At 63.0% G+C, this 54,055-nt stretch carries 60 protein-coding genes, 6 tRNA genes and 2 pseudogenes (2 of these 68 only partly in view); 26 read left to right on the top strand and 42 right to left on the bottom strand.

Going from position 1 to position 54,055, the window contains the following annotated elements:
• From JNC62_RS16555 to sugE, 7 genes and pseudogenes are all read left to right on the top strand, one after another.
• A protein-coding gene (locus JNC62_RS16555; protein ID WP_374840116.1) for a helix-turn-helix domain-containing protein crosses the window boundary here: on the top strand, positions 1–280 show its 3' portion. The gene continues 134 nt to the left of window position 1, outside the view; the window shows 280 of its 414 coding nt (coding positions 135–414); its start codon lies off the left edge, out of view; it ends in the stop codon at positions 278–280.
• Between the two features lie 76 nt (positions 281–356).
• Positions 357–1,484, top strand: a complete 1,128-nt coding sequence (locus JNC62_RS16560) for an S-(hydroxymethyl)glutathione dehydrogenase/class III alcohol dehydrogenase (RefSeq protein WP_374840117.1) — start codon at positions 357–359, stop codon at positions 1,482–1,484.
• Positions 1,484–1,923 (top strand): annotated as a pseudogene (locus JNC62_RS16565) (GNAT family N-acetyltransferase). Before JNC62_RS16560 ends, JNC62_RS16565 begins: the two are co-directional and overlap by 1 nt.
• A 27-nt stretch (positions 1,924–1,950) precedes the next feature.
• Complete coding sequence (locus JNC62_RS16570; protein WP_374840118.1) at positions 1,951–2,412, top strand: YaiI/YqxD family protein; 462 nt, start codon at positions 1,951–1,953, stop codon at positions 2,410–2,412.
• On the top strand, positions 2,409–3,071 hold the full coding sequence (locus tag JNC62_RS16575) for a DUF1345 domain-containing protein (protein WP_374840119.1): 663 nt from the start codon (positions 2,409–2,411) through the stop codon (positions 3,069–3,071). The genes JNC62_RS16570 and JNC62_RS16575 overlap by 4 nt, the downstream gene beginning before the upstream one ends.
• Positions 3,072–3,093: 22 nt before the next feature.
• Positions 3,094–3,927 (top strand): S-formylglutathione hydrolase, encoded by an 834-nt coding sequence (gene fghA, locus JNC62_RS16580; protein WP_374840120.1) that lies wholly within the window; start codon positions 3,094–3,096, stop codon positions 3,925–3,927.
• Between the two features lie 183 nt (positions 3,928–4,110).
• Positions 4,111–4,425 carry a quaternary ammonium compound efflux SMR transporter SugE gene (gene sugE / locus JNC62_RS16585; RefSeq protein WP_374840121.1) on the top strand — a complete coding sequence of 105 codons (315 nt, stop codon included), beginning with the start codon at positions 4,111–4,113 and terminating at the stop codon, positions 4,423–4,425.
• A gap of 7 nt (positions 4,426–4,432) precedes the next feature.
• Here sugE and JNC62_RS16590 read toward each other — a convergent pair whose 3' ends face one another.
• The 6 genes from JNC62_RS16590 to JNC62_RS16615 all read right to left on the bottom strand — a co-directional run bounded on the left by JNC62_RS16590 (position 4,433) and on the right by JNC62_RS16615 (position 8,499).
• Positions 4,433–4,825, bottom strand: a complete 393-nt coding sequence (locus JNC62_RS16590; protein ID WP_374840122.1) for a DoxX family protein — start codon at positions 4,823–4,825, stop codon at positions 4,433–4,435.
• Positions 4,826–4,954: 129 nt separating this feature from the next.
• Entirely contained in the window at positions 4,955–5,623 is a 669-nt protein-coding gene (locus JNC62_RS16595; protein ID WP_374840123.1) for a hypothetical protein, read from the bottom strand.
• A 128-nt stretch (positions 5,624–5,751) separates the two neighbouring features.
• Positions 5,752–6,540, bottom strand: coding sequence for an ATP12 family chaperone protein (locus JNC62_RS16600; RefSeq protein ID WP_374840124.1), 789 nt, complete (start codon positions 6,538–6,540; stop codon positions 5,752–5,754).
• The gene (locus tag JNC62_RS16605) at positions 6,533–7,198 is read right to left on the bottom strand and encodes an HAD-IA family hydrolase (protein ID WP_374840125.1); all 666 of its coding nucleotides are present in this window, start codon (positions 7,196–7,198) and stop codon (positions 6,533–6,535) included. The genes JNC62_RS16600 and JNC62_RS16605 overlap by 8 nt, the downstream gene beginning before the upstream one ends.
• Complete coding sequence (locus tag JNC62_RS16610) at positions 7,198–8,190, bottom strand: RluA family pseudouridine synthase (protein ID WP_374840126.1); 993 nt, start codon at positions 8,188–8,190, stop codon at positions 7,198–7,200. The genes JNC62_RS16605 and JNC62_RS16610 overlap by 1 nt, the downstream gene beginning before the upstream one ends.
• A gap of 72 nt (positions 8,191–8,262) precedes the next feature.
• Complete coding sequence (locus JNC62_RS16615) at positions 8,263–8,499, bottom strand: Lrp/AsnC ligand binding domain-containing protein (protein ID WP_192245016.1); 237 nt, start codon at positions 8,497–8,499, stop codon at positions 8,263–8,265.
• A 242-nt stretch (positions 8,500–8,741) separates the two neighbouring features.
• Between JNC62_RS16615 and JNC62_RS16620 the strand changes: the two genes are divergently transcribed.
• The gene (locus tag JNC62_RS16620) at positions 8,742–9,053 is read left to right on the top strand and encodes a hypothetical protein (RefSeq protein WP_374840127.1); all 312 of its coding nucleotides are present in this window, start codon (positions 8,742–8,744) and stop codon (positions 9,051–9,053) included.
• A gap of 54 nt (positions 9,054–9,107) precedes the next feature.
• Here JNC62_RS16620 and lpxB read toward each other — a convergent pair whose 3' ends face one another.
• From lpxB to JNC62_RS16690, 14 genes are all read right to left on the bottom strand, one after another.
• Positions 9,108–10,292, bottom strand: a complete 1,185-nt coding sequence (gene lpxB / locus JNC62_RS16625; RefSeq protein WP_374840128.1) for a lipid-A-disaccharide synthase — start codon at positions 10,290–10,292, stop codon at positions 9,108–9,110.
• Between the two features lie 4 nt (positions 10,293–10,296).
• On the bottom strand, positions 10,297–11,163 hold the full coding sequence (locus tag JNC62_RS16630) for an LpxI family protein (protein ID WP_374840129.1): 867 nt from the start codon (positions 11,161–11,163) through the stop codon (positions 10,297–10,299).
• A gap of 5 nt (positions 11,164–11,168) precedes the next feature.
• A complete protein-coding gene (gene lpxA, locus JNC62_RS16635; RefSeq protein WP_374840203.1) occupies positions 11,169–11,984 on the bottom strand; it encodes an acyl-ACP--UDP-N-acetylglucosamine O-acyltransferase in 816 nt (271 codons plus the stop codon).
• Entirely contained in the window at positions 11,981–12,448 is a 468-nt protein-coding gene (fabZ, locus tag JNC62_RS16640; protein ID WP_374840130.1) for a 3-hydroxyacyl-ACP dehydratase FabZ, read from the bottom strand. The genes lpxA and fabZ overlap by 4 nt, the downstream gene beginning before the upstream one ends.
• A complete protein-coding gene (gene lpxD / locus JNC62_RS16645; RefSeq protein ID WP_374840131.1) occupies positions 12,445–13,509 on the bottom strand; it encodes a UDP-3-O-(3-hydroxymyristoyl)glucosamine N-acyltransferase in 1,065 nt (354 codons plus the stop codon). Before lpxD ends, fabZ begins: the two co-directional genes overlap by 4 nt.
• A 50-nt stretch (positions 13,510–13,559) precedes the next feature.
• Positions 13,560–15,920, bottom strand: coding sequence for an outer membrane protein assembly factor BamA (gene bamA, locus JNC62_RS16650; RefSeq protein WP_374840132.1), 2,361 nt, complete (start codon positions 15,918–15,920; stop codon positions 13,560–13,562).
• A 223-nt stretch (positions 15,921–16,143) separates the two neighbouring features.
• Complete coding sequence (rseP, locus tag JNC62_RS16655) at positions 16,144–17,277, bottom strand: RIP metalloprotease RseP (protein WP_374840133.1); 1,134 nt, start codon at positions 17,275–17,277, stop codon at positions 16,144–16,146.
• Between the two features lie 30 nt (positions 17,278–17,307).
• Positions 17,308–18,138, bottom strand: coding sequence for a phosphatidate cytidylyltransferase (locus tag JNC62_RS16660; RefSeq protein WP_374840134.1), 831 nt, complete (start codon positions 18,136–18,138; stop codon positions 17,308–17,310).
• Positions 18,138–18,881, bottom strand: a complete 744-nt coding sequence (locus JNC62_RS16665; protein ID WP_374840135.1) for an isoprenyl transferase — start codon at positions 18,879–18,881, stop codon at positions 18,138–18,140. Before JNC62_RS16665 ends, JNC62_RS16660 begins: the two co-directional genes overlap by 1 nt.
• Positions 18,882–18,930: 49 nt before the next feature.
• Entirely contained in the window at positions 18,931–19,491 is a 561-nt protein-coding gene (frr, locus tag JNC62_RS16670; protein ID WP_374840136.1) for a ribosome recycling factor, read from the bottom strand.
• Between the two features lie 54 nt (positions 19,492–19,545).
• Positions 19,546–20,268, bottom strand: a complete 723-nt coding sequence (pyrH, locus tag JNC62_RS16675) for a UMP kinase (RefSeq protein ID WP_374840137.1) — start codon at positions 20,266–20,268, stop codon at positions 19,546–19,548.
• Positions 20,269–20,440: 172 nt separating this feature from the next.
• A complete protein-coding gene (gene tsf / locus JNC62_RS16680; RefSeq protein ID WP_374840138.1) occupies positions 20,441–21,364 on the bottom strand; it encodes a translation elongation factor Ts in 924 nt (307 codons plus the stop codon).
• A 300-nt stretch (positions 21,365–21,664) separates the two neighbouring features.
• The gene (gene rpsB / locus JNC62_RS16685) at positions 21,665–22,429 is read right to left on the bottom strand and encodes a 30S ribosomal protein S2 (protein WP_374840139.1); all 765 of its coding nucleotides are present in this window, start codon (positions 22,427–22,429) and stop codon (positions 21,665–21,667) included.
• A 192-nt stretch (positions 22,430–22,621) separates the two neighbouring features.
• Positions 22,622–23,452 (bottom strand): cell envelope integrity EipB family protein, encoded by an 831-nt coding sequence (locus JNC62_RS16690; protein WP_374840140.1) that lies wholly within the window; start codon positions 23,450–23,452, stop codon positions 22,622–22,624.
• A gap of 214 nt (positions 23,453–23,666) precedes the next feature.
• On the opposite strand from JNC62_RS16690, the gene JNC62_RS16695 reads away from it, so the two are divergent.
• Genes JNC62_RS16695 through JNC62_RS16710 form a run of 4 tightly spaced genes read left to right on the top strand, consistent with a single transcriptional unit; the run spans position 23,667 to position 26,522 of the window.
• Positions 23,667–24,131 (top strand): RidA family protein, encoded by a 465-nt coding sequence (locus JNC62_RS16695; protein WP_374840141.1) that lies wholly within the window; start codon positions 23,667–23,669, stop codon positions 24,129–24,131.
• Positions 24,131–24,862 carry a glycerophosphodiester phosphodiesterase gene (locus JNC62_RS16700; protein ID WP_374840142.1) on the top strand — a complete coding sequence of 244 codons (732 nt, stop codon included), beginning with the start codon at positions 24,131–24,133 and terminating at the stop codon, positions 24,860–24,862. The genes JNC62_RS16695 and JNC62_RS16700 overlap by 1 nt, the downstream gene beginning before the upstream one ends.
• Before the next feature lie 2 nt (positions 24,863–24,864).
• The gene (locus JNC62_RS16705) at positions 24,865–26,061 is read left to right on the top strand and encodes a GNAT family N-acetyltransferase (RefSeq protein WP_374840143.1); all 1,197 of its coding nucleotides are present in this window, start codon (positions 24,865–24,867) and stop codon (positions 26,059–26,061) included.
• A gap of 35 nt (positions 26,062–26,096) precedes the next feature.
• On the top strand, positions 26,097–26,522 hold the full coding sequence (locus JNC62_RS16710; protein ID WP_374840144.1) for an HIT family protein: 426 nt from the start codon (positions 26,097–26,099) through the stop codon (positions 26,520–26,522).
• A 46-nt stretch (positions 26,523–26,568) separates the two neighbouring features.
• On the opposite strand, the gene JNC62_RS16715 is transcribed toward JNC62_RS16710, so the two are convergent.
• The 8 genes from JNC62_RS16715 to JNC62_RS16750 all read right to left on the bottom strand — a co-directional run bounded on the left by JNC62_RS16715 (position 26,569) and on the right by JNC62_RS16750 (position 33,366).
• Positions 26,569–26,910 (bottom strand): AzlD domain-containing protein, encoded by a 342-nt coding sequence (locus tag JNC62_RS16715; RefSeq protein WP_374840145.1) that lies wholly within the window; start codon positions 26,908–26,910, stop codon positions 26,569–26,571.
• Positions 26,907–27,656, bottom strand: coding sequence for an AzlC family ABC transporter permease (locus JNC62_RS16720; RefSeq protein WP_374840146.1), 750 nt, complete (start codon positions 27,654–27,656; stop codon positions 26,907–26,909). Before JNC62_RS16720 ends, JNC62_RS16715 begins: the two co-directional genes overlap by 4 nt.
• 72 nt (positions 27,657–27,728) lie before the next feature.
• Positions 27,729–30,212, bottom strand: a complete 2,484-nt coding sequence (clpA, locus tag JNC62_RS16725) for an ATP-dependent Clp protease ATP-binding subunit ClpA (protein WP_374840147.1) — start codon at positions 30,210–30,212, stop codon at positions 27,729–27,731.
• A gap of 9 nt (positions 30,213–30,221) precedes the next feature.
• Entirely contained in the window at positions 30,222–30,572 is a 351-nt protein-coding gene (gene clpS / locus JNC62_RS16730) for an ATP-dependent Clp protease adapter ClpS (protein ID WP_374840148.1), read from the bottom strand.
• A gap of 250 nt (positions 30,573–30,822) precedes the next feature.
• The gene (locus JNC62_RS16735) at positions 30,823–31,176 is read right to left on the bottom strand and encodes a phasin family protein (RefSeq protein ID WP_374840149.1); all 354 of its coding nucleotides are present in this window, start codon (positions 31,174–31,176) and stop codon (positions 30,823–30,825) included.
• A gap of 189 nt (positions 31,177–31,365) precedes the next feature.
• Entirely contained in the window at positions 31,366–31,569 is a 204-nt protein-coding gene (locus tag JNC62_RS16740) for a DUF3126 family protein (RefSeq protein ID WP_310420986.1), read from the bottom strand.
• A 94-nt stretch (positions 31,570–31,663) separates the two neighbouring features.
• The gene (cysE, locus tag JNC62_RS16745) at positions 31,664–32,497 is read right to left on the bottom strand and encodes a serine O-acetyltransferase (RefSeq protein ID WP_374840150.1); all 834 of its coding nucleotides are present in this window, start codon (positions 32,495–32,497) and stop codon (positions 31,664–31,666) included.
• An 83-nt stretch (positions 32,498–32,580) separates the two neighbouring features.
• Positions 32,581–33,366 (bottom strand): alpha/beta fold hydrolase, encoded by a 786-nt coding sequence (locus tag JNC62_RS16750; protein WP_374840151.1) that lies wholly within the window; start codon positions 33,364–33,366, stop codon positions 32,581–32,583.
• A gap of 173 nt (positions 33,367–33,539) precedes the next feature.
• Here JNC62_RS16750 and JNC62_RS16755 point away from each other — a divergent pair, with 173 nt between their 5' ends.
• Together JNC62_RS16755 and JNC62_RS16760 are read left to right on the top strand one after the other, a co-directional pair.
• Complete coding sequence (locus JNC62_RS16755) at positions 33,540–33,785, top strand: zinc-finger domain-containing protein (RefSeq protein ID WP_374840152.1); 246 nt, start codon at positions 33,540–33,542, stop codon at positions 33,783–33,785.
• Between the two features lie 26 nt (positions 33,786–33,811).
• Entirely contained in the window at positions 33,812–34,978 is a 1,167-nt protein-coding gene (locus JNC62_RS16760) for an FAD-dependent monooxygenase (protein ID WP_374840153.1), read from the top strand.
• A gap of 70 nt (positions 34,979–35,048) precedes the next feature.
• Here the strand turns inward: JNC62_RS16760 and JNC62_RS16765 are convergent, their stop codons facing one another.
• A complete protein-coding gene (locus JNC62_RS16765) occupies positions 35,049–36,239 on the bottom strand; it encodes a cystathionine beta-lyase (RefSeq protein WP_374840154.1) in 1,191 nt (396 codons plus the stop codon).
• A 366-nt stretch (positions 36,240–36,605) separates the two neighbouring features.
• Between JNC62_RS16765 and JNC62_RS16770 the strand changes: the two genes are divergently transcribed.
• From JNC62_RS16770 to JNC62_RS16785, 4 genes are all read left to right on the top strand, one after another.
• Positions 36,606–37,634: an amino acid ABC transporter substrate-binding protein gene (locus tag JNC62_RS16770; RefSeq protein ID WP_374840155.1), complete on the top strand. Its 1,029-nt coding sequence runs from the start codon at positions 36,606–36,608 to the stop codon at positions 37,632–37,634.
• Between the two features lie 97 nt (positions 37,635–37,731).
• On the top strand, positions 37,732–38,940 hold the full coding sequence (locus tag JNC62_RS16775) for an amino acid ABC transporter permease (RefSeq protein ID WP_374840156.1): 1,209 nt from the start codon (positions 37,732–37,734) through the stop codon (positions 38,938–38,940).
• Position 38,941: 1 nt separating this feature from the next.
• Positions 38,942–40,096 (top strand): amino acid ABC transporter permease, encoded by a 1,155-nt coding sequence (locus JNC62_RS16780; RefSeq protein WP_374840157.1) that lies wholly within the window; start codon positions 38,942–38,944, stop codon positions 40,094–40,096.
• 17 nt (positions 40,097–40,113) lie between these two features.
• Positions 40,114–40,884 carry an amino acid ABC transporter ATP-binding protein gene (locus JNC62_RS16785; protein ID WP_374840158.1) on the top strand — a complete coding sequence of 257 codons (771 nt, stop codon included), beginning with the start codon at positions 40,114–40,116 and terminating at the stop codon, positions 40,882–40,884.
• Positions 40,885–41,057: 173 nt separating this feature from the next.
• On the opposite strand, the gene JNC62_RS16790 is transcribed toward JNC62_RS16785, so the two are convergent.
• Together JNC62_RS16790 and JNC62_RS16795 are read right to left on the bottom strand one after the other, a co-directional pair.
• Positions 41,058–41,134: transfer RNA gene (locus JNC62_RS16790), tRNA-Pro, on the bottom strand.
• A 110-nt stretch (positions 41,135–41,244) separates the two neighbouring features.
• Positions 41,245–41,517, bottom strand: coding sequence for a hypothetical protein (locus tag JNC62_RS16795; protein ID WP_374840159.1), 273 nt, complete (start codon positions 41,515–41,517; stop codon positions 41,245–41,247).
• A 362-nt stretch (positions 41,518–41,879) separates the two neighbouring features.
• Here JNC62_RS16795 and JNC62_RS16800 point away from each other — a divergent pair, with 362 nt between their 5' ends.
• Entirely contained in the window at positions 41,880–42,185 is a 306-nt protein-coding gene (locus tag JNC62_RS16800; RefSeq protein ID WP_374840160.1) for an ETC complex I subunit, read from the top strand.
• Between the two features lie 118 nt (positions 42,186–42,303).
• Positions 42,304–42,380: transfer RNA gene (locus tag JNC62_RS16805), tRNA-Arg, on the top strand.
• 224 nt (positions 42,381–42,604) lie between these two features.
• Here JNC62_RS16805 and JNC62_RS16810 read toward each other — a convergent pair.
• The 3 genes from JNC62_RS16810 to JNC62_RS16820 all read right to left on the bottom strand — a co-directional run bounded on the left by JNC62_RS16810 (position 42,605) and on the right by JNC62_RS16820 (position 44,052).
• Entirely contained in the window at positions 42,605–42,856 is a 252-nt protein-coding gene (locus JNC62_RS16810; protein WP_374840161.1) for a hypothetical protein, read from the bottom strand.
• Positions 42,857–42,979: 123 nt separating this feature from the next.
• Positions 42,980–43,474 (bottom strand): DUF192 domain-containing protein, encoded by a 495-nt coding sequence (locus JNC62_RS16815; RefSeq protein WP_374840162.1) that lies wholly within the window; start codon positions 43,472–43,474, stop codon positions 42,980–42,982.
• A complete protein-coding gene (locus JNC62_RS16820) occupies positions 43,474–44,052 on the bottom strand; it encodes a cold-shock protein (protein ID WP_374840163.1) in 579 nt (192 codons plus the stop codon). The genes JNC62_RS16815 and JNC62_RS16820 overlap by 1 nt, the downstream gene beginning before the upstream one ends.
• Before the next feature lie 203 nt (positions 44,053–44,255).
• Here JNC62_RS16820 and JNC62_RS16825 point away from each other — a divergent pair, with 203 nt between their 5' ends.
• From JNC62_RS16825 to JNC62_RS16835, 3 genes are all read left to right on the top strand, one after another.
• Positions 44,256–44,696, top strand: coding sequence for a VOC family protein (locus JNC62_RS16825; protein ID WP_374840164.1), 441 nt, complete (start codon positions 44,256–44,258; stop codon positions 44,694–44,696).
• A gap of 365 nt (positions 44,697–45,061) precedes the next feature.
• Entirely contained in the window at positions 45,062–46,384 is a 1,323-nt protein-coding gene (locus JNC62_RS16830) for a YcbK family protein (RefSeq protein WP_374840165.1), read from the top strand.
• Positions 46,385–46,604: 220 nt separating this feature from the next.
• Positions 46,605–46,679 (top strand) — tRNA-Glu (locus JNC62_RS16835).
• A 61-nt stretch (positions 46,680–46,740) separates the two neighbouring features.
• Here JNC62_RS16835 and JNC62_RS16840 read toward each other — a convergent pair.
• The 3 genes and pseudogenes from JNC62_RS16840 to JNC62_RS16850 form a co-directional block, all read right to left on the bottom strand.
• Positions 46,741–47,091 (bottom strand): annotated as a pseudogene (locus tag JNC62_RS16840) (trimeric intracellular cation channel family protein); the annotation flags it as partial.
• A gap of 12 nt (positions 47,092–47,103) precedes the next feature.
• The gene (locus JNC62_RS16845; RefSeq protein ID WP_374840166.1) at positions 47,104–47,409 is read right to left on the bottom strand and encodes a trimeric intracellular cation channel family protein; all 306 of its coding nucleotides are present in this window, start codon (positions 47,407–47,409) and stop codon (positions 47,104–47,106) included.
• Positions 47,410–47,524: 115 nt separating this feature from the next.
• Positions 47,525–48,814: a M20 family metallopeptidase gene (locus JNC62_RS16850; protein WP_374840167.1), complete on the bottom strand. Its 1,290-nt coding sequence runs from the start codon at positions 48,812–48,814 to the stop codon at positions 47,525–47,527.
• A 298-nt stretch (positions 48,815–49,112) separates the two neighbouring features.
• Here JNC62_RS16850 and JNC62_RS16855 point away from each other — a divergent pair.
• Both JNC62_RS16855 and JNC62_RS16860 read left to right on the top strand, forming a co-directional pair.
• Positions 49,113–49,187: transfer RNA gene (locus JNC62_RS16855), tRNA-Glu, on the top strand.
• Between the two features lie 152 nt (positions 49,188–49,339).
• Positions 49,340–49,414: transfer RNA gene (locus JNC62_RS16860), tRNA-Glu, on the top strand.
• Positions 49,415–49,580: 166 nt separating this feature from the next.
• Here JNC62_RS16860 and JNC62_RS16865 read toward each other — a convergent pair.
• The gene (locus JNC62_RS16865) at positions 49,581–50,090 is read right to left on the bottom strand and encodes an L-2-amino-thiazoline-4-carboxylic acid hydrolase (RefSeq protein WP_374840168.1); all 510 of its coding nucleotides are present in this window, start codon (positions 50,088–50,090) and stop codon (positions 49,581–49,583) included.
• A gap of 219 nt (positions 50,091–50,309) precedes the next feature.
• On the opposite strand from JNC62_RS16865, the gene JNC62_RS16870 reads away from it, so the two are divergent.
• Positions 50,310–50,384 (top strand) — tRNA-Glu (locus JNC62_RS16870).
• Between the two features lie 143 nt (positions 50,385–50,527).
• On the opposite strand, the gene JNC62_RS16875 is transcribed toward JNC62_RS16870, so the two are convergent.
• The 4 genes from JNC62_RS16875 to JNC62_RS16890 form a co-directional block, all read right to left on the bottom strand.
• The gene (locus tag JNC62_RS16875; RefSeq protein WP_374840169.1) at positions 50,528–50,833 is read right to left on the bottom strand and encodes a hypothetical protein; all 306 of its coding nucleotides are present in this window, start codon (positions 50,831–50,833) and stop codon (positions 50,528–50,530) included.
• A 148-nt stretch (positions 50,834–50,981) separates the two neighbouring features.
• Positions 50,982–51,377 carry a PRC-barrel domain-containing protein gene (locus tag JNC62_RS16880; protein ID WP_374840170.1) on the bottom strand — a complete coding sequence of 132 codons (396 nt, stop codon included), beginning with the start codon at positions 51,375–51,377 and terminating at the stop codon, positions 50,982–50,984.
• Positions 51,378–51,500: 123 nt separating this feature from the next.
• On the bottom strand, positions 51,501–53,300 hold the full coding sequence (recJ, locus tag JNC62_RS16885) for a single-stranded-DNA-specific exonuclease RecJ (RefSeq protein ID WP_374840171.1): 1,800 nt from the start codon (positions 53,298–53,300) through the stop codon (positions 51,501–51,503).
• A 73-nt stretch (positions 53,301–53,373) separates the two neighbouring features.
• Positions 53,374–54,055 carry the 3' portion of a homoserine dehydrogenase gene (locus JNC62_RS16890; protein WP_374840172.1) on the bottom strand. It continues 641 nt past the right edge of the window, so the window shows 682 of its 1,323 coding nt (coding positions 642–1,323); the start codon falls outside the window, past its right edge — the gene reads right to left on this strand; the stop codon is at positions 53,374–53,376.

Genomic DNA, 54,055 nt, shown 5'->3' on the forward strand with positions numbered 1-54,055 from the left:
GCTGCCGGAAGAGACGGTCGCAGACTGGGAGCGCGATCATGCCGAACCGCGCACACAGGCGCTATTCACGCTCGCCGGCGTGCTCGGCGTGTCACCCTCCTGGCTGATCGCCGGCGTCGGCGACGCGCCGCCTGATGCGGAGTCAGAGCCGACGTCACACCCGCTGATGGAACAATTGCATCAACTCCGCCGCTTGCACGAGCAGACGGGACTTGCAATCGCGGCCCTCGAAGCCGAGATCGGCAGGCTCGCCGGCCGCGACCGGAACAACAAAGATTGAGACATTGCGGGCTTGAGTGGCGGTGCCTGCTCTGCGATGGTCCGCGCCGGACAGAATCTATTTAAGGAGAAAAATCATGGACGTACGCGCCGCTGTCGCCGTTCAGGCGGGCAAGCCGCTGGAGATCATGACCGTACAGCTCGAGGGCCCGCGCGCCGGCGAGGTGCTGATCGAGGTCAAGGCCACCGGCATCTGCCACACCGACGACTTCACGCTGTCGGGCGCCGATCCGGAGGGCCTGTTTCCGGCGATCCTCGGCCATGAGGGCGCCGGCATTGTCGTCGACGTCGGCCCAGGCGTCACCTCGGTGAAGAAAGGCGACCACGTCATCCCGCTCTACACCCCGGAATGCCGCGAGTGCTACTCCTGCCTGTCGCGCAAGACCAACCTCTGCACCGCGATCCGCTCGACGCAGGGCCAGGGCCTGATGCCGGACGGCACCAGCCGTTTCTCGATCGGCAAGGACAAGATCCACCACTATATGGGCTGCTCGACGTTCGCCAACTACACGGTGCTGCCGGAGATCGCCGTCGCCAAGGTCAACCCCGACGCGCCCTTCGACAAGATCTGCTACATCGGCTGCGGCGTCACCACCGGCATCGGCGCGGTGATCAACACCGCCAAGGTCGAGATCGGCTCGACGGCAATCGTCTTCGGCCTCGGCGGCATCGGCCTCAACGTGCTGCAGGGCTTGCGGCTCGCCGGCGCCGACATGATCATCGGCGTCGACATCAATCCCGACCGCAAGGCCTGGGGCGAGAAATTCGGCATGACCCACTTCGTCAACCCGAAAGAGGTCGGCGACGACATCGTGCCCTATCTCGTCAACATGACGAAGCGTAACGGCGACCTGATCGGCGGCGCCGACTACACCTTCGACTGCACCGGCAACACCAAGGTGATGCGCCAGGCGCTGGAAAGCGCCCACCGCGGCTGGGGCAAGTCGGTGATCATCGGCGTGGCCGGCGCTGGCCAGGAGATTTCCACGCGGCCGTTCCAGCTGGTCACCGGCCGGCAGTGGATGGGCACCGCCTTCGGCGGCGCGCGCGGTCGCACCGACGTGCCGAAGATCGTCGACTGGTACATGGACGGCAAGATCCAGATCGACCCGATGATCACCCACACCATGCCGCTCGAAGACATCAACAAGGGTTTTGACCTGATGCATTCGGGCGAAAGCATTCGTGGTGTCGTGGTCTATTGATGACCGCAAATGCCTATAGGGTCGACGTGCGGAGAATGGACGCGTTCTCCGCCGTGGAACTTTATGCGCTGCTGAAGCTGCGTGTCGAAGTCTTCGTCGTCGAACAGGAGTGCCCCTACCCTGACCTGGACGGCCGAGATCTCGACGCGCTGCATCTGCGGCTGCTTGCGGGCGCTGAACTGGTCGCTGCCGCACGTATTCTGCCACCGAACAGGACCAACGACCCGGCCCGGATCGGCAGGGTGGTGGTTTCTCCTGCCCACCGCGGCAAGCGGATCGGAGAAGCGGTGATGCGGGAGGCGATCGCCGCTTGCGAACATCAAGTCACCTGAAACGCTTCTATGAATCCTTTGGCTTTTCCCCGGTTTCGGAGGAATATCTGGAGGATGGTATTCCCCATATCGATATGGTGCGGCCAGCCACGAACCGTGGCGCCTGAGCGCCCGACAGGACAGAACATAACGCCATGATCTACGTCGATGCCGATGCCTGTCCGGTGAAGCCGGAAATCCTCAAGGTCGCCGAGCGCCACGGTTTGGAGGTGACGTTCGTCGCCAATTCCGGCCTGCGTCCGTCACGCGACCCGATGGTCAGGAACGTCATCGTCTCCGGCAGCTTCGACGCGGCGGACGACTGGATCGTCGAACACGTATGTCCCGGCGATGTTGTCGTGACGGCAGACGTGCCGCTCGCCGGGCGCTGTGTCGCCAAGGACGCGCTGGTGACCGGCCCAACGGGCCGCCTTTTCGACAAGAGCAACATCGGCATGGCCTCGGCCATGCGCGATCTCGGCCAGCACCTGCGCGAGACCGGCGAAAGCAAGGGCTACAACGCCGCCTTCTCCGCGCGCGATCGCTCAGCGTTCCTCGAAACCCTGGACCGGCTGTGCCGCCGGGCCAAGTCCAGCAGACAAGGCGATTCGTCATGAGCGGCCCCCTTGACCAGAGCGGATCGCATGGGCGCCATCGCCCGTTCTATACTGCCGCAGTGGTCGCGCTCGTGGTGCTGCCGGGGGCTCTGTGGTTCAAAGCCGCACTCGCGGCACAGCTGTCCGGCATCGTATTCTTCCTGCTGTATCTGTTTCTGGTTGCCCGGCGTCTGCCGGAGTTGAGCGCGGACTACCTGAAGAAGCATGCCGTCGACACCGACGCACCCGCGCCGATCATACTGATTGTAACCGTCGCGGCGTTCGCGATCTCCTTGGCGTCACTCTTTATCGTGCTCCACCAGGCCGGCAACATCCAACCGTCAGACCTGACCCTGTCCTTCGCGTCCGTCGTCCTCGGCTGGTTCACCATTCACACCATGGCGGCGGTCCACTACGCGCACATCTATTGGCGCCCGCATGGCGGCAAGAGAGTGCAGCCAGGCCAGCGCGGGTTGGATTTTCCGCAGACGGATCAGCCGGGGATCTACGATTTCCTCTACTTCGCCTTCATTGTCGGCATGACCGCCCAGACATCGGATACCGCCATCACCACGACCGAAATGCGCAAGCTGAACCTCCTGCATGCGATCGCGTCGTTCTTCTTCAATACCGTACTGGTCGCAGCCGCCGTCAACGCGGCGGTGGCTCTTGCCGCGTGACCCACTTGCAAATGGAGTTCCCATGAAAGTCCTCTCCCAGAACCAGGCCTTCGGCGGCATGCAGGGCGTGTACGCCCACGATTCGTCGGCGACCAGTTGCGAAATGACCTTCGCCGTTTTCGTGCCGCCGAAGGCGACCACGGAGCCCTGCCCGGTCCTATGGTATCTCTCCGGGCTGACATGCACCCACGCCAACGTCATGGAAAAGGGCGAATACCGGCGCATGGCCGCGGAACTGGGTCTCATCATCGTCTGCCCCGACACGAGCCCGCGCGGCAACGACGTGCCTGATGAGCTGACCAATTGGCAGATGGGCAAGGGCGCCGGCTTCTATCTGGATGCCACCGAGAAGCCGTGGACCGAGAATTTCCAGATGTACACCTACATCACCGAGGAATTGCCGGCCTTGATTGGCGAACAGTTCCGCATCGACATGTCCCGACAAGGCGTCTTCGGGCACTCGATGGGCGGGCATGGCGCCATGACGATCGCCCTGAAGAACCCTGACCGTTTCAGGAGCTGCTCGGCCTTCGCGCCGATCGTAGCCCCCTCCTCCGCCGATTGGTCGGCGCCGGCGTTCGAGAAATATCTCGGTTCGGATCGGGCCGCATGGCGTCAATACGACGCCTGTGCGCTGGTCGAGGACGGCGCCCGGTTCCCGGAATTCCTGATCGACCAGGGCAAGGCCGACGGTTTCCTCGAAACCGGCCTTCGCCCCTGGCTTTTCGAGGAAGCCGTCAAGGGCACGGGAATCGGTCTCACGCTGCGCATGCACGAGCGCTATGACCACTCCTACTATTTCATTTCGACCTTCATGGATGATCATCTCAGGTGGCATGCAGAGCGGCTCGGCTGACCGCAAGCCACTGAAGAACTTTAACCATGGCGCCCACGCATGACTGTCTTGCGCGGGCGCCACTTGCCATTCGCCTCTCCGGCCGCGATATAGTCTGCGAAGCAGACGACTGCAGCCGCGAATCGAGTGACGACGCGGAATCGAACGCGGGGACGGCCCCGCTCCTTTGACACGGAGCAGGACATGTCCTGGATATTGCTTACACTCGCCGGTCTCTTCGAAATCGGTTGGGCGATCGGCCTGAAATACACGGCCGGCTTCACGAAACCTCTCCCGACGGCCCTTACGGCCGCTGCCATGGTCATCAGCGTGGTGCTGCTTGGCATGGCTGTCAAAAACCTGCCGATGGGCACGGCCTATGCTGTCTGGACCGGCATCGGCACGGTCGGAACCGTCATTCTCGGCATCATCCTCTTTGCCGAGCCGGTGACGGCCATGCGCCTCGGCTGCATTGCCCTGATCGTGACGGGCATCATGGGCCTGAAATTCGCCGCCTGATGCCCCTTCAGCCTCGCCGGTTGTCGAGCGCAAACGCGCCCGGCCCGGCGAAGACGAGATAGAGAAAGATGAAGCAGAACGAGATCGCGGCATCGCCGCGATTGTTCACCGGCCAGAAATCGACCGGCATATGCGCGATGAAATAGGCGGTGGCCATGAAACCGCAGAGGATGAAGGCCGTCGGCCGTGTGAAGAGGCCGATCAAGATCAGACCGCCGCCGATCGCCTCGAGCACTCCGGCGACGCCAATGAGGTTGACCAGGTCGCCGAACGGCTGTGCCGCCGGGGGAAAGTCGAAGAATTTCTGCGTCCCATGTTCGATGAACTGCAGCGCAGTCATGATCCTGAGCGCGGCCAGCGCGTAGGGCTGATAAGCGGACAAGCGATCGGCGAGCGTCATGGAAGACTCCGTGCGGCATCAAGCCGATACGTCACCGTTCAATATCCGGCTTTATCGCCGCCGGATCAAGCCGCAGGCGAAAATGACCTACGCGTCCCGGCCCGATCGCCTTTCTCTACCGGCAGGAGTTCAGTTGCAGCTCGTCGCCGACGTTGCCGCGCAGGGAGCCGGCTTGGCATCGGCGCTGGCATTGACCTCGGCCTTCGGCTTGCGCACGCGTGGACGCACGGTCAGGGCCGCCTCGCTCGGGATGATGATCGGCTCTTCCGCCCGTGGTTCAGCCACTGCGACCGCGGACGGTGTGGCGGCGCGTGACCCCGAGCGCGGCTTGTACCCCTTGCCGGAGCGCCTTTCGCCGGTCGTGGCCTTGATCGGAGCGAGCCGATAGGCGAGCGCAACGCGCTGAGAAATCGCCTTGGCCAGCGCCTGATCCCCAGCTTTCGCCCCCGGCATGAAGCTGTTCACGGTGAAGCTCTCGCTCGAAACGGACGCTCCGGAACCGTCCCGCAGCGCCACGGTCACCTGTGCGGAGTTCCGCCCGGCCTGCGCGCCCGTTCCCCGAACCACATTCGAAAGCCGCACCTCCATCGTCACCTTTGGCATCGGCACCGGGCGGCGCGTCGAACGAACCGCCTGCGTCAACTGTTGCCCGGTTATCTTGATCAGCGCCGGCGTAACGGAACCGTCCCCGCTGACGCCCACCTTGCGGATATCCTTGAGCGTTTCTGCTCCTGCAGTAATGGACATCGCAAGAACCGCGAGCGCGGCAAGCGGCACACGAAGGAAAGACATCAGCATGAAGTTTGAATCCGTATTCTAAGCATTCGCCAGCAAGGCGAATCAGCGGCTTGACCCAATCCGCATCGCACAGCCATACGGATCGGCGCAATGCAATCCTTCGACGATGGTAAATATCGAGGCTTAACTCAGTGCGGCGCCAGTATCGAAAACACCCCGGCTGCAACGTAGAGTTCGTGCAAGCGTAGCTCGCGGCGACGAAACGCTTCCTCGTCCGTGCCCCAGTGCTCGATCTGCCAGTCCTCGTCGATATGCGCGAGTTTCCACACCGTCTCGGCATCGAGGCGCCCCTGTGCGAAGGCGAGCGCAAGGATTGCGGAGCCCGTCAACGTCGTGACCGTATGGATGCAGGCCAGCGCAAGCGGCGAACTGAATTTTTCCAGCGCGGCGGCGAAGGCGGCAATGGCCGGCTGCGGCTGCTCCTGATGCATGACGCCTTCAGCCAGGATGAAACGGGCGCCGAGGGCCGCGGCCGCCCAGTCCAGCACGGGATCCCAGCTCTCGCGCTGCCGCTCCACCAGCCGCTCCGGACTGTCGGCCCGATAGCATATCATGTCGGTTCCGGCGAAGCGGACGATCTCGTCTAAAACGGCCTGCCGATTGTCGGCGACACCGTCCAGTGCGGTGTTGACAAGCCGCGTCACCGGCATCTTGGCCGGATCGATTTCCTCTGCTTGCGACTCCCATTCCGCCTTGAGCCGATCGGCCAGCGCGGCCGATTCGACGGCCAGCAGGCGCTTTGCCGGCGTCCGCACGGGCCTCCCATCGAGCAGAATGCTGTAACCGTCGCTGGTCCGGCCGATCGAGACGTCCTTGTAGAACCGCTTAGGCAGTGGTCGCTTCATCTGGATCTGCGCCCGACGAACCGGATCCGGATCGCTCATGGCATCGGAGAGATCGGAGAGAATTTCACGCATCGGACAATTCCAGCCACTGTAGCAACTCGGCCGGCTCCCTTAGTATGTGGTCCGCGCCCGCCTCGACGAGTTCGGGAACGCTTGCATAGCCCCAGGCGACGCCGACCGCTTGCGCGCCGGCCGCCTTCGCCATCTGCATATCGTAGATCGCATCGCCGATGACAACCGTCCGCGCCGCATCGACCCCGGTTTCGGCGCAACATTCCGCAACCATGGCCGGGTGCGGCTTGGAGGGGCAGTCGTCCGCCGTCCGCGAGACGAAGAAAGTGTGCTCGAAGCCATGTGCGAGACGGATCGCATCCAGTCCGCGCCGCGACTTGCCGGTGACCGCGCCGAGCAGCATGTCGTCCTGCCGCTCAAGGCGGCGGATCAGGCCATCGATGCCCGGAAACAGGGGTTCCTGAAAACCGGGTTCGGCGCGCACACCGGTAAAGATCGCCTTGTAGTGCGCCGTCATCGCCAGCGCCTCGTCGTCCACATGGGGCTTGCCCTGCAGGCGCGCAATGGCGATGTCGAGCGTCAGGCCGATGATGCCCTTGGTCGCCTCAAGCTCAAGACGGTCGTGACCGAACGCCTCGAACGTCCGCGCCATGACCTCATGGATCAGGCCCGCGCTGTCGACCAGCGTGCCGTCGCAATCGAAAAGCACCAGCCGCATCACTCGTCCTCGTCCGCCGTGTTCTGATCGAAGCCGAAGAGGTTCCAGGTCTGGACCATGTGCGGCGGCAACGGCGCGCTCACCCGCAGGCGCCCGCCGGACGGATGCGGAATGTCGATGTGGCGGGCATGCAGGTGCAACCGGTTCTGCACGCCGCCGGGAAAGTCCCAGTTGGTGTCGGCGTCGAAATATTTCGGGTCACCCAGGATCGGGTGACCGATATGGGCGGCGTGGACCCGCAATTGGTGGGTGCGGCCGGTATACGGCTCCATTTCCAGCCAGGAAAAGTTCTGTCCCGCCTGCTCGACGACACGGTAGAACGAAACCGCATGGTCAGCGCCCTCCTCGCCGTGCTTGGCGATGCGCATGCGGTCGCCGTCCGGCGTCTGTTCCTTCACCAGCCAGGTTGAAATCTTGTCCTCCCGCTTGCGCGGTACGCCCTTGACGATTGCCCAATAGGTCTTCTTCGTGTCACGTTCGCGGAAGGCTGCCGTCAGCTTCTGTGCGGCGCCGCGCGTGCGCGCTACGACCAGCACGCCGGACGTGTCGCGGTCGAGACGGTGGACCAGCCGCGGCCTCTCGCCCTTCTGGCTCGTCCACGCCTCCAGCATCTTGTCGATGTGACGGGTGACGCCGGAGCCGCCCTGGACGGCGATGCCCGGCGGCTTGTTCAACACGAAGACCTTGTCGTCCTCGTGCAGCAGCATGCGTGACAGCAGTTCGGCATCGGGCGAATGCTTCAGGTCGCGGCCCGCGATAGGACCGGTTTTCACATCCTTGGCGTCGACGCCCATCGGCGGAACGCGCACCATCTGCCCCGGCTGCACCCGCGTATCGCTCTTGGCGCGACCACCGTCGACCCGGACCTGTCCTGAGCGCAGCAACTTCTGCAACTGGCCGAAGCCGAGGCCCGGATAGTGGACCTTGAACCAACGGTCGAGCCGCATGCCCGCCTCGTCCTGATCCACCTGCCTGTGTTCGATACCTGCCATCTTCGCCTTCTCTTGTTCAGCGCGTGCTTTAGCGCATGTTCCCGAAAAGGGGAAGTTGCAGGGAGCCAGTTCTCAGAACGCCCGGAACGTTAGGGTGGTGAGCGAACGGACGATCCCCGGAATGACGGCAATGTTGTCGTTGATGAACTTGCCGATATCCTCCTCGCTCTCGACATAGACCTTCAGCAGAAGGTCGTAGTCGCCGCTCGTCGAATAGAGTTCGGAAATCAGCTCGGTCGCATAGAGCGCATCGGCGACCTCATAGGTCTTGCCCGGAGCACACTGCAGTTGCACGAAAATCGGTTTCATCGCGATCACTCCACCGCCGCAAGCGGCCATTTCCTGTTGCGCCCGTCGCGGGCAGTCGTCGTCGGCTTTATGGCGGAGTTCGGCCCCAGGAAGCAAGAGCGGCGACGCTGATTGCCGGGAACGCTGGTCCACAGCGTCGATCAGCCTGTTAGAATTTGCTTAAAACTCAATCGTCGCGATTAATCGCTGCAAAACTTGCAACTGCTAATGAGGGTCATTTACAGCACGCTAGAAGAATTCCAATGTCGCAGATTGTAACCGTATCCCCCAGCACCGCAGCCTATGCCGCACAGGGCTACAAGACGACGACGCGCGCCAGCACCCTGTTCGAGCAGCGGATCGAGGCCTGGAGCGAGGCCGCCAAGCTTGATGGCGACGCGCGTCAGAAGGCATATTTGACGCTGGTAAAGCCACCGGCCCTGGCGCTGGCGCTTCTGACGATGAAGCGGCAGCCGGACGTCAGCGTCGAGACGGCCGAACGCCTCTACACGGAGAATGGCGGCGACACTGAAAGGTCTACAGCGCCGAATGCAGCCCGCCGGGTCGATCGCTGACCTCGTCGGCGGCGTTTGAAGTAAAACGTCTGAGATCTGTCGCGCACAGCCCGGTCAGAATAGGTCGGGTCTTTTCTTGTTCAGAAGCGTGATGAGGACGTCAGCAGCCTTGTCGCCCGGGGAACGCTCATCCTTCATGCGCGCGTGGACCAGATCGAAACCCTCCAGCATCGCCTGTCGCTGGGTCGTTTCGTGTGTCAGCCGCACGGCCCATCGCGCCAGGCTGCCCGGCCGCACCACCTCGTTCAGATATTCCGGTATCACGGCATAGTCCGCGATCAGGTTTGGCAGCGCCGCGGTCCAGGTCTTGATCCTGCGCGTCATCAGCTTCGCGATCCAGTCCAGCTTGTAGCAGGAAACGACCGGCACGCGGGCGAGCGCAAGCTCCAGCAGCACCGTACCCGACGCCGCGATCGCCACGTCCGCCGCCTCGAATGCGCGCCACTTGTCTTGCGCGGAGACCGTAACCACCGGTTTCACCGGCCATTCGGCCACCATCTGCCGCACCAGCGCCTCCTGGCGCGGCACGGTGGGCAGAAGAAACGAGAACGGAACATTGCCCGCGACAAGCTCATCGACCGTTTCCCGAAAAACGGGCAGCAGCCGGGTAATTTCACCGGCCCGCGAGCCCGGCAGCAGCAGGCAGGTCCTGGGCACGCCGCTTCCAAGCGCCGGCACCATTTTCTCAATCTGCGCAACGCGAACCGCATTGACCTGGGGATCGCTTGCCAGCCGGTGTCCGACATAGGTCGTCGGTGGCCCCTGCAGCCGGCGCATCACCTCCGGCTCAAACGGCAGGACGGCGAGCACATGATCGACATAGCTGCGCATCCTCGCTGCGCGCTCCTCCTTCCAGGCCCACACGCTCGGACAGACATAGTTCACGATCGGAAGGCCGGGCAACTGCCGGCGAACAATGCGAGCGACGCGGTGGGTGAAATCGGGACTGTCGATGATGACGAGCAGATCGGGCTTCGCCTCGATGATGGCGGTGGCCGTCTGGCGGATGCGTCGGAGCAGCTTGGGCAGTTTGGCAAGAACCTGGGAAAAACCCATGATCGAAAGCTCAGAATAGTCAAACAGCGATACGAGCCCCTGAGACTGCAGCGCCTCGCCACCGACACCGACCAGCGCGATGTCATTTGGCATCTGGCGGCGCAGCGCCGCAACGAGATCGCCCCCTAAAAGGTCGCCGGAAACTTCCCCTGCAATCACCGCAAGCTTGAGCGGACGCGGCATTGGTTCACTCCTTGCCTGGCACGATGCCCGAGACGAAAAGCCCAGCACGATCCGCCGCCTCGATCAGCCGATCACGGTCGAGAACCAGTGAGCGACCGGTTTCGGTAGCGATGCCGGCAAGGCCCGCGGCTGCGGCCCAATGCACCGTATCGACCCCGATCGACGGCAGGTCGGCGCGGGTATCCTGCCGCGGCTTGCACAGCTTCACCAGCACGCCCTTGCGGCTTTGTGAGATCCGACCCTGCCGGCGCAGGTCGGCGACGCGCTCAAGCATCTGGTCGGTTCCCTCGGCACCTTCCAGCGCCACCACCCGGCCGCCGACGGCAACGGCGCCCTGCCCCACGTCGAGCGCGCCGAGCGCCAGCGCTGCGGCCGAGGCCGCCGCGATGTCCCGCAGATCCTCCGCGTTGGGCAAAATCTTACCGATGACACCTTCTGTCGCCAGCAGTTCCGGCGCGATCTCGTGTGCGCCGACGATGCGCACGCCGTTCGCCTCGATCAGCCGGATGACCATCTTGAGCACCGTATCGTCGCCGCCATTAAGAAGCGTGCGGACAACGGCTGGAATTTGCAGGAGCGTCCTCAAGGTCGGACGGATCTCGCGCCATTCCGGCCGACGCTGCACGGCGCCGGAGAGGACGGCGCGGTCGATGCCCTCGCGGGCGAAGGCAGCGCTCAGCGCCGCATAGTCGCCGACGCCGACGTGCTGGTGCTCGAAGTCCGACCAGTCCTGATCAGCCTCGTTGGCGAGCGTCAGGACGAAGGGGTCCTCGCCATGCAGCCGGGCAGCGCGCGCCAGGTGCACGGGCAGAAGCCCGCTGCCGGCGATGATGGCCAGCCGCTTTGCGCTCTCCGGCCGGCCGCTCGCCATTCGGGTCAGGCCTTGTTGCGGTTCGGCGAGGAAAGCGCGCGGTCGCTATCGGCGGCGATGAAATCGAGGATCTCGATCACCGGGGTGCAGTCCAGATACTCCTCGCGGATGGCCGCGGCGTTGGTTCGGATCGAACCTTCCCCTTCGAATATCTGCTTGAAGGCGCGGCGCACGCGGTGAATCGTCGGCTTGTCCATGCCGGCGCGCGACATGCCGACGACGTTCAGACCCCCGAGAACACCGGGATTGCCGTTCAGCATGCCATAGGGAATGACATCGTAGGAGACGGCCGAGAGCCCGCCGACAAAGGCCTGGCGGCCAACGCGGGTGAACTGGTGGACGGCAGAACCGCCGCCGAGGATGGCACGGTCCTCGATGGTGACGTGTCCGGCCAGCATGACGTTGTTCGACAGGATGATGTGATTGCCGAGAATGCAGTCGTGGGCGATGTGCGAATAGGCGAGGAACAGGTTGTCGTCGCCGACGATCGTCTTGCCGCCGCCGTCGGTCGTGCCCGTGTTCATCGTCACGCCTTCGCGGATGGTGTTGCGCTCGCCGATCGAGAGCGTCGTCTCCTCACCGCCATGGTGGATGCTCTGGGGATCGCCGCCGATCACGGCAGAGGGGAAGATGCGCGTGCCGCGCCCAACCTTGGTGCGCCCGGTGACGACGACATGGCTGAGAAGCTCTACGCCCTCCCCCAAAACGACTTTCGGCCCCACATGGCAGAAGGGGCCGACAACGACACTCTCCCCGATCTCCGCTCCGTCCTCGATGACGGAAAGCGGATGGATCCTGGCACTGGCTGCAATCATATTCAGGCGTCTTCCTTGTTCACGATCATCGCGCCGATATCAGCTTCGGCGACAAGTTGCCCATCAACTTTTGCATCGCAGTGAAATTTCCAGATATTGCCGCGCTGCTTCTGCTTGACGACGTGGTACTCGACGCGGTCGCCCGGCACCACCGGCTTGCGGAAGCGGGCGTTGTCGATGGTCATGAAATAGACGAGGTTGGTGCCGGAACGCGTCTTGCGGGCGCAGATGGCCCCTGCCGTCTGTGCCATGCCCTCGATCAGCAAGACGCCGGGCATGATCGCATGGTCCGGAAAATGCCCCGTGAATTGCGGCTCGTTGACGGTCACGTTCTTGATCCCGATGGCAGAATTGTCTCCGTCGATCTCGACGATCTTGTCCACCAGCAGGAAGGGATAGCGGTGCGGCAGAAGCGTCAGAATTTCCTTCAGCTCCGCAACGCCCAAGGCCGTCTTCATTTCCTCGCTCATTCGTTGTCACCCGTCTTCTTGCTTCTATTGGCCGAACGCATCGTCATTTCGGCAACGTCACGGAGAAAGTCCCGCATCGGGCGCGCCGGAATGCCACCGTATCGCTCACCCGCGGGAATGTCGGCGACAACGCCGCTCATCGCCGCGATCTGAACACCGTCACCGATGGTGATATGACCGTTGATACCCGCCGCGCCGCCGATCATCACGCCGTCGCCGATGCGCGCACTTCCGGCAATGCCGACCTTGCTGACGATGCCGCAATGACGGCCGATCCGGACGTTGTGCCCGATCTGGACCTGGTTGTCGATCTTGGTCCCCTCGCCGATGACGGTATCATCCATCGTGCCGCGGTCGATCGTCGTGTTGGCTCCGATCTCCACGTCATCCTGAATGATGACGCGGCCGACCTGAACGATCTTGACCATGCCGCCCTTGGGCCCGGGCCCGTAGCCGAAACCGTCCTGACCGACGCTGGCTCCAGGATGCAGGATCACCCGGTTGCCGACAAGCGCGCATTGCAGCTTGGCGCCGGCGGCAATCGTGCAGTCGCGGCCGATCTTCACCCCGGGACCGAGAACGACGCCGGGACCGATGCGCGTTCCCGCGCCGACCTCGACATCGGCGCCGATAACCGCCATCGGCTCGACGACCACGCCGGGCTCGAGCCGAGCTGTCGGATCGACGTAGGCAAGGGCGGAAATGCCGGCTGGTTCGGAAGTCGTCAGTGCCGGTCGCATTGCCGCCGGCTGGAGGATCTCGCCAGCAAGTGCAAAGGCCATGTGGGCCCGCGACGTCTGCAGCACGGCAATATGGGCAGGAACGATGGACGCCAGCGCCTTGTCGCACAGGATGGCCGTCGCCTGACAGGTCTCGAGCTCGGACTTGCTCTTGCGCGACAGCATGTAGCAGATGTCGCCATCCTTCGCCCGGTAGACGGGCGCGACATTGCGCACCATCCTTGCGGCCGCCGACGGATCCAGCAACTCGGCGCCAAGGGCGTTCGCCAGGTCGCCCAGGCGAACACCGTCATGCGGTGGGAAAAACCAGTTTTGCTCCATCAGCGTGGACTCCAGAACAGTTCGTTCTTCGCAGTTCTGGACTGCCGGGATCAGAAGCTCGACGAAATGCCGAACTTGAACCGCTGCTCTTCGTCGAAGTCTTCCTTCGCGACCGGGATCGCGTAGTCGACGCGCAGCGGACCGAACGGCGACGACCAGATCAGGCTGGCGCCGACAGAGGCGCGCCAGGACATGCTCGTCCCTTCGACGTCATCGTTTCCGATGTCGACCTTGTTGCCGTAGAGCGTGCCGGCATCGGCGAACAGCGCACCGCGGAAGCCGGCGTCCCGCGCGATGAACGGCAGCGGGAACGTGGTTTCGGCCGAAACCGTGAAGTACGTGGTACCGCCGATCTCGTCACCATTGGTCATGCGCGGACCGATGCCGCCACTCTCGAAGCCACGCAGATCGTTGGCGTTCAGCTGGAACTGATCGAAGACCATCAGATCGCCACTGGTCGGCGTCATGTATCCCGCACCGGCGCTGAGACTGCCGATGATATCGGCGTCTTCCATCAGCGTCTGGAAGTAACGCGCCTTGCCGTAGATCTTATAGAAATCGGAATCGCCGCCAAGACCGGCGAACTCCTGCGTGGCAGTTACGTAGAAACCTTCGCGCGGCAGCTTGCGGTCATCGAGGGTATCGTAGGTCAGCGACTGCGAGACCGAAGAGCGCACCCACGGGCTGCCGTCGATCGCATCCCAGTACGGGTCCGAGATGTCCTGGTCTGCCGGCGGTTTCGCCTGATCCTCAGCCTGATTGACGCTCGTGCTGTAGTCGTACTTCGCATAGTTGTAGCGCAGCGTCGTCGACAGGTCCTCGGTGATCGGCGCGGTCACGCGCAGCGTCACACCCTGGCTGTCGATATCGTAGAAGTCTTGCGAGTTATCCTCGTTGCGGAAGATGTCGAAACCCGCTGCGAGACGGTAACCGAGGAAGTACGGCTCCGTGAACGACAGGTTGTAGTTGCGCGAATCCGAGCCGCCGCCAGCGGCAATACGGATGTACTGGCCGCGGCCGAGGAAGTTCCGCTCTTCAATCGAGGCTTCCAGCTTGAAGCCGCCGTCGTTGCCGGTCGTGTAGCCGACGCCGACGCCGAACGTACCGGTGGACTGATCCTGAACGTCCACCACCAGCACGACGCGGTCGGAAGCGCTGCCCGGAGCCGTCGAAATGTTGACGGTCGAGAAGAAGCCAAGCGCTTCAAGACGCCGCTTTGCGCTCGTGATCACTTCCTGGTTGAACGCGTCGCCTTCGCTGATATCGAATTCGCGACGGATCACATAATCGCGCGTACGGGTGTTGCCGCGAATTTCGATGCGCTCGATGTAGGCGCGCTCGCCCTGGTCGACCAGGTAGTCCACCGCAATCGTATGGTTGGCGAAGTCGCGATTTCCACGCGGCGTCACGCGCGCAAAGGGATATCCTTTCGCTGACACGCGCCTCGAAATCTCCGACATCGAATCCTGCACGTCCTTCGCGCGGTAAACAGCGCCGGCGCGCGTTTCGAGAAGCCCCTTGAGCTCCTCGGCATCGACGCCCTCGACGGTCGATTCGACGTTTATGTCGCCGAACTTGTAGCGCTCGCCTTCTTCGACGGTGAAATTCAGCGTGTACTCGTTCGTGCTCTCGTCGAGCACCGCCTCAGACGACACGATCTGGAAATCGGCGTACCCGCGGTTGAAGTAGAACTGACGCAGCGCTTCCTCGTCGGCGCGCAACTTCGCTTCATCATACACGTCCTTGCGGGTCAGGAACGACAGCGGACCGGACTTCTTGGTGTTGATGACTGAACGCAGGCGACCGTCGCTATAGGCATTGTTGCCGACGAAGTTGATCTGCGAAATCTTGGTCCTGTCGCCCTCGTTGATGACGAAGGCGAGATTGACGCGACCGTTGCCGAGATCATAGGTCTGCGTCGTGACCGTGGCGTCGCTACGCCCGATCGCGGCATACGCGTCCTTGATCGTCTGGATGTCGCCTTCGATGGTCGTCTCGCTGAACGGCCCCTGGGAGCGCGAGCGAACGATTCCCGCGAGCTTGTCGTCCTTGATCTTGCGGTTGCCGTTGAAGACCACCTGGTTGATCAGGCGATTTTCGTCGACGACGACGACGAGCGTGCTGCCGGAAACACTGATGCGCACGTCGGAGAAATACCCGGTCGCAAACAGCCGGCGCACGGATTCATCGATATCGGCGTTGCTGAAGTTCTTGCCCGGCTGAATGCTGAGGTTTGCCCGCACGGTTTCCGGGCTGACACGGCTTGCGCCACGAACATCCACGCGCTGGATAACAGCGGCTTCTGCGGCACTTGCGGCGACGAGCGAGACGGCTGCTCCACCAGCCACCACCATGCTCGTCGAAAGGGCAACGGCAGACACCGCGTTCAAAAATCTTGAACCAGCTTTCATTTTCACAACTTACCTTTGTTTCAATGTCTCGCGGCGAACTCGAACCCGATTCCGGTCACGCTGCCGTTTTAACCGCTTTTGCCATACAAGCAAGGTCGGCCGTTAATTTCTGTTTACTTCAATTCAAACCGTGGCGCATTGGTCACGAAATGCTTTCGATTACGGTAAACAGTATCTTATCGCGCCTTCCTCACGCACCTCCAACCTGCAAAACACCGTCCGCCTATCCAAGTCTGCCGAACGTATCGTTCCAGGTGGCAAACACGGTCAGCATCAGAATCAGCCCCATCCCGATCCGGAAAGCGATCTCCTGGGCCCGGGGACCGACCGGCTTTCCCCGAAGGGCTTCAACCGCATAGAACATCAGGTGCCCACCATCAAGTACCGGAACCGGCATAAGGTTCAGAAGTCCAATGGAAACAGAGAGGACAGCAGCCAGTTGCAGCAGCGCGGCAACACCGAGCGTCGCCATCTGGCCTGATGCCTGCGCGACCCGGATCGGTCCGCCGATCTGGTCGGCCTTCATCCGGCCCGTAACGACATTCGAGAGATAGTCGAAGGTTCCGGTGACGATATACCAGGTCTGCTGCATGCCTTGCCCGACGGCTTCCGCCGGACTGTAGCTGACGACGCGGAAGTTGCCGGCGGCCTCGTCCGTCACGATTCCAATGATGCCCACTTCCATCTTGTTGCCGAACTGGTCGGTCAGCTCCGTCCGATCCGGAACCATGCGGAGGTTCTGCTCGGCGCCGTCACGGCGAATCGTGACGACGATTGGAACCTCGGGACGCACGCTGATGTAGCGCCGAACGTCTTCAAACGTCCGAACCGGCGTGCCATCGATCGCAACCAGCAGGTCTCCCGGCAACACGCCGGCGGTCGCGGCGGCGCTTGGCTCGCGCACCTCGGCGACAACCGGATCGGCCACCTGCCGACCATAAATCGCGAAGGTGACGCTGAAGATGGCGATAGCGAGGATGAAATTGGCAATCGGGCCGGCTGCTACGGTTACGGCCCGCTTCCACAACGCCGCTCCGAGAAAGGTGCGCGCCCGCTCTTCCGCAGACAACGTCCCGAGCCTGGCATAGTCAGGTGTCGACGCTGCATCCTCGTCGCCATGAAACTTGACATAGCCCCCGAGCGGAATGGCCGAGAGTTTCCAGCGCGTGCCGCGCCGGTCGGTAAAACCGGCGATCTCCGGTCCGAAGCCGATCGAGAACGCCGTGATGCCGATACCGGACCACCGCCCGGCAAGGTAGTGCCCCATTTCATGGACGAAGACGATCAGTGTGAGCACGACGAGGAAAGGCACGATGGTGCCCGTCAGAAACCCAAACGCCTGCGACAACAGTTCCATGGCCAACTGGCCTCCTTACAAGTACAGGCGTCAAAGTCCGAGAAGGAACGCGCCCGTCGAGGCGACGGAAGGACCGGCCACCGTCGCGGCTGTTCCCAGCAGGAACGCCGCGAAGCAGGCGAAAACAAGACCGTCGACCCGATCCATTACGCCCCCGTGACCCGGAATGAGCTTGCTGGAATCCTTCACCCCGAAGCGTCGCTTCAGGAAGGACTCGAACAGATCCCCCACCTGACTGAATACGGACAGGACGAGGGCGATAAGCGGTATCCACCATCCGGTCGCAGGGAAGAAACAAAGATAAAGCGCGCTGCCGGCGAGGATCGCGGAAGCCGTGCCGCCGATCGCCCCGGACCAGGTCTTGCCGGGCGAGATCGACGGCGCCAGCTTCGGACCGCCGATTGCCCTGCCAACGAAATAGGCCAAGATATCCGTCGACCAGACCACCGCGAAGACGAACAGCATGGCGATCAGGCCGGTCGCGTCGTCCGCGCGGATCGCCGTCAGGGAAAGCGCCGTCAGGCCGGCATAGGCGATGCCGCCGGGCAGCCAGAGGCTGCGCTTGAATGACAGGGCATGCAGGAGGGAAACGATGACGGCCGCGCAAACGGTCACAAACGCCGCCTCGGGTTCAGCGAACACCGTCATCGCGCACGCCGCCGCCGTTACCGCCCAGCCGAAGGCGTTGCCGCGAAAGTCGATCTCGGCCAGCCGGGTGATCGTCGACCATTCGTAATAGACGAGCAGGGCGATTGCGGCGGACAGCAGGCGGAAGGGCATGCCACCGGCCCAGGTCGCGGCCAAGACGACGACGGCCATGACTATGCCGGAAATGATGCGAAGGCGAAGTTCGGTGCTCATCAGGAGCCCACTGCAAGCGTTGGCGTCCGCACGCCGCCGAACCGGCGCTCGCGCCCGGCGAATTTCGCCAGCGCATCGAGGAAGGACGCCCGGGAGAAATCGGGCCAGAAATCGGGAATGAACATGAGTTCCGCATAGGCTGCCTGCCAGAGCAGGAAATTGGAAAGCCGCTCCTCGCCGCTGGTGCGGATGATGAGATCGGGATCCGGGATGCCGGCGGTATCCAGGCGGGCGCTGATCAGTTCCGGGGTCACGTCCGCCGGATGTATCTGCCCCGCCGCCACGTCGCCCGCGATCGAGCGTACGGCACGCGCAATCTCGTCCCGCGAGCCGTAGTTGAAGGCGATCACCAGCTGGATGGAGGTGTTGCCGCGCGTGCGTTCTTCAGCCTCGAGAAGAAGTGGCAGGATATCGCTGCGCAGGTTCGAGCGATCCCCGATGATGCGGATGCGCACGTTCTCACCGTGAAGCGTCTCGAGATCCCGGCGGATAAAGGTCTTCAACAAGCCCATCAGGTCAGTGACCTCGCTCTCCGGCCGGCTCCAGTTTTCAGAGGAGAAGGCGAAAAGGGTCAGATAGCCGATGCCGGCTTCAGCCGCGGTGCGGACCGCCTCCCGCACCGCCTCCACACCCTTGCGATGACCCATGCTGCGCGGCAGGCCGCGAACATTGGCCCAACGCCCGTTGCCGTCCATGATGATGGCCACGTGGTTGGGAATGTTCTTCAAAGCATGCTTGGTCATCGACGATCCGTGGGAGGTGGCGAGAGTCCGGGCGAGCCTGCAACCGGCGCTAGACCTGCATGATTTCCTTTTCCTTGTCCGCAAGCAAGCGGTCGACCTCGGAAATCATCTCGTCCGTCATCTTTTGAACCTTTTCGGACTGGCTCCGGCTGATGTCCTGGCTGATATCGCCATCCTTCTCGGCTTTTTTCAGATCATCCATGCCGTCGCGGCGCACATGACGAATCGCCACCTTGCCCTTTTCCGCATAATCGTGCGCGAGCTTCACGAGCGAACGGCGGCGCTCCTCGTTCAGCTCCGGCAGCGGGATGCGCAGATTCTGGCCATCGATGATCGGGTTGAGGCCCAGGTTCGATTCCCGGATGGCACGGTCGACCGCATTCACCATCGACTTGTCCCATACGGAGACAGCGAGCATGCGCGGCTCGGGAACAGTGATGTTCGCCACCTGGTTCAGCGGCATGCGCGAGCCATAGGCCTCCACGGTCACCGGATCGAGGACGTTGGCCGAGGCGCGACCGGTGCGCAGTGAAGCGATATCGTGCTTGAACGCGGAAATGGCGCCATCCATGCGGCGCTTCAGTTCCTTCAGATCTACACCTTCACTCATTGCTTGAAACTCCTGCTTTCTAGGACACTACACCCATTTGGGCGCCTTTCGGAATCAGTTGTCGGATACGATGGTCCCACGACCGCCGCCGGTCAATATTTGGGCAAACCCGCCCTCTTCGTGGATCGAGAAGACCACGATCGGAATTGAATTCTCGCGTGCCAGCGCAACCGCCGCAATATCCATGACGGCGAGGCCTCTCTCCAGAACCTCGTTGTGGGTCAGGCGTTCATAGCGCGTTGCTTCCGGGACCTTCTTCGGATCGGCCGAGTAAATTCCGTCGACCTGCGTTCCCTTGAAGATGGCTTCCGCGCCGATTTCGGCGGCACGCAGGGCTGCCGCCGAGTCCGTGGTAAAGAACGGATTGCCGGTACCGCCGGCAAAAATCACGACCCGGCCCTGCGCCAGGTGATGCAGCGTCCGGCGCTGCGAGAAGCTCTCGCAAATCTCCGGCATGGCGATCGCCGACAACACGACGGTGTCGATATCAAGCTTGCGCAGTGAGGTCGCAAGTGCCAGCGCGTTGATGACGGTGGCGAGCATGCCCATGTGATCGCCCGTGACGCGGTCGCCACCCTTCGAGGCGACGGCCACGCCGCGGAAGATGTTGCCACCGCCGACGACGACACCGACCTCGACCCCGAGCGCCCGCGCCTCGGCAATATCGGCGGCAATGCGATCGGCGACAGCGACGTCGATGCCGAACCCTTGCGAGCCCATCAGCGCCTCACCGGATGCTTTCAGCAGAACGCGTTTGTAGATGGGTTTGGCGGACATTGGCGCTCCTGGCGGTTGGTCTGGACGTGATGGCGAAGGGGATGAGGCAATGGCAGCGCGCATTCGTCACGCGGGCATCTGGTTGGCCTGCAGTCTCGCCGTCAGCCGGATACACGAAGGGCACCGCGTTGTCACGCGATGCCCTCGCCTTTTCCCAAGTCGGGTAAAGAAATCAGCCCTTGGCGGCGGCTGCCACTTCGGCTGCGAAGTCCGTTTCTTCCTTCTCGACGCCTTCGCCGAGCAGGAGGCGGGCCATGCCGGTGACCTCGATCGGGGCGCCGGCGAGCTTCTCGGCGTCCTTGATCGCCTGACCGACGGTGATCTCCGGGTTGATGACGAACGCCTGCGACAGCAGCGCCACTTCCTCGAAGAACTTGCGCATGCGGCCTTCCACCATCTTCTCGATGATGTTGTCCGGCTTGCCCGAAGCGCGGGACTGCTCGATGAAGACGTTGCGTTCGCGCTCGGCGACGGCTGCGTCAACCTCTTCGGCGCGGATCGCCAGCGGGTTGGTCGCGGCAATGTGCATGGCGACCTGACGGCCGATCGTGTTCAGCGCTTCCTTGTCGCCGGTCGACTTCAGCGCGACGAGCACGCCGAGCTTGCCGATGCCGTCGCCGGCGGCGTTGTGGATGTAGGTGGCGACAACGCCGTCTTCGACCTTGAGCAGGGCCGAACGGCGCAGCGTCATATTCTCGCCGATCGTGGCGATGGCGTCCTTGATCGTCTCTTCGACCGACTTGCCGGTTGCCGGATATGTCGCCTTGGCGATGGCATCAACGGTGCCGTCGGTGTCCAGCGCGACGTTGGACACGCCGCGGACGAGTTCCTGGAAGGCGTCGTTGCGAGCGACGAAGTCGGTCTCGGAGTTGATCTCGACGGCAACGGCCTTGACGCCGCCGCTGACGATGCCGATCAGGCCTTCGGCGGCGGTGCGGCCCGACTTCTTGTCGGCCTTGGCGATACCCTTGGCGCGCAGCCAGTCGATCGCCGCTTCCATGTCGCCGTTGGTTTCAGCAAGCGCCTTCTTGCAATCCATCATGCCTGCGCCGGACTTCTCGCGCAGTTCCTTCACCATTGCTGCAGTGATTTCCATTGTCTCGCCTCTTTACGGGTTCTGCGCATGCCGCGGGCACCATCGATCCGTGCCGGGCCTGCGCGATTTCAATTCTGTCGTGGCGCCTTCCGCGTCCTTGGGAACGCATGTCCGTAGCGGCCGCCATCCATCGTGATGAGCGTTACAGGATGATGACAGATCAGCATCCTGACCGGCCGCGATCCGCACAAGTCGCATCCTGGCCGGCAAACGCGACAAGGCCGTTCAACCTTCCGGCGGAAAACGGCCTTGTCCTGTTTCGTTCATAGGACGATGCGGAACAATCCGCGCCCTGCCCTATCAGGCTTCGGCGTCGTCCAGAGCGGGCTCGACCGGCACTTCGGCCGACGCGCCGATGTCGCGGCCCGAAGCGCCCTGCTGGCGTGCGATGCCGTCAATGGCTGCGCGTGCGACCAGATCGCAGTAGAGGGCGATGGCGCGCGAGGCGTCGTCGTTGCCCGGGATCGGGAAGTCGATCGGGTCCGGATCGCAATTTGAGTCGATGATGGCGACGACGGGGATGCCAAGACGCTTGGCTTCCTGGATCGCAATCGATTCCTTGTTGGTGTCGATGATGAACATCAGGTCCGGCGTGCCGCCCATGTCCTTGATGCCGCCGAGAGCCTTGTCGAGCTTCTCACGCTCGCGCTCGAGGTTCAGGCGCTCCTTCTTCGTGAAGCCCGAGGCTTCCGAAGCGAGGATTTCGTCGAGCTTGCGCAGGCGCTGGATCGAGTTGGAGATCGTCTTCCAGTTCGTCAGCATGCCGCCGAGCCAGCGCGCATTGACGTAGTACTGGGCCGAACGCTTGGCGGCGTCGGCGATGATTTCCGATGCCTGGCGCTTCGTGCCGACGAAGAGAACGCGTCCACCGCCGGCGACGGTGTCGCTGACGACCTGAAGGGCGCGGTGCAGAAGCGGAACGGTCTGCGCCAGGTCGATGATGTGAACGTTGCTGCGATCGCCGAAGATGTACGGCTTCATCTTCGGGTTCCAGCGGTGGGTCTGGTGGCCGAAGTGGACACCAGCTTCCAGAAGCTGGCGCATGCTGAAATCGGGCAATGCCATGCCTGTTTCTCCTTTTCCGGTTGAACCTCCGCAAGGCGAACAGCAGAACCCATCGGCTCTGCCACCGGCGGAACAGCCCGGATTTCTCCCGGTCCATCCCATGCCTCACGTGTGGAATGCGCTGCCATTAACCGCAGTCGGGCGCGAAATCAAGCCCTGGCGATGGAAAAGCCCGACGGCCGGCCCCTTGCGCTACTTGCACTCGGCGGCAGTCTGGAAGACCTCCAGGTTGGCGAGCTTTCCGGTCAGCACGAAGTCACCGTAGTCCATCGTCAGGTCGCGCGTGATGCCGTTTTCGTAGAGCTTGAACGACATCCGGTAGACCGGCAGCGCGTCGCCCGTCGCCTCGTCGTTGTAGTAGGCGATCGTGACCGGCCAGTATTCCTGCGTGGCGAACGAACCGGCCTTGGCAGCGTCGGCGTCGCCGGCTGCCGGCATCTCCTTCTTGCCAAGCACGGTGGTCGTCATCAGCGTCTTGTCACCGGAATCGGAGCCGTCGAAGATCCGGGCCTCGAAAAACTTTTCACCCTTTCGCGCCCGGTCGATCACCGCCAGCATGTGCTCCGTGGGAAACACGCTGTCCGCCAGTTCCACGTCGCGCGTGTCCGGGGACGTCAGTTCGACATTCACGCCGCTCTTGTCGTCACGGGCACTGCCGCGAACCTCCCGGTCGAGCTTCTCATCCGTGAAGGAGCGTGTCAGGAAGCGGAAACTTCGATTCTTCAGGTCCTCGTAGGTGGTGGTCTGCTGGTCGGTCAGCCGGGTTTCCTCGCCGGTGTTGACCTGTGTAACGAAGCGGAAGCTGACGGTGTACCCGTCGCAGGCATTTCCGTTGAACTCATAGACCATGCGCCCGTACATCCCGGCGATCCCTGAGCGCTCCGAGGCATCCTTGAGCTGCAGATTGTAAACCGCGCGATGCGGCGCCAGGCCGACCGGCGTGGCCGCGAAGGCCGAGCCGAGCGGCAACGCCGCGAGACAGGCCGCCACGGACGCTATCGGAACAAAGCTGGGGCGAAACATCCGTTTCCTCCTGTTGAACTCTGCCGCGATGTTATAAGAACAGTTTCGGCAAGAGCGAGGCATTTAAGCATCTGCATGCCGCATTGTAACAGAAAACGCAATCGAGGCGGCGGCGCCGGGAAAACTGCTCCGGCTTTCCCCTCGTAAGACGATGATTAGAAGAGGCTGCCTTCCCTTGGCGGCGCGACAGCACCAATCGCAAACGGAGACACGCATGTCTGCTGAAATCGAGAACCGGGTCAAGGAACTGGGTTACGACATTCCAACCGCTGCGGCGCCGGCCGCCAACTATGTTCCCTATATCATCAGCGGTTCGGTGCTGCATATCTCGGGCCAACTGCCGATCGCCGACGGCAAGATCGCCGTGACCGGCCACCTCGGCAAGGATGTCGACGTCGCGACCGGCCAGAAGGCGGCCGAACTGTGCGCGGTCAACCTGCTTGCCCAGGCCAAGGCGGCACTTGGCGACCTGTCGCGCATCAAGAGAATCATCAAGATCAACGGCTTTGTCGCGTCTGCTCCCACTTTCGTTGAGCAGCATCTCGTCATCAACGGCGCTTCGAACCTGCTCGTCAACGCGCTTGGGGAGCCCGGCAAGCACGCGCGTGCGGCCGTCGGCATGGCTGCCCTGCCGCTCAACGCCGCCGTCGAGATCGACGCCATCATGGAAATCGCCTGATGCCGTCCAAGGATCTTTCCTGGCTCACCGCACAACCGATCGCCCATCGCGGTTTCCACGATATGAACCACGCGGTCTGGGAGAACACGCTTTCCGCATTTGCCCGCGCCGTCGATGCGGGCTTTGCGATCGAGTGCGACCTGCAATACGCCGCAGACGGCGTCCCGGTCGTCTTCCATGATGACGAACTGAGCCGGCTCTGTGCCATCCCCGGCGACGTCCGGGCCAAGACTTCGGTGGAACTCGGCATGCTTTCGGTCGGCGGCACCGCCGACAAGGTGCCGACGCTCACTCAGCTTCTCAAGCTCGTGGACGGCCGTGTCCCCCTTGTCATCGAGCTGAAGGGGCGTAAGGGCGACGATGAGGGTTTTGCCGACAGCGTGCTGGAGCTCATCGAGGACTACAAGGGTCCGATCGCACTGATGAGCTTCGATCACTGGCTGTTGAAAGACCTGAAGGCGCTGGGTGCGCCCCGCCCCGTCGGCCTGACGGCAGAGGGCGCCGATCCGGAAACCTTCTTCGTGCACGAGGAGGCCATGCAACTCGGCCTCGACTTCATCTCGTATAACTACGACCACCTGCCCAATCCGTTTATCACCAAGGAACGCAAGGCAGGCGTGACGGTGATTACCTGGACCGTCCATGACCAGAATGGAATCGACAAGACGCGCGCCGAAGCCGACCAGATGACCTTCGAGGGCTTCGACCCGCGGGAAGCCGCGGTCGCCTGACGATGACGGACGCCTACCGGATACGCGTGGTTCAGCGTTTCGCCGAAGTTCCGGCGGAAGGCTGGGCACGTCTTGCCGGCGCATCTCGCGGCCAGCCGGGCCCGGCCTACAACCCCTTTATCAGCTACGCGTTCCTTTCCGCACTGGAAGAATCCGGTTCAGCGACGGTAGACACGGGATGGCTCGGGCAGCACCTGCTGCTCGAAGCGGAGGACGGCACGCTCCTCGGAGCGGTGCCAGCCTACCTGAAGAACCACAGCCAGGGCGAGTACGTGTTCGACCACGGCTGGGCGGAGGCCTTTGCCCGGGCGGGCGGGCACTACTATCCCAAGCTACAGGCATCCGTGCCCTTCACCCCCGCCACCGGGCCACGGCTGCTCTGCCGCCGCGGCGACGATCCGGCGCCCCTGCGCCAGGCGCTCGCCGCCGGGATCAAGGAGCTCACGCGACGCCACGACATTTCATCGGCTCACGTCACCTTCCTGCCGGAAAACGAACTCCCGGCGTTGGTCGACGCTGGTTTCCTTCACCGCACCGACCAGCAGTTCCACTTTCACAACGTCGGCTATCGCTCGCATGACGAGTTCCTGCAGACACTCGCATCGCGCAAGCGCAAGGCGCTCAAGAAGGAGCGCCGGACGGCGGTCGAAGGCGGAATCGAGATCGTCTGGCTGACTGGCAACGAACTGACGGAAGGCATCTGGGACCAGTTTTTCACCTTCTACATGGATACGGGCGGGCGCAAATGGGGCCGCCCCTATCTCACGCGCCGCTTCTATTCGCTGATCGGCGAACGCATGGCCGACGACATCTTGCTGGTGATGGCGAAACGAAACGGCCGCTACATTGCCGGTGCGATCAACTTCATCGGGGAGGATGCCCTGTTCGGCCGGCATTGGGGCTGCATTGAGGACCACCCGTTCCTGCATTTCGAGGTCTGCTACCACCAGGCCATCGATTTTGCCATCGCCCATGGCCTGAAACGGGTCGAGGCGGGCGCGCAGGGCGAGCACAAGCTGGCCCGCGGCTACATGCCGGTGACGACGCATTCAGCGCACTACATCACCCATCCGGGCCTGCGCCGGGCGGTCGCCGACTACCTCGAGCGCGAGCGCCGGGATGTCATCGAGACCGGCGAGTGGCTCGCCGAACATGGCCCGTTTCGCAAGACGGCCGTTCGGTCCGCCGACGGCGAGTGATCAATGGCCGACGGGCCCAACATGAGGAGACAACCATGACCGCCTACGACCCCGAAAACATCTTTGCCAAGATCCTGCGCGGCGAAATACCCTCGCACAAGGTCTACGAGGACGAGCATGCGCTCGCTTTCATGGACGTGATGCCGCAAGGCACCGGTCATACGCTGATCGTGCCGAAGGCACCCTCGCGCAACATCCTCGACGCCGACCCGGAGACGCTGGCGCGGGTTGTTCCCGTCGTGCAGAAGATCGCGATCGCGGCAAAGGCAGCCTTCGAGGCCGATGGCGTCACGGTGATCCAGTTCAACGAGCCGGCGTCGGGCCAGACGATCTATCACCTGCATTTCCACGTCATCCCGCGCTTCGACGGCATGCCGCTCAAGCCCCATTCGGGTGTCATGGAGGACCAGTCCGTCCTCGCGAGCAACGCGCAAAAAATGCGTGACGCCCTGGCCGTCTGAAACACGACACGCGTCCTCGGATTCACAAACGCCCCCTTCTCGGCGCTCACGCGCCGAGAACGAACAATCCACCGGCGAGGAAAGCGATCGCCGCCACGATGCCGAGGATCTGGTTGCGCCCGCCGGCGAAGAACGCCAGCGCGCCGATTGCGACGGCCGCCAGTCTCAGCCACAACGGCGACGCTTCCAGTTCACCGGTCGGATAAACGATCAGTTTGGCGATGACGGCGGCGACAAGCGCCGTGGCGACCGCCTTGACCCAGGTCAGCATCTCCGATTTTTCATCGAGCCTGTTGCCGGCCAGAACACCGAGCCAGCGCCAGATATCGGTCGCAAGCCAGCCGGCGACGGCGATGAAGACATAGGGCCAAACGCCGTCGAAGTTCATGTGGCGGCGCTCCCCACAAGTGTCCGCCGCAATTGCCGCTCCCCCGCCCAGGCAATCGTCCCGCCGATCAGACCGGCAAGGAGAATGTCGAACTCCGGCGCGATCTCGCGAAAGACGACGCCCAGCACCAGCCCGGTTGCCAGCGCCCAGTAGATCACGCGATGGCGGGCGGAAACCCAGATCGAAGTGAGGAAATAGACGGGCGTGAGGAAGAACAGGCAGCCGGAAACGATCGGCGGAAACGTCGTCACCAGCCCATAGGCGACCCCGACCAGCACGATGTTCACCGTCGTCAGCGTGATGCCGAAACCGGCAAAGAAGGCGACCCGTCTGTTGCGCGGCACCGCAGGCACGCGCTCCATGGCGAAGACCCAGGCGGTGATCGCCACGAAATGCGACAGGAGCAACAGCACCCAGGTCGGCGTACGTTCTGACCGGATCTCCGGAACGAGCGACGCCACCATCGGCATCATCCGCACCGAGGAAAGCGTCACAGCCACGAACGCCGCCGCGAGGTTCGCACCGGAGAGCATGCTGCCGACAAGGATCACCTTGGCCGGCAGGGCCCAGACGATCCCGGTCATGAACACCACCTGCCCGAGCGGAATGCCCGCCTCGGCCGTGAAGGCGGCGAAGCCGACGAACGAGAGCATCAGGATGATCGCGGGAACGCTGAAAAGGCCGCGCATCCCCTGTACGAACCAGTAGCGGTTCGATGTCTCACTCGGTTCAACCTCGGCATTCATCTGCTGCATTCCTGCTTGCGGCATGAAAATGCCGGGCAGTCGCCTGCCCGGCATCGGTCATTCGTGGGCCGGTTACTTCTTCCGCGGCACTTTCGGCACAGCACTGCCCTTGCGGGGCGGTGTGGCTTCCGATGCGGCCGCCTTGGCGGAGCTGCGCGGTGCGGCGTCCGCCGTCACCGTCTCCTTGGGCTTCTTCGGCCTGGCCGCCTTGCGTGCCGGCGCGGCAATTTCCGCCTTTGGCTTGATGGGGGCGGTTTCGGGCACGGCGTCAAGGATTATGCCCTTGCTGCCGTCCTCCTTCACGCCGACCGAAACGCGGACGACGCCGCCCTTCTTCAGCTTGCCGAAGAGAATCTCGTCGGCGAGCTTCTTCTTGACGTTCTCCTGGATGACGCGCGCCAGCGGCCGCGCCCCCATCTTCTCGTCGTAGCCCTTCTCCGCCAGCCAGGCGATCGCTTCGGGTTCGAGCTCGAAGGTGACGTTGCGCTCGGCAAGCTGCGTCTCAAGCTGCATGACGAACTTCTGCACGACCTGGTGGATGACCGGCGTCGGCAGAGAGGCGAACGGAATGATGGCATCGAGACGGTTGCGGAACTCCGGCGTGAACAGCCGGTTGATCGCTTCCATGTCGTCGCCTTCGCGCTTGGACGAGCCAAAGCCGATCGCGGCCTTGGCCATGTCGGAGGCGCCCGCATTCGTCGTCATGATCAGGATGACGTTGCGGAAGTCGATCTTCTTGCCGTTGTGATCCGTGAGCGAGCCGTGATCCATGACCTGCAACAAAATGTTGTAGAGGTCGGGATGCGCCTTCTCGATCTCATCGAGCAGCAGCACGCAATGCGGATGCTGGTCGACGCCGTCGGTCAGAAGCCCGCCCTGATCGAAGCCGACATAGCCCGGAGGCGCACCGATCAGGCGCGACACCGTATGGCGCTCCATGTATTCGGACATATCGAAGCGCAGCAGTTCCACCCCGAGGGAAGCGGCGAGCTGCTTGGCGACCTCGGTCTTGCCCACGCCGGTCGGGCCGGAGAACAGGTAGCAGCCGATCGGCTTGTTCGGTTCGCGCAGGCCCGCGCGGGCAAGCTTGATGGCCGAGGCCAGCGCCTCGATCGCCAGATCCTGGCCGTAGACCACCGAGCGCAGTTCCTTGTCCAGATTGGCAAGGACGGTCTCGTCGTCCTTGGAGACAGTCTTGGGCGGAATGCGTGCCATGGTGGCGATCGTCGCCTCGATCTCCTTTTCGGTGATGAGCTTGCGACGTTTTCCGACCGGCAGCAGCATCTGTGCCGCCCCCGTCTCGTCGATCACGTCGATCGCCTTGTCCGGCAGCTTGCGGTCGCTGATGTAGCGGGCCGAGAGTTCGACGGCCGACTTGATCGCCTCGTTCGAGTACTTCAGCTTGTGATAGTCCTCGAAATAGGGCTTCAGGCCCTTCATGATCTCGATCGTGTCGTCGATGGTCGGCTCGTTGACGTCGATCTTCTGGAACCGGCGGACGAGCGCCCGGTCCTTCTCGAAGAACTGGCGATACTCCTTGTAGGTGGTCGAACCGATGCAGCGGATCGCGCCGCTGGACAGCGCCGGCTTCAAAAGGTTGGATGCGTCCATCGCCCCCCCGGAGGTCGCACCGGCGCCGATCACCGTGTGGATCTCGTCGATGAACAGCACGGCGCCCGGATAGTCTTCCAGTTCCTTCACCACCTGTTTCAGGCGTTCCTCGAAGTCGCCGCGGTACCTTGTGCCGGCCAAAAGCGTGCCCATGTCGAGCGAGAAGATCGTCGCGTCCTGGAGGGCTTCGGGGACCTTCTTCTCGACAATGCGCTTGGCAAGCCCTTCGGCGATCGCCGTCTTGCCGACGCCGGGATCGCCGACATAGAGCGGGTTGTTCTTTGAGCGGCGGCACAGCACCTGGATCGTCCGGTTGACCTCGGCGTGGCGGCCGATCAGCGGGTCGATCTTGCCGTTCCTGGCCTTCTCGTTGAGGTTGACGCAGTAGGCGCTCAGCGCGTCCTGCTTCTTGGCGCCATCCTCCTGCTCGCCCTGCGATCGCGTCGGTTTCTGTTCGTTTTCCTGGTCGTCCGAGCCGCGCACCGTGCGCGCCTCGGAGGAGCCCGGCCGCTTGCCGATCCCGTGCGAAATGAAGTTCACCGCATCATAGCGCGTCATCTCCTGCTCCTGCAGGAAGTAGGCGGCATGGCTCTCGCGCTCGGCAAAGATCGCGACGAGCACGTTCGCGCCGGTAACCTCCTCGCGGCCGGAGGATTGGACATGGATGACCGCGCGCTGGATCACGCGCTGGAACCCCGACGTCGGCTTGGAGTCCTCCTCGTACCCGGTCACCAGGTTGGCGAGATCATTGTCGACGTAACTGGTGACGGTCTTGCGCAGCGCGTCGAGGTTGACGTTGCAGGCGCCCATCACGGCGGCCGCGTCGGTGTCGTCGATCAGCGCCAGAAGCAGATGCTCCAGCGTGGCGTATTCATGGTGGCGCTCATTGGCGTAAGTCAGTGCCTGGTGGAGCGCTTTCTCAAGGCTGGTCGAAAAAGTCGGCACGTTCTTTCCTCATTTCTTTTCCATGACACATTGCAGCGGATGCTGGTGTTGGCGGGAGAAGTCCATCACCTGTGTCACTTTGGTTTCGGCAACCTCATAGGTAAAAACACCGCACTCGCCCACTCCGTGGTTGTGCACATGCAGCATGATCCGCGTTGCCGCCTCCCGGTCCTTCTGGAAGAACCGCTCGAGAATGTGGATCACGAACTCCATCGGCGTGTAGTCGTCATTGAGAAGCAGGACCCGATAGAGGCTCGGCTTCTTCGTCTTCGGCTTCGTGCGGGTAATGACGGATGTGCCGCGGCCGGGGGTGTCGCCGCTTCCTTCATTGCCCTGCAACCGGACCGGTATCGCATTCATTACTGCTCATTCCTTGTGGACACGGCTTTCTCCGGGAGGGGTGGCCGCGGCGGCGATGTTGCCGTCATTAGACCTACGTAATCTAGTGGTTTCTTGACCGATTTTAAGGCCCCAGCTTTGTCCTGCAAGGATAATCGAGCCAAGCCCGTCCGAAATAGGGAAAATTGTCGCTCGTCTCGCCGCCGGACACGGAAAAGCCGGCGGTACTTGCGCACCGCCGGCTCGTAAATTCAGGTCGATTGCGAAACGATCAGGCAGCCGCGGCGGATTTCGCTGCCGCCGTCGTCTTGGCGACCGGGCCCTCGTAGGGTTTGTAGGCATCCTTCGCAAGATCGGAATACATCTCGCCGATCTTCGTCGCTTCGGCGATGTAGGACTCGTAGGCCTTCTTCACAAAGGTGGTCTGGAGTTCGACTGCCGCCTCGAAGCTCTTGACGCCGGAAAGCTTCTCGAAATGCGCGAAGCCGTCCTCGAAGGACTTCTTGGAATAGTCGGCCGCTTCGGTCGCGATCGCCTGCATGCCCTTGGCGAGCGAAGAATAGCTCTTCAGCACGGTATCCATCGCTTCTTTGCCCTTGGCGTTGGCCTCATCGAAATTGAACATAGGATGCTCCCTCTTGTTCCACCGGATGCCGCGACCTTATATGCGCTGCACAATAAAGTCAATTTGATGCTGCGTCGCGATATTTTTCTGCATTTGCAAGGACTTGAAACGCCATCGATCGAAGCGCAGCAAAAAACCCGGAGCTTGGTCAGCACCGGGTTTGCAAGAGACGCGTCTGAAGGGACCCGTTCAGAGGTCGATGTCGAGGATGGCCATCGAGAAGTTGTAGGACAGTTCACCGTCTTCGTCGTCGCGGAAGACGACGCCCAGGAACTCATCGGCGAGATAGACTTCCGCCGACTCGTCCTTCTTGGGGCGGGCCTTGACGACCATGTCCTTGTTGAAGTTGCGCTTGAAGTAGGCCTCAAGCTTTCTGATCTCTTCGGGCTTCACGATCTGAATCTCCGTTCGGTTCGGTTTGGCCGCTTCTCGCACCTGCGCCGGAAGCTGTAAACCCACGTCCGGTCGTGTTTCAGCGGTTTTCCGTTCAGATGTCGAAGCCCGCGCCGTGCAGGATCTGGTCCATGGCCCGAGAGGGCTCGGAGCAGCCCGCCTCGCCCACGACCTTTGCCGGCACCCCGGCGACAGTCGAGTTCGACGGCATGTCCTTCAGCACCACGGACCCGGCGGCAATGCGGGAGCAGTGGCCGATATGGATGTTGCCGAGGATCTTCGCACCGGCTCCGATCATCACGCCGTTGTCGATCTTCGGGTGCCGGTCGCCGCCCTCCTTGCCTGTTCCGCCGAGGGTGACGTTGTGCAGGATCGAGACGTTGTCGCCGATCACCGCCGTCTCGCCGACGACAAGGCCGGTCGCATGATCCAGAAAGATGCCCTTGCCGATGCGAGCGGCGGGATTGATGTCCGTCTGGAACACGCCGGACGAACGGCTCTGAAGGTACAGGGCGAAATCCCGCCGACCAGTGGCGTGCAGCCAGTGCGCCAGCCGGTGGGTTTGAATGGCATGAAAGCCCTTGAAATAGAGCACCGGTTCGATGAACCGGGTGCAGGCGGGGTCACGATCATAGAACGCCTGGATATCGACGCGCAGGATCGCGCCCCATTCCGGCCAGGACGCCGCCATCTCCTCGAACGTCTGCCGCAGGAGGTTGGCCTGCAGGTCGGGATGGTCGAGGCGCTCGCAGACGCGATGGATGACGGCGGACTCCAGCGACGTCTGGTTGATCACCGTCGAGTAGAGGAAGGCCGCAAGCAGCGGATCCGCGAGTGCTGCGGCGCGCGCTTCCTGTTGCAGGCTGTCCCAGATCGGGTCCATCACCTTCAGCTTCTCGTCGGCGCGCTTCTCGTTCATGGCAACCATCGCCGTGCTCCTTGTTGCATTGCAGCTCATTATATAGTGCAAACCTGCCCCGGGCGGAATGCCCCGGAGCGTGCGCAAATGGTCTAGCGACCATCGAATTCCGAGTAGAACTCCAGAACCGCTTTCTTGAACACGCGGTCGCCGACCGAAAGCATGTGGTCACGGCCCGGGATGTCGACGGCGCGCGCATGCGGCATCAGTTCGGCAAGCGCCTGCGGCGAACCGGCAAGGTCGTCCGTGGTTCCGACAGCGACGAGCGCCGGCGCGTCGATCCGGCTCATCTCCGACGCCGTCAGGAGTTCGCGCGATGTCATGATGCAGGCGGCCAGTGCCTGGCGGTCCGACTTCGTCTGGTCGGCAAAGGCGCGAAACATCCGCCCGCGTTCATGGCTGACGTCGTCGAGCGAGGGGGCGAGCAGGGCACTGGCGATCGGATCCCAGTCCCCTACCCCATCCACCATGCCGAGGCCGAGCCCGCCGAAGACCACCGAGCGGACTCGGTTCGGATGAGCGAGCGCCAGAAATGCAGTGATGCGGGCCCCCATCGAGTAGCCCATGACATGGGCGTACGGGATGCCGAGATGATCGAGCAGAGCCGCGGCATCGTCGGCCATCAGCGGCGGACGATAGCGCGCCGGATCGTGAGGCTTGTCGCTTCTGCCGTGGCCGCGGTTGTCGATGGCGATGACGCGGTAGCCGGCGTCTCCCAAGGTTTTCAGCCAGCCGGGATGAACCCAGTTGACGGTGGCGCTCGAGGCAAACCCGTGAATCAGGAGCACCGGTTCGCCCGACGGATTGCCCTCATCGAAAAAGGCCAATTCGAGACCGTCGTGGCGAAACCTTGAGAAGGAAGGGGGATTGAGATTCATCGCGCGCCTCTGCCAATGCGTTTGTGCCGATCGCTCATAGGCGGGATTGTCGCCGGAGAAAATGTCTTCCCGCGGATTTTCTCGACCAGGAGCGTGGTTTTGCCGCTACACTTTTGGCGACGAGAGTTATATGGTCCGCCGCAAATTGCGACCTTTGGACTTCGGAGTATCTCATGGCCGGCCACACCATTCCCCATTTCCAGAACGACGGCGGACATTCCGTGATCGAGATCGGCGTCAAGGAATTCATGTGCGTCGGCGCCTCGGTTCCGTTCGACCATCCGCACATCTTCATCGACATGGGCGACGACAACGAGAAGGTCTGCGGCTATTGCTCGACGCTCTATCGCTACAACCCCTCGCTCAAGGCGACCCAGACGAACCCGGTCGGCTGCACATTCGCCAACCTGGCCGCGTGACCGATGCGTCGTGAGGCGGCGGGGCGATGACCGTCAAGACGGTTGCGATCGTCGGCGCCGGCATCGCCGGGCTGACAGCCGCCTTATGCCTCGCCCGCAAGGGCATTGCCAGCCACATCCTTGAACAGGCGGACCGCCTCGAGGAAGTCGGCGCCGGCCTGCAGATTTCGCCCAATGCCTCGGGGGTTCTCGCAAGACTGGGCGTCCTGCCGGCCCTCGAAGCGCGCTGGCTCGAGCCGGTTTCCATCGTGCTCGCCTCCGGCCGGACGCTCAAGCCACTGACCACCATTCCCGTTGGTACGGCCGCCCGGCGGCGTTGGCAGCATCCCTACGGCGTCCTCCATCGCGCCACGCTCCAACGCGTCCTGCTCGATGCCGTGCGGGCCGAACCGCTCGCCCACGTCCACCTCGGCGCGCAGGTCGCCCGCCACAATCCGGCGGCGATTGTCGCGCAGATCGGCGAATCGGTGGATCTGATCGTCGGCGCCGACGGCGTCTGGTCGATATTGCGTACCGCCGTTCCCGCCGCCGCGCCCGCGCGCTTCAGCGGAAGCCTTGCCTGGCGCTTCATGATCCCCTTTGACCGGGCGCCCGGGTTCCTCGATCCGCGCTCCGTCGTCGCCTGGACCGGGCCATCGGCGCATCTCGTCGCCTACCCGATCGCCGAGGTGCAAGCGTTCAACGTCGTCGCGATCCATCAGGGCGCGTTCCGCGGCCACATCTGGTCGGCCACGTCCGGCCAGACGGGTTCGACGCTGCGTCTGGATGCGTTTTCGGCATGGAACAGCGAGATCGTAGCACTCCTGCGCGCGGCGGAGGCACCGCTCGCCTGGCCGCTCTACGAGTGCGCCGACGGGCGCTGGTCCAACGGGCGCGACCTGATCCTGATCGGTGACGCCGCCCACGCGACCACGCCGTTTGCGGCGCAAGGCGCGGCGATGGCGATCGAGGATGCCGCCGAGCTTGCCGCAGCCGTCGCCACTGCGCCAGATCTGCCGGCCGCATTGTCTGCCTACGAAAAGCGGCGACGCCAGCGTTTGAAGCGCGTGCGCGCCCGCGCCGACTTCAATCGCTTCGCCTATCACGCCCGCGGGCCGATCGCACTCGCCCGCGACGCCGTTCTGGCGCTGCGCAGTCCGGAGAGCCTTGCTGCGGACCTGGACTGGCTTTACGGCTATCGCGCCCTCGATTGAGGTGATGGCGCTCACTTGTCGGCGGGCCGCCGGCCGGACCCGCCGCTGTCTATTTTCGGCGAAATCTGCCTCAGGCGGCACGCGCGGCGGCAAGGCCCCGCTCGATGTCGGCTCGGATATCGGTAACGTCCTCAAGCCCGATCTGCAGCCGCAGCACCGGCCCCTCCTTCGGCGCCTTGCAGATCGTGCGGTCGCTCAGGTTCACATGCACGGCGAGGCTCTCGTAGCCGCCCCAGGAGTAGCCGAGACCGAAAATGCGCAACGCATCGAGGAAGGCATGGGCCTTCGCCCTGAAGCGATCCGGGCTCTCCCCCTCGAGCACGATGGAAAAGATGCCGCTCGCGCCCTTGAAATCACGCTTCCACAGGTCATGACCGGGGAAGCTCGGGAGTGCCGGATGAAGCACGCGCACGACCTCGTCGCGTCCTTCCAGCCACTCCGCCAGGCGCAGCGCGCTTTCCTGGTGACGCTCCAGCCGCACGCCCATGGTGCGCAGGCCGCGCAAAAGCTGGTAGGAATCGTCCGGCGAACCGCAAATGCCCATCGCGAGGTTGCCTTCCCACAGTTGCGGCCAATGCTTGGCGTTGGCCGAGACAGTTCCCATCAGGATGTCCGAATGGCCGGCCGGGTACTTCGTCGCCGCATGGATTGAAATATCGACACCGTGATCGAGCGGCTTGAAATAGAGCGGCGTCGCCCAGGTGTTGTCGATCGAGACGACGGCGCCCCCCTTGTGGGCGGCGTCTGCGATCGCGCGGATATCCTGCATCTCGAAGGTGTTGGACCCCGGAGCCTCGGTATGGACGAGTTTCGTGTTCGGCCGCATCAGCCGGGCGATGCCCGCGCCGATCGCCGGGTCGTAATATTCGACGGTGACGCCGAGCCGCTTCAGCATCGTGTCGCAAAAGTGCCGGGTGGGACTGTAGACCGAATCAACGATCAGCGCATGGTCGCCGGCCGACAGGAACGCCAGGAACGGCACCGTCACCGCCGCCAGCCCCGAGGGGACGAGAATCGTTCCAGCGGACCCTTCCAGCTCGTTGATCGCATCACAGAGCGCATCGGTCGTCGGCGTCCCCCGCGTCCCGTAGCTATACTTCTGCGCCCGATTTTCCATCGTCGCCGCATTGGGGAACAGGACAGTCGAGGCGTGGACCACCGGCGGGTTGACGAAGCCGTGGAAATCCATGGGATCATTGCCGATATGGGCAAGGCGGGTATTGTCGCCCGCACCAGCGAGCACTTCAGCTTTGTCTTTCATTGTCTATCCGGAAGGTTGCTTGCGTTGGAAGAGCCCGGACTCTTCCGCCGGGCGCTCTCCACGGTCAAGAGAATAATCCTGAAGGAACCATCACGGGTTGACACATCGAAAGCGCGGCCTGGCACGGGAACGCTGTAATTTTCGGCGCCAACCACCGACTTCTGGGCCATATTTTGCGCGCTTTTCCAGCAAATTTCATGAAATCGGCGCTCTGGTTGGAAAATGGACCGCCTCTATTGACCCTGCGACATTTTAAGCATGAGATAGGTCAACTCGCGCCGGGAGGGTGGCGAGTGCCGCAGCGCTCCCGCACCATGCGGCGCCACGCGGACGTTGAAAAGACCATAGAACAAGGGTTGTAAAAACATGGCAAAAAAGATCGTGGCAGCCGTCATCGGCGCTGCCGTCATGGGGATTGGCGCTCAGGCCGCTCAGGCCGATACGCTTTCTGACGTCAAGGCAAAGGGTTTCGTACAGTGCGGCGTTAACGGCTCGAACCTCGCTGGGTTCGGCGCACAGGATTCCGCCGGCAACTGGGCAGGTCTGGACATCGACCTCTGCAAGGCGGTGGCGGCTGCGATCTTCGGTGACGCGAGCAAGGTGAAGTACACGCCGCTCTCCGCCAAGGACCGTTTCCCGGCGCTGCAGTCGGGCGAAGTCGACATGCTGGCGCGCAACACGACCTGGAGCACCAGCCGTGATTCGCAGCTCGGCTTCGATTTCCGCGCCGTCACCTACTATGATGGCCAGGGCTTCATGGTGAAGAAGGAGCTCGGCGTGAAGTCGGCGCTCGAGCTGAACGGGGCTTCCGTTTGCGTACAGTCCGGCACGACGACCGAGCTGAACCTCGCCGACTTCTTCCGCTCCAACAACATGGAGTTCAAGCCGGTCGTGTTCGAGGCCCAGGACGAGGCCGATGCCGCCTACAACGCCGGCCGCTGCGACGCCTACACGACCGACGCCTCCGGCCTGTACTCGATCCGCCTGAAGATGACCAACCCGGACGACCACATGGTCCTGCCGGAGATCATCTCCAAGGAACCGCTCGGCGCGGCGGTCCGCCAGAACGACTCCAAGTGGCTCGATGTCGTCAGCTGGTCGCACTATGCCCTGGTCGCGGCCGAGGAGTTCGGCATCACCCAGGCCAATGTCGAGGAAATGAAGAAGTCGGCCAACCCCGACATCAAGCGCTTCCTCGGTGAAGAAGCCGACTCCACCATTGGCGCAGATCTGGGGCTTCCGAACGACTGGGCCGTGCAGATCATCAAGGCCGTCGGCAACTATGGCGAATCGTTCGAGCGCAACGTCGGCCAGGGCTCGCCGCTCAAGATCGAGCGCGGGCTGAACGCGCTGTGGAACAAGGGCGGCCTGCAATACGCCCCGCCGATCCGCTGATCGGCGAGCGAAGAGCAAACGGGAGGGCGGGACTTCCGCCCTCCCCAGGATATGAAACGCCCGGAAAAAAGGGCGAACACAACGACAGGGGTTCTGAATGGCTGTTGCGCACGTCCGCACTGGGGGTGGCGACCCTCCGAAGGTTTCGCTCCTCTACAACCCAGCGCTTAGAAAATACGTCTATCAGACGCTCACGCTTGTCTTGATCGTCTGGATCATCTGGTACGCCTGGCACAACGCGACGCAAAACCTCGCCCGTGCCAACATGACCTCGGGTTTCGGCTTCCTGAACAGCCGCGCCGGCTTCGACCTCGCCCAGACCCTGATCGCCTATAGCAGTGATTCGACCTATTTCAGGGCCTTGCAGGTCGGCCTCCTGAACACGTTGGTCGTGGCCGCCTGCGGCATCGTAACCGCGACGATCGTCGGGCTTTTGGTTGGCATCGGCCGGTTGTCGCACAACTGGCTCATCGCCCGGCTGTCCACGGTCTATGTCGAGATCTTCCGCAACATCCCGCCACTGCTGGTGATCTTCTTCTGGTATCTCGGCGTGCTGGCGCTGCTGCCGACGATCCGCTCCATCTTCCAGCACGTGAAGGACAATCCCGACGCGATCTTCTTCATCTCGAACCGCGGCATCTACATGCCGGCGCCGGTCTTCGGCGAAGCTTTTGGTTATGTGGTCGCCGCCTTCATCGCCGGCATCATCGCTGCAATTACCTTCGCTTTCTGGGCGAATGCACGGCAACGGGCAACCGGCAATCGCCCCCCGGTGCTGATCGTGTCGCTGGCGCTGATCCTGCTGCTGCCGCTGGTTGTCTTTCTTCTCTTGGGAATGCCACTGTCCTTCGATTACCCCATTCCTGGCTCGTTCAACATGAAGGGCGGCATGGTGATCGGGCCCGAGTTCCTGGCGCTCTATCTGGCTCTGTCGCTCTACACCGCTTCTTTCATCGCCGAGATCGTGCGTGCGGGAATCAGAGGCGTCCCGCATGGGCAAACGGAGGCCTCCTACGCATTGGGGCTCAGGCCGGCAGCGACGACTCGGCTCGTCGTCCTGCCGCAGGCGCTCAGGATCATCATTCCGCCGCTCACCTCGCAGTATCTCAACCTCATCAAGAACTCCTCGCTTGCCGTCGCGGTCGGCTACGCCGACCTCGTCGCCGTCGGCGGCACGATCCTCAACCAGTCGGGCCACTCGATCGAAATCATCGCGATCTGGATGGCGGTCTATCTGTCGATCAGCCTCGTGACGTCGATGTTCATGAACTGGTTCAACGCCAAGATGGCACTGGTGGAGCGCTGAAATGGCCGAGAACCTGTCCTACGTCCGCGACCACTTCATCGCCGCCGAGCAGCCTCCGATGTCCGGTTCCTCGGCGATCGGCTGGATGCGCAAGAACCTCTTTTCGTCCTGGACCGACAGCGCGATGACGCTGATCGCCGCCTTCGCCCTGCTGTATTTCCTTCCGGGCGCAATCGACTGGCTGTTCCTGTCGGCCGTGTGGTCCGGCGCGGACCGGACCGCCTGCCTCACCGTCGACCAGGGTGGAACGCTTCCGAGCGGCTGGAGCGGCGCCTGCTGGGCCTATGTCGGCGACCGGTTCATCCAGTTCATGTTCGGCTCCTACCCGCGCGACCAGCTTTGGCGGCCCCTGCTGGTGGCCGGCATGTTCGTCGCCCTGCTGGTGCCCCTTCTCATTCCGAAGGTGCCGCGCAAGGGACTGAACGCGATTTTGCTTCTGGTCGCGCTGCCGATTGCCTCCTACTTCCTTTTGATCGGCGGCCGCTTCGGCCTGTCTCACGTCGAGACGACCCTTTGGGGCGGGCTGATGGTGACGCTGATCCTGTCTTTCGTCGGGATCGTCATATCGCTGCCGGCCGGCATCCTGCTGGCGCTTGGCCGGCGCTCGCAAATGCCGGTCGTCAGAACGGCCTCGATCGCCTTCATCGAGTTGATTCGCGGCGTGCCGCTGATCACCGTCCTGTTCATGGCGAGCGTGCTGCTGCCGCTCTTCCTCGAGCCCGGCAACAGCATCGACAAGTTCCTGCGCGCACTGATCGGCGTGGCGATCTTCGCCTCGGCCTATATGGCGGAGGTGATCCGCGGCGGGCTGCAGGCGATTCCCAAGGGACAGTACGAGGCCGCCGATGCGCTGGGCCTCAATTACTTCCACAAGATGACGTTCATCGTCCTGCCGCAGGCGATCAAGCTCGTCATCCCGGGCATCGTCAACACCTTTATCGGCATGTTCAAGGACACATCGCTCGTCACGATCATCTCGATGTATGATCTGCTTGGTATCGTAAAGGCGAGTTTCGGCGATTCGGGCTGGATCACTCCCGTCACCCCGCTGACCGGCCTGATCTTCGCCGGCTTTACGTTCTGGCTTTTCTGCTTCGGCATGTCGCGCTATTCAGCATTCGTGGAGCGCCGGCTCGATACGGGCCACAAGAGATAATCAAGGGGAAATAGCAAATGGTAACCCAACCCAAGAAGATGACGGTTTCCGCCACCGACGTGGCCGTAGAGATCGTCAACATGAACAAGTGGTACGGCGACTTCCACGTGCTGCGCGACATCAACCTGAAGGTGATGAAGGGCGAACGCATCGTCATCGCCGGACCGTCTGGCTCTGGCAAGTCCACGATGATCCGCTGCATCAACCGACTGGAGGAGCACCAGAAGGGGCAGATCATCGTCGACGGGATCGAGCTGACCAACGACCTGAAAAAGATCGACGAGGTGCGCCGCGAAGTCGGCATGGTGTTCCAGCATTTCAACCTCTTCCCGCACCTGACGATCCTGGAGAACTGCACGCTCGCGCCGATCTGGGTGCGCAAGATGCCGAAGAAGGAGGCCGAAAAGGTCGCCATGCACTATCTCGAGCGGGTCAAGATCCCCGAGCAGGCGCACAAGTATCCGGGCCAGCTCTCCGGCGGCCAGCAGCAGCGCGTGGCCATCGCCCGCTCGCTGTGCATGAAGCCGAAGATCATGCTGTTCGACGAGCCGACCTCGGCGCTCGATCCGGAAATGGTCAAGGAAGTGCTGGACACCATGGTTTCACTGGCCGAGGAAGGCATGACCATGCTCTGCGTCACCCACGAAATGGGCTTCGCCCGCCAGGTCGCACACCGCGTCATCTTCATGGACCAGGGCCAGATCGTCGAGCAGAACGACCCGCACAACTTCTTCGACAACCCGCAGCACGAACGCACGAAGCTGTTCCTCAGCCAGATCCTGCACTGAGCCGTCCGGGACCAAAACACGTTCGGGCGGCAAAGGCCGCCCGGCAACCCTGCCGGCAAGGCATCGCGCCTTGATAGCACCCGCCCGGCCCGCGGGATGCGGTCAAAAGCCGTGCCAGTTGGCCGGCGGCAGTCGCCAACGAAGGAAAATCAGTAATTTTGAGGGAGATACGGTGGTCGGAGTGGAGAGATTCGAACTCCCGACCCTCTGGTCCCAAACCAGATGCGCTACCAGGCTGCGCTACACTCCGCCGTTCCGTCATGGGCGAGATACACGCATCCGCCGCAGGCCGCAACAGCAAATATCGTCGGCTGTGAATTCAACCTCAATGGTTGGCCGACGGCCCCTGAGCGACACCGTTTAGTCGTGCACGCGAATGGGTTGGATCACGCGAGCGGTCAAAAGCAGCGAACGGTCGGGCTGGATCACATAGGTTTCGATCACGTCCCGGCCGAACTGATCAATGAACCGGTGGCGGAACCAGCTGCCGACCGGCGCCTTTGTCAGCTTCGTGCGCGGCTGCCCCCCATAAGTGATGCTGCCGGGAATCGGCTCCGGATAGTTGCCGCCACCGGTTTGCGAGCAGCCGGCCAGGCACAGCGCGGCGGCGAATAGAAGAAGCGATATCCTCATCTCATACACCTCGCGGCGGTTGTGCCGACAATCCCGCGGGATTACCCGACATGGAAGCATGGCAAAGCACTGGGCAGAGCACCGGTAGCACCTGGCAGAATAGCGAAGGAAACCGTCGTTTGATAGCGCCGCAGTGGCTTGGCCGCTCATTGGTTCCGCGTCCCGCCGCGCCGTTGAAATGCACGATCCCTGATGCTATGCACCGGCACGGGCCCGGTTGTCGCCGGCCGTCGCGACTGGACGGGCGTTCGACACGGCAAAGTGGAATGTCGGATCCGGTGCCTTTGCCGCTTGACGGATCTGCGCTATGGAAGCGCAGTGCCATGCGGCGTGCACGTGAAATGTTTGGAGCCTGAGAACCCATGAGCGCGAAGATCTATCGTCCCGCCAAGACCGCCATGCAATCCGGCAAAGCGAAAACGAATCTCTGGGTCCTGGAATTCGATCCGGAGCGCCCCCGCACGATTGATCCGATCATGGGCTACACCAGCTCCAGCGACATGCGCCAGCAGGTGCGGCTGACGTTCGAATCGCGTGAGCTTGCGGTTGCCTATGCCGAGCGCAACGGCATTGACTATCGCGTCATCGAACCGCATGACGCCACCCGCAAGAAGGTCGCCTACCCGGACAACTTCCGCTTCAACCGGATTCAGCCCTGGACGCATTGACGAGCGGACAACGCCTAAAGCATGTCGCGCAAAAGTGTGTACGGACTTGCGTAAACGACATGCGAAATAACAAGGACACAATACGCGTGAAGCGAGGGATCGCGACGCGCTTCAGTCCGGCCCCTTAGCTCAGCTGGATAGAGCAACTGCCTTCTAAGCAGTAGGTCGCAGGTTCGAATCCTGCAGGGGTCGCCACCGTTTTCATTGCCCGACCCGGACACATCAGTAACAGATCGTACCTAAGACCGGGTGACCACCTCGGGCCGAACGGGGTTGCCGATGGCTTGCAAGGCTCTCCAGGTCGATCTGGCTTTGGTCAGGGCGTTTGAAGCAGGCACGCCAAGAGGCATCGTCGAATTTTCGAATGCCATCGCCTCGACGAGGACGTGGCTGCGCTTGACCCGCTTGCCCCGGCAGGCTCAGGCGGGCTCTCCGCCCGGCGGATAATGGGTCTTCTGCTTGAAGGCGAAGACGTTGCCGCAGCGGCAACGAATCATGTGTCTTGCCGGATCGCCGGAGGGACGCTCGGTGGAAAAGCCGGGCGGCATCAGATCGATCGCAAAACCCGGGCTCGTCCGCCGCGGATCATCGTCTTCCGACACTTCTGCGAAACCGGACCGGCCGCATTTTGAGCATTCGAGCTTTCTCGAGTATCGGTCGCGCGCAGCCATGTCCTGTTCCAAATCGACGTCCGGGTTCGCCGCGTCGTAGCAGAGATTCGCCTCCTGCCAAAGAGGGTCGGACGGCAAGGCCAGGGTTCCGGAAAAAACCAGCGGCCTGGATTCGGGACGGCGTCAGGGACCGGCGTTTCGGATGAACGGGCTGTCGACCCTGTCGCCAGGCACGATTGCATGGGTGCGAACCGTACCCGCATTTAATTCAAGCACATAGGCGACCGGCACGTTCGAGCTGATAATTGCCTCTGAAAGCGGTTCAGCATCTTCCTTGATCGTTTTGATAATGCCGGATTTATCGATGAACAGCATGTCCAGCGGCAGATAGGTGTTCTTCATCCACATCATCACCAGCCGCGTTTCGCCGAAGGCAAACAACATGCCTTGGTCGGGTGCCATCAAACGCCTGTTCATCAGGCCCTGCGCCCGCTGTTCCGGTGTCAGCGCCAGTTCCGCCGAAAATTCGTGCCGCTTGCCGTCGCCGCTGACGACGGCCAGCCGCTCCTTGCCGAAGCTTTCCTCGGCGCGGGCCGCGGCGACGCACAGCAGCGACAAAAAAAGCGCCACAAGGACGCTGCAATGAAACAGGCCGGATTTGCGGCGCACCACACCCATCAGTGCGCCCGGTTTCCTGGCACCGGGTTATCCGGATGGATTTCGGCGGCCATCAGGCCTTTCTCGCCGTCGCCAAAACGCACCAGCACCACCTGCCCGGGCCGCAGTTCGGTCAGGCCGAAGCGGCGCAGGGTTTCCATGTGGATGAAGATGTCCTCGGTGCCCTCGCCGCGCGTCAGAAAGCCGAAGCCCTTGGTCCGGTTGAACCATTTGACCAGCGCCCGCTCGAGCCCGCTCGTCGGGGTCACCTGCACATGGGTCCTGACCGGCGGCATCTGCGAAGGGTGCGTGGCCGTTGACTGGTCCATCGAAAGGATGCGGAAAGCCTGATAGCCACGCTCGCGCCGCTGGATCAGCGCGACCACGCGCGTGCCCTCGAGAACGGTCTGGTAGCCGTCGCGACGCAGGCAGGTCACATGGACGAGAACGTCCTGCATGCCGTTGTCCGGCACGATGAAGCCAAACCCCTTGGCGACATCGAACCATTTGATGACGCCGGTGATCTCGATCAGGTCGACCGCATCGCCACCCTGGTCGTCGTACTGCGTGATCTCCTTCGCTGACATCCTGTCCGCCATGATCTGCCCCGCCCCTCGAATACGCGTCACATGAATTACGGTTAACTGATTCTTGTCGATCAGAATAACATCGTCCCATTACGAATGGACAAGTCTTCGTAAAAAGTTTTGCCCGGAACACTGCCTACGACACGAGGCTTGCCTCAGGCTGGCAAACTCCTATCTTCCCGCCCATCCGTTGATTTGAATGCGAGGACTTCCGAATGCGCTACCTCCACACGATGGTCCGTGTCCAAAACGTCGAACAATCGCTGCACTTCTACTGCGACTTGTTCGGGCTGGTCGAAATCCGCCGCCACGAAAACGAAAAGGGACGCTTCACGCTGATCTTCCTCGCAGCGCCTGGCGATGTCGCCGCGGCCAAGCAGAACGCGGCCCCCTGCCTGGAACTGACCTATAACTGGGACGCGGAAACCTACACGGGCGGTCGCAACTTCGGCCACCTCGCCTATGAGGTCGACGACATCTATGCGACCTGCCAGAAACTGATGGACAACGGCATTGTCATCAACCGCCCCCCGCGCGACGGCCACATGGCCTTCGTCCGTTCGCCCGATGGAATCTCGATCGAGATCCTGCAGAAGGGCGAAAGTCTCGCTCCGGCCGAACCCTGGACGTCGATGCCGAACACCGGCGCGTGGTAAGCCTCGCGCAATTTCCACCCCCTAGCAAGTGACGGGTGACCGCCAGCGACCCGGAAACGCCATGCCTGTGCCGCGAGCAGTCACCCGGCGCGCGCCTGCAATGCATGCGCGAGCTTCATCGTGCATTCGCCTTCCTTGGCCCGGTCCATGCCCGGGCCGTCGGCGACCGGATGATTTTCGTGGGATGAGGGCCCCGGGCCCCTCCCGACGGCGACGTTCCGGTGCATCGTGTTGAGTCGCCCGCGCATGAGACGCTGGCTATGAGGAAACGCCGTGTTCGCGTTGTGCGGGGCGCGTTACCTCGATGCGGACAAGCGCCAGCCGGTTACCAGCCGGTTGGACGCCGAAGAAGGCGGGGATGTAACTTGCTGTTCACACGCAAATCGAGCCAGGAGACAAGGGCCATTCGGATTGGCCTTGTCGGAAATGGCCTTCTGGTCGTCGTCTCGGTGCTTGCGCTTTCCGGCTGCGTGTCGGCCGCCGGCGACATGCGATCCGAAGACAATGTCGTTCCCATCGAGGCGGAGGCGCCCCCGGCACCGGAGCAACAGGACGACGGCAAGTCCGTCGCCGGCTATCGCGATCCGATGGTCTCGGCGCGCGGCAATCCGACCGGCAGCGGGTCGGCTGAGCCCGCTGGTGCGCCGGCGCAACCGGGCAATCTCGCGGACGTCATCATGCAGCCGGCGCAGGTGAACGCACACCAGACCAGCATTTATGCCTCCGGCACCGCCGCACCGGCGGACGCTGGCAACCGGCCCGACGCAGTACCGGCCATCAGCAATCTCTATAGCGTCAGCCCGGCGGCAATCCCGGTGGACGGCAACGCCGAGACCACCGGTTCGATACCGGCAAAGGGTCGCCGCACTGACGAAGAGGCGTCGCTCATTCCGGATCGCGTGCCGCTGCCCAAGAGCGGACGAACGGCGCTGGCGGCAGACCCGGCCGCATCCGAAGCGGCGATCGCACTGGCTGCCACAGCAGCGGGAACCGGCCAGACGCCGCCACCGGAGGAGACGGATGGCACTGCCGATGCGAACGGCGGCGGAGCCGGGACGCCGAACGACCTGAACGAGACGTTGACATTTGCCGGCCTTTTCGCCGCCAAGCGGAAAACCAACCGCCAGAGCGAGAGCAATTCGTCGACCGCGGCACCGAGGCCGAGGGTGCTCAATCGCAGCTCGGCGGCGGCCTATCAGTCCGCGTCGCTGGGCGGCGCAATGCCCGGCGCGGCGACGGATTCGCTTTTTGCTCCGCCCGACCATTCCGAAGCAGAGGAAGAAATGCCCGAAGGTGCGGGCAACGGTGTGACGGAAGTCGCCTCGCTCGCCGGCCTTGCCCGCCTTTCGCCCAATGGGCTGTGGCTGCAAACGGAAAAGGTCAACACCGGCTGCTTCAAGCCGGAACTGCTGAGCGTGCTGAAGTCGATCGAAAAGCACTACGGAAAGCCCGTCATCGTCACATCGGGCGTCCGGCCGACAAAGCAGAACCGCTCCAGGCAATCGCTGCACACCCGCTGCGAAGCAGCCGACATCCAGATCGCCGGTGTCAGCCGCTGGGAACTGGCCGACTACCTGCGCTCGATGCCGGGGCGCGGCGGTGTCGGCACCTATTGCCATACCGAATCCGTCCACATCGACATCGGCCCGGAGCGCGACTGGAACTGGCAGTGCCGCGGCAAGCAATAGCGATCGTCTGGGCGCCGCCCTGCCCCCGCTTGCCGGGCGCCTTTTGAACCTGCCGCGGGCATCGAGCCGTGCAGCCGCCGGGGAGCACAGGCACCAACGCATTGTTAAGACACGGACTTATCCTGTCCATGCGACGGCTGGGGATAACCGCATTTTTTTCTCGCCTGCCCCGATTGGCGCTTGCGGAAGGAAAAGGCGCTGCGTATAAGACGCCCCGCACGCGCCCTTCGTCTATCGGTTAGGACGTCAGATTTTCATTCTGAAAAGAGGGGTTCGACTCCCCTAGGGCGTGCCACTTACCTCGCCCCATTAAGCACTGCAATCCGGCCGCCGTGCGCCAGATACAGCCGCCAGTTTCAGTACGGCTTCTCGTCCTTGGGAGGAGCAGCCTCCGCACGTCCGCGCGCCGACAGGCGCGCGACCGGCAGATGCCATCCGTATCTGATCGCCATGATGCGAAGCCAAAGGCACAAGGCACCCCCCGCAAGCGCCGAGACGCCGTAGGAAACGCCGATTGCGGCGCCGCCAATGACGACGGATGCAGCCGCCAGGGCGGCAACGGCGTATAGGTCCGAACGCAGGACGTGCGGGATCCTGCCCAGCAGAACGTCGCGGGTCATTCCGCCGCCGATTCCGGTCAGCATGCCCAGAAGCGCGGCCGTGACGGGACTTGCTCCAAAGCCGAGCGCCTTTTGCGCACCGGCAACGGCGAAGAACGCCTATCCCACCGCGTCGAACATCAGAACCGGGCTGCGCAGCCGGTCGATACCGGCATAGGCGAGGAAGGTAATGAGCCCTGCCATGACGGAAACCAGTAGATACCGGCCATCGGTCAAGGCTGCCGGCGGCACCGCGCCAATCAACAGGTCGCGCGTGATGCCGCCGAAATTTCCCGCCACGAAGGACAGGACAAGGATGCCGAACAGATCGAGCCGGCGATCGACCGCGGCCAGCGCGCCGCTGATCGCGAATACGAACGTGCCTCCGAGATCGAGGATCCGCGTGAAAGTCTCGATGGTGATCATATCGCTACGCCCCGGCAAGCCTCGCCCGTCGCGCCGCGCCGCAAGGCAGAGGCAGGAGACGCTCGCAGTTCATCGACACGGCGCGCCGCCGCGATTGCTCCGGCCGAAAAAAAAATCAGGTAGCCTTGAGCCATGCCAGCGCACCGACAACAAGGGCCGCAACACCGGTTTCAATGGTGGGATGCAGGACCGGCGCGAATTTCGGACTGTGGTTGACCGGCAGTTCATTCAGCCGGCCCGCCGCCTTGGCATCGGCGTACGTCTTGGGATCGGTGCCGCCCACGAACCAGAACACCGACGGCACCTGCCACGCCGTCCCGAAGCAGCCGAAATCCTCGCTTGCCGGTGCCGGACCGGTGTGCCTCACCCTCTCGGGCGAAAAATAGCTGCGAAAAGCGTCGGCGACCCGCAGGCTCGCGGCCCCGTCGTTGACGTTCAGCGGATAGTTGTCGAGGGAAGTGATTTCCGGCTTGCGCGGCGCCCCCGATGCTTCCGCTTCGGCGTTGAGGATCCGCTCGATCGCGGCAAGCACGTGCGTGCGCACGCCGGCATCGAAGGTACGCACATTGAGCTTAATGAGCGCTTCGTCAGGGATGACGTTCTCTTTCGTGCCGGCGTGTAGGACGCCGACTGTGAGAACGGCCGCGTCCGTCGCGGCGACCTCGCGCGACACGACGGTCTGAAGACGCAGCACGACCGTTGCGGCCATCACGACCGGGTCGATGCTGGCCTGCGGCATCGACCCGTGCGCGCCGCGGCCGAACAGGCGGATCTGCAGGCTGTCGGCGGCCGACGTGATCGGTCCGGCGCTGCCGGCAACAAAGCCGGCCGGGCCGACCATGACATGCTGTCCAAGCGTGACATCCGGCCTGGGAAAGCGGTCGAGCAAGCCGTCATCGATCATCGCTCGGGCGCCCTCGGCGGTCTCCTCGCCCGGCTGGAAGACCGCCATCAAAGTGCCCTTCCAGGCTTCGCGCACCTGGGCCAGCAGCGTCGTTGCCCCGACGAGCCAGGCCACATGCATGTCGTGGCCGCACATATGGCCCACCGGCACGGCTTTTCCATCCGCGCCCTTCACCGTTACGACGCTGGCGTAGTCCAGGCCGGTGTCTTCGGCGATCGGCAGCGCATCCATGTCGGCCCGCAACATCACCGTCGGCCCCTCGCCATTTCGAAGCAGCCCGACCACGCCGGTCTTGCCGACCCCGGCGGTCACTTCGTAGCCGGCTTTCCGGAGCCAGTCGGCGGTAATGCCCGCCGTCCTGGTTTCCTGCATCGACAATTCGGGATGCGCATGGATATCCTTGTAGAGCGCTTCGAGTTCCGGCAGCACTTTGTTCAGATTTGCCATTACGGCCGATGCCCTATCCGGGGATGCGTTGTTGGCCATGGCGATGACCTCCACCGACCTGCCCTTCGCCGGCTACGATCGGCAGCCTGACGGCAGCGGACAGGTTGCATCCGCATTTTCATGGTGATTGGCAGATACGGCAAGCCCGTTTCCCGCGATCAAGCGATTGTTACCCAACGCGCGGTCCCGCTGTTCACGCGTCGAACCCCATCCGGGCCGCAACGATGCGACCGCGCCGATATGCCTGGGGAAAAGCCCACGGCGCCCCGCCTCGAACCCCGCAAGAAAATCCGACATGGGGTCATTTTTGCCCTTGCACAATCGGCGGTGCCTGAGTAGAAGCACCCCGCACGCGCCCTTCGTCTATCGGTTAGGACGTCAGATTTTCATTCTGAAAAGAGGGGTTCGACTCCCCTAGGGCGTGCCACTTCTTTCCCCGCTCTGGTCGACGAAGCGCCTTGTCCACAAGCGCGAACGGCTTTTCGCACGGTCGGTGGAGCAATCCAAAAAAAATTCGCCGAATCATCATTTTAGGCCTTGCGGAATGCGGGGTGGCTGGCTAGAAGACGGCCATCGCATGCGCCCTTCGTCTATCGGTTAGGACGTCAGATTTTCATTCTGAAAAGAGGGGTTCGACTCCCCTAGGGCGTGCCACCCCTCTTCTACGCATGTTTGATAAGCTCGCAGGCGGTTGTACGCTGCGCGCAGCCATCTCGACAACCTGAGACTGACCCGCATGCAGGTACGATCCGGCGCTGCGCCGTACGATCTTTGCCAACGCATACGGGACGGCCGAACGGCCGGTGCGCCGTCCGACAGTTCAGTCGCCCTGCCCGGCGCTTTGCTCGTCTGCCTGCTGATAGCGATAGCGGAACGTGCAGCACTCGGCTCCCGCCATGATCGTCTGCTTGCGCTCCAGCTTGATGTTGGGATCGTAACCCTGGCAGAAGGTGCCGTCGCGATTGCACGACATCAGGTGGCCGATTCCGGCGAGCCCCATCTCCCGGTAGGTCTCGGCGTAGCGACAGCGCGTAACGTTGAAGTCGTAGACCTCGTCGGTGGCCTGCAGCACCTCGATTTCCAGCGCACTATCTGCGGTCCACAACTCGTACAGTTTGATGAAGCTCGCCATGGTGGTCTCGCCGCCGGGTTCCCTGGCCGCGAAAGCCTTCCCCTCCGCGATTGCTGCCTTGCGAATCGCGCTATCCAGAATCGCATCCGCCTTTTCGCGGCCAATCGCTTCGACCATTTCCGCGTGGATCGGTCCGATCACCTGCGCCTGCAGGCGCCGCTTCAACAGAACCGGGAGTTCCAGGGGTTTCTCGTCCATGATGATCGTCCTCGCATGCCAATTGTCGTCGCATCGCATCCTACGGATCTCGCGCGAACGAGCAATCGCCTTGTATCAAGCGATCCGGTCATGACGGTTTCCATGGAGGGGCTCGCACCACCCGCCGCATCGCAGCGCGGAGTCTCCGCAAGGCTTGGACCCGGTTTGCGCGGTATCCTTGTCGGACCGACTGGAACTCCCTATATTGCCACGAGCAACGCGCCCATCGTCTAGCGGTTAGGACATCGCCCTCTCACGGCGGCAACACGGGTTCGAGTCCCGTTGGGCGTACCAAATCGGCTTTGTATCAAATAGTTATAACAGGGTTCGCCAACAGGGTTAGCCAAGCGAAGGCTAATTCTAGAACGCAGGTATCCCGCAAGGGAAACAGGACGGCGTTTGCGCGAATCGAGACGGGAAGCCGGTGCGCCGGAAAGCTACTTGGTTGGCTTGACGAGAGTAATGACCCTCGGGGTTGATGGCGCATCTAGCCATTCGATCCACTTATCTCGTTCTTCGATCGTGTCGAAGAACCGCCAGAGCCGGTACTCCTCTTCGGTGGTCTCCAGCATCTCTGCGATGGATACAAGCTCCAAGGGTAGCGTCACCTCGTTACCGTCGAAGCGAACGAAATACACGCCCTCAGTGGCGAGACGAATAACCTGGCCAGTGCCATAGGTCCCGTCGGGGTCGTCGAGCGTGAAGTACATGCCAGTCAGAGTGTCGATGGTCGTGTCGTTCATGGGTTTCGATTGCCGGTCCGAGGTCTAGACTTGAGACCCTGGCGTAAGCGCACGCCGAAGGGAAGCAGGGCAGATCTAACCGTAAGCCTGTAGGCATGCAAGTATCGCTAGCCCGCCCTCTGACCCGGCGGGTTGTTTCGGGCAGCCCTTAGCGTTGCCAGCGACCTTCGTATTTAAATTCAGGAGCCTTTGCCAATTCCTCTTTCGTCGCGTTCATCATGGCCGTCCAGTTCTTATCGTTCTCGTTATAGGTGATTTTCACGGCTTTCGGATTGACCATGACGTAGTGTTCTCCCATGCCGAGGAACCCGCCAACCGAGACAATATACCCGCTGAGATTACCTCCGGAGATGACCAAATCCTTGATTTCACCAATCGTATCGCCCGCATTGTTGGTGACGTTCCGATCGATGAGATTGTAGCTCAATACATCTGTGGGCCGGACAGTGACGAAAGTCTCAGTTGTCGTGGTTTCTGCCGTCTGGGCATAGGCCATACCGCCAATCAATGCGGTGGCGGCAAGTGCAATCAGAATGCGTCTCATTTTCGGCATCCTCCTATGACTGCGTGAGAACCGTAAATGTGCTCGCATGAATAATGTTCCGGATAGCCGATCGAGCTCCGGAAGATCCCCGCCCTTGCGCCGACATTCTGCGGATATGAGGCTCTAGAACGCCTCTGCAGCGTCGATCACGCGAAACTGCACGCGCCGGGTTCCCTGCCATTGGTCGGCCGAGACCGAGCCTGCCACGTGCAGCGCCTGGCCGCGCCGTTGCAGGCAGAACGCGCCGAGCGGGGTGTCGGCCGCGCGGAAAGCCATGCCGTCGATCCGGCTGCGGTCCGGTCCCTCCAGCGTCAGCTTGAGGTGATTGACCCCGACCTGTCGCACGTCGGCCAGCCGGTGCGCGGCAAGCGCGAAGATCGGCTGGGGATGGCCCGAGCCATAGGGGCCGGCCTGCTCCAGCTTGTCGGTCAGCGCCAGGGTCGCGCCGGAGGCGGACAGCGCCCCATCGATCTTCAGCACACGCGTCGCCGTCAGTTCCTTGACAGTCCTTTCCGCCCGCTCCTCGAAGAAGCTGCGCAGGCGTCCGAGATTGGCCCGCTCCACCGTCAGGCCCGCCGCCATGCCGTGCCCGCCGCCCTTGACGAGGATGCCCTCGTCCACCGCCGCGCGCACCATCCGGCCGAGATCGAAGCCGTTGATCGAACGGCCCGAGCCCGTGCCCTTGCCGGACGGATCGAAAGCAATGGCGAAGGCAGGGCGATGAAAGCGGTCCTTCAGCCGCGAGGCGAGCAGGCCGACGACGCCCGGATGCCAGCCCTCGCGCGCGGTGACGATGACCGCGGCGGTCTCGCCGGTGCCGTACTCGGCAATCGCCTCGGCTTCGGCCTCCGCCAGCATCGCCACCTCCAGCGCCTGCCGCTCGCGGTTGAGGCCGTCCAGTTGCGCCGCGATCGCCTCGGCCTGCGTGGCATCCTCGAGCGTCAGCAGGCGGCTGCCGAGCGCGGCATCGCCGATGCGTCCGCCGGCGTTGATGCGGGGTCCCACCAGAAAGCCGAGATGATAGGGCGTCACCGGACCGCCGATGCCCGCCTGTTTCAACAGCGCCGCCAGCCCCGGATTGCCGAGATGGCGCGCCGCCACGAGCCCTTTGACCACATAGGCGCGGTTCAGCCCCTTCAGCGGCACCACGTCGCAGACGGTCGCGAGCGCCACGAGATCGAGCATGGCAAGCAGGTCGATCGCACCCGCGCGCGGATCACGCCCGCGCAAAAGCCGCTGCAGCGCCACCAGCACGAGAAAGACCACCCCGGCGGCACACAGGTGCCCCTGCCCGGAGAGATCGTCCTCCCGGTTCGGGTTGACGAGGGCCGTGCAGGGCGGCAGGTCCTGGCCGACCTGGTGGTGGTCCAGCACGACCACATCAATGCCACGCTCCCTGGCGCGCCCGAGCGACTCGAAGCTGGTCGAGCCGCAATCGACGGTGACGATTAGCTTGGCGCCTCGCTCGATCAGCGTATCGATCGCCTGCGGGTTGGGCCCGTAACCCTCAAAAATCCGGTCGGGAATGTAGATCTCCGCGTCGACGCCGAAATGGGTGAGGAAACGGTAGAGGATCGCCGAGGCACAGGCGCCGTCCACGTCGTAGTCGCCGAAGATGGCCACCCGCTCGCGTCGGGCGATCGCCGCTGCGATCCGCTCGGCCGCCGCTTCGCAATCCGTCATCTGGTAGGGATCGGGCATCAGCCGGCGCAAGGTCGGATCGAGGAATTCGAGCGCCTCGTCGAATCCCACACCCCGACCGGCCAGCACGCGCGCGATCAGCTCGGCAATGCCGTGCGTCTGGCTCATCGCCAGCGCCCGGTTCTCGCCCGCCTGGTCGAGCCGTGCGACCCAGCGCTGGTCGGCGGCCGACCGCTCCACGCCGAGGAAGGCACGGTGAACGGGATCAATCTCCTGGTTCATCGATATCCTCGCCGACAGCCGTCGTTCCTCTCGGGTGATGGGTGAAGGGGGACGGAAACGCCCCCGGTAGAATTCAGGCCGACTTCGGTCGCTCGATGCGGATCACCTGCGGCTCGCCGGCAAGGTATCCTTCCTTGCTGATCGACGCCACCGCCCGGCGCACGGCGTCCTCCATCGTCGCATGCGTGACGAGAATGATCGTCTTCGGCTCTGCGGCTTCGGTGAAATGCTTGGAATGCTGCACGATCGATTCAAGCGAGATGCCGTTCTCGGCCATGTGGCCGGCGATGTTGGCGAACACCCCTGCCCGATCCTCGACCGTCATGCGGATGAAATAGCCGCCGTGATGCTTGCGGATCTGCGCCCGCTTGTAGGGCTCTAGCGAGGCCGCCGGTCGGCCGAACGCCGGAACGCGCTGGGCACCGGGCCGGCTCTTGGCGATGTCGGCGATGTCGCCGAGCACCGCAGACGCGGTGGCATTGCCCCCGGCGCCGGGACCGACCATCAGCAGTTCGCCGAGAATGTCGGATTCGATCGCCACCGCATTGGTGACGCCGTCGACCTGCGCAATTTCCGATTCGATCGGCACCATGGTCGGATGCACACGCTGCTCGATGCCGGTCTCGGTCTTCTGCGCCACGCCAAGCAGCTTGATGCGGTAGCCGAGGTCGGCGGCAGCGCGAATGTCCTCGATCGAGATGTTGCTGATGCCCTCGAGGTAGATGTCGTCGGCGGCGATCCTGTTGCCGAACGCA

Origin of the sequence: Mycoplana ramosa (assembly GCF_041930185.1) — a bacterium.
Classification (GTDB): Bacteria; Pseudomonadota; Alphaproteobacteria; order Rhizobiales; family Rhizobiaceae; genus Mycoplana; species Mycoplana ramosa.

Excerpts from the sequence above, each read along its gene's own strand:
- JNC62_RS16560 (WP_374840117.1), top strand. The coding sequence starts at position 357 with ATGGACGTACGCGCCGCTGTCGCCGTTCAGGCGGGCAAGCCGCTGGAG.
- JNC62_RS16570 (WP_374840118.1), top strand. The coding sequence starts at position 1,951 with ATGATCTACGTCGATGCCGATGCCTGTCCGGTGAAGCCGGAAATCCTC.
- JNC62_RS16575 (WP_374840119.1), top strand. The coding sequence starts at position 2,409 with ATGAGCGGCCCCCTTGACCAGAGCGGATCGCATGGGCGCCATCGCCCG.
- fghA (WP_374840120.1), top strand. The coding sequence starts at position 3,094 with ATGAAAGTCCTCTCCCAGAACCAGGCCTTCGGCGGCATGCAGGGCGTG.
- sugE (WP_374840121.1), top strand. The coding sequence starts at position 4,111 with ATGTCCTGGATATTGCTTACACTCGCCGGTCTCTTCGAAATCGGTTGG.
- JNC62_RS16590 (WP_374840122.1), bottom strand. The coding sequence starts at position 4,825 with ATGACGCTCGCCGATCGCTTGTCCGCTTATCAGCCCTACGCGCTGGCC.
- JNC62_RS16595 (WP_374840123.1), bottom strand. The coding sequence starts at position 5,623 with ATGCTGATGTCTTTCCTTCGTGTGCCGCTTGCCGCGCTCGCGGTTCTT.
- JNC62_RS16600 (WP_374840124.1), bottom strand. The coding sequence starts at position 6,540 with ATGCGTGAAATTCTCTCCGATCTCTCCGATGCCATGAGCGATCCGGAT.
- JNC62_RS16605 (WP_374840125.1), bottom strand. The coding sequence starts at position 7,198 with ATGCGGCTGGTGCTTTTCGATTGCGACGGCACGCTGGTCGACAGCGCG.
- JNC62_RS16610 (WP_374840126.1), bottom strand. The coding sequence starts at position 8,190 with ATGGCAGGTATCGAACACAGGCAGGTGGATCAGGACGAGGCGGGCATG.
- JNC62_RS16615 (WP_192245016.1), bottom strand. The coding sequence starts at position 8,499 with ATGAAACCGATTTTCGTGCAACTGCAGTGTGCTCCGGGCAAGACCTAT.
- JNC62_RS16620 (WP_374840127.1), top strand. The coding sequence starts at position 8,742 with ATGTCGCAGATTGTAACCGTATCCCCCAGCACCGCAGCCTATGCCGCA.
- lpxB (WP_374840128.1), bottom strand. The coding sequence starts at position 10,292 with ATGCCGCGTCCGCTCAAGCTTGCGGTGATTGCAGGGGAAGTTTCCGGC.
- JNC62_RS16630 (WP_374840129.1), bottom strand. The coding sequence starts at position 11,163 with ATGGCGAGCGGCCGGCCGGAGAGCGCAAAGCGGCTGGCCATCATCGCC.
- fabZ (WP_374840130.1), bottom strand. The coding sequence starts at position 12,448 with ATGAGCGAGGAAATGAAGACGGCCTTGGGCGTTGCGGAGCTGAAGGAA.
- lpxD (WP_374840131.1), bottom strand. The coding sequence starts at position 13,509 with ATGGAGCAAAACTGGTTTTTCCCACCGCATGACGGTGTTCGCCTGGGC.
- bamA (WP_374840132.1), bottom strand. The coding sequence starts at position 15,920 with ATGAAAGCTGGTTCAAGATTTTTGAACGCGGTGTCTGCCGTTGCCCTT.
- rseP (WP_374840133.1), bottom strand. The coding sequence starts at position 17,277 with ATGGAACTGTTGTCGCAGGCGTTTGGGTTTCTGACGGGCACCATCGTG.
- JNC62_RS16660 (WP_374840134.1), bottom strand. The coding sequence starts at position 18,138 with ATGAGCACCGAACTTCGCCTTCGCATCATTTCCGGCATAGTCATGGCC.
- JNC62_RS16665 (WP_374840135.1), bottom strand. The coding sequence starts at position 18,881 with ATGACCAAGCATGCTTTGAAGAACATTCCCAACCACGTGGCCATCATC.
- frr (WP_374840136.1), bottom strand. The coding sequence starts at position 19,491 with ATGAGTGAAGGTGTAGATCTGAAGGAACTGAAGCGCCGCATGGATGGC.
- pyrH (WP_374840137.1), bottom strand. The coding sequence starts at position 20,268 with ATGTCCGCCAAACCCATCTACAAACGCGTTCTGCTGAAAGCATCCGGT.
- tsf (WP_374840138.1), bottom strand. The coding sequence starts at position 21,364 with ATGGAAATCACTGCAGCAATGGTGAAGGAACTGCGCGAGAAGTCCGGC.
- rpsB (WP_374840139.1), bottom strand. The coding sequence starts at position 22,429 with ATGGCATTGCCCGATTTCAGCATGCGCCAGCTTCTGGAAGCTGGTGTC.
- JNC62_RS16690 (WP_374840140.1), bottom strand. The coding sequence starts at position 23,452 with ATGTTTCGCCCCAGCTTTGTTCCGATAGCGTCCGTGGCGGCCTGTCTC.
- JNC62_RS16695 (WP_374840141.1), top strand. The coding sequence starts at position 23,667 with ATGTCTGCTGAAATCGAGAACCGGGTCAAGGAACTGGGTTACGACATT.
- JNC62_RS16700 (WP_374840142.1), top strand. The coding sequence starts at position 24,131 with ATGCCGTCCAAGGATCTTTCCTGGCTCACCGCACAACCGATCGCCCAT.
- JNC62_RS16705 (WP_374840143.1), top strand. The coding sequence starts at position 24,865 with ATGACGGACGCCTACCGGATACGCGTGGTTCAGCGTTTCGCCGAAGTT.
- JNC62_RS16710 (WP_374840144.1), top strand. The coding sequence starts at position 26,097 with ATGACCGCCTACGACCCCGAAAACATCTTTGCCAAGATCCTGCGCGGC.
- JNC62_RS16715 (WP_374840145.1), bottom strand. The coding sequence starts at position 26,910 with ATGAACTTCGACGGCGTTTGGCCCTATGTCTTCATCGCCGTCGCCGGC.
- JNC62_RS16720 (WP_374840146.1), bottom strand. The coding sequence starts at position 27,656 with ATGAATGCCGAGGTTGAACCGAGTGAGACATCGAACCGCTACTGGTTC.
- clpS (WP_374840148.1), bottom strand. The coding sequence starts at position 30,572 with ATGAATGCGATACCGGTCCGGTTGCAGGGCAATGAAGGAAGCGGCGAC.
- JNC62_RS16735 (WP_374840149.1), bottom strand. The coding sequence starts at position 31,176 with ATGTTCAATTTCGATGAGGCCAACGCCAAGGGCAAAGAAGCGATGGAT.
- cysE (WP_374840150.1), bottom strand. The coding sequence starts at position 32,497 with ATGGTTGCCATGAACGAGAAGCGCGCCGACGAGAAGCTGAAGGTGATG.
- JNC62_RS16750 (WP_374840151.1), bottom strand. The coding sequence starts at position 33,366 with ATGAATCTCAATCCCCCTTCCTTCTCAAGGTTTCGCCACGACGGTCTC.
- JNC62_RS16755 (WP_374840152.1), top strand. The coding sequence starts at position 33,540 with ATGGCCGGCCACACCATTCCCCATTTCCAGAACGACGGCGGACATTCC.
- JNC62_RS16760 (WP_374840153.1), top strand. The coding sequence starts at position 33,812 with ATGACCGTCAAGACGGTTGCGATCGTCGGCGCCGGCATCGCCGGGCTG.
- JNC62_RS16765 (WP_374840154.1), bottom strand. The coding sequence starts at position 36,239 with ATGAAAGACAAAGCTGAAGTGCTCGCTGGTGCGGGCGACAATACCCGC.
- JNC62_RS16770 (WP_374840155.1), top strand. The coding sequence starts at position 36,606 with ATGGCAAAAAAGATCGTGGCAGCCGTCATCGGCGCTGCCGTCATGGGG.
- JNC62_RS16775 (WP_374840156.1), top strand. The coding sequence starts at position 37,732 with ATGGCTGTTGCGCACGTCCGCACTGGGGGTGGCGACCCTCCGAAGGTT.
- JNC62_RS16780 (WP_374840157.1), top strand. The coding sequence starts at position 38,942 with ATGGCCGAGAACCTGTCCTACGTCCGCGACCACTTCATCGCCGCCGAG.
- JNC62_RS16785 (WP_374840158.1), top strand. The coding sequence starts at position 40,114 with ATGGTAACCCAACCCAAGAAGATGACGGTTTCCGCCACCGACGTGGCC.
- JNC62_RS16795 (WP_374840159.1), bottom strand. The coding sequence starts at position 41,517 with ATGAGGATATCGCTTCTTCTATTCGCCGCCGCGCTGTGCCTGGCCGGC.
- JNC62_RS16800 (WP_374840160.1), top strand. The coding sequence starts at position 41,880 with ATGAGCGCGAAGATCTATCGTCCCGCCAAGACCGCCATGCAATCCGGC.
- JNC62_RS16810 (WP_374840161.1), bottom strand. The coding sequence starts at position 42,856 with ATGGCTGCGCGCGACCGATACTCGAGAAAGCTCGAATGCTCAAAATGC.
- JNC62_RS16815 (WP_374840162.1), bottom strand. The coding sequence starts at position 43,474 with ATGGGTGTGGTGCGCCGCAAATCCGGCCTGTTTCATTGCAGCGTCCTT.
- JNC62_RS16820 (WP_374840163.1), bottom strand. The coding sequence starts at position 44,052 with ATGGCGGACAGGATGTCAGCGAAGGAGATCACGCAGTACGACGACCAG.
- JNC62_RS16825 (WP_374840164.1), top strand. The coding sequence starts at position 44,256 with ATGCGCTACCTCCACACGATGGTCCGTGTCCAAAACGTCGAACAATCG.
- JNC62_RS16845 (WP_374840166.1), bottom strand. The coding sequence starts at position 47,409 with ATGATCACCATCGAGACTTTCACGCGGATCCTCGATCTCGGAGGCACG.
- JNC62_RS16865 (WP_374840168.1), bottom strand. The coding sequence starts at position 50,090 with ATGGACGAGAAACCCCTGGAACTCCCGGTTCTGTTGAAGCGGCGCCTG.
- JNC62_RS16875 (WP_374840169.1), bottom strand. The coding sequence starts at position 50,833 with ATGAACGACACGACCATCGACACTCTGACTGGCATGTACTTCACGCTC.
- JNC62_RS16880 (WP_374840170.1), bottom strand. The coding sequence starts at position 51,377 with ATGAGACGCATTCTGATTGCACTTGCCGCCACCGCATTGATTGGCGGT.
- recJ (WP_374840171.1), bottom strand. The coding sequence starts at position 53,300 with ATGAACCAGGAGATTGATCCCGTTCACCGTGCCTTCCTCGGCGTGGAG.